Source organism: Agrobacterium sp. SUL3 (assembly GCF_001263295.1).
Lineage (GTDB): Bacteria > Pseudomonadota > Alphaproteobacteria > Rhizobiales > Rhizobiaceae > Agrobacterium > Agrobacterium tomkonis.
This window is the reverse complement of sequence record NZ_KQ414499.1, coordinates 53,823-109,448: the sequence shown is the minus strand read 5'-3', so window position 1 is coordinate 109,448 and position 55,626 is coordinate 53,823. Positions and strand designations below refer to the sequence as shown.

Here is a 55,626-nt window from a genome sequence, read left to right as displayed (position 1 = left end):
CTGGCCGACCTATCTCGGCGCGCTCTCCGCCTTCAACGCCTACGAGCCGAATTACGATCAGCTCAATCCCGGCGGCAACCGCACGCCAGAGGCTTATCGCGAAACGGCTGCCAAGCTTGGCGGTGCGGTGAAATTCGCCTATCTCTCGGCCGATTTCTCCAACCCCACCGGCGAAACCGTTGATCTGGCCGGCCGCGAGAAGGTTCTGGCGCTGGCAGACGAGCTGGATATCGCCGTCATCGAAGACGCCGCCTACCAGTCGCTGCGTTACGATGGCGAGGCTGTTCCGCCGATCATGGCGCTCGACATCGCCCGTTCGGGCGGCATCGAGAACACCCGCACCATCTATTGCGGCAGCTTTTCGAAGACGCTCGCGCCGGGCCTTCGTGTCGGTTACATCGTCGCTTCCGCGCCTGTGATCCGCAAGCTGGTGCTGATGAAGCAGGCCGCCGACCTGCATTCCTCGACCATCAACCAGATCGCCATCGAACGCGTTGCCTCGCGTGGCTTCGACAGCCAAGTCGCCAAGATCAAGGCCGCCTATAGCGCCCGCCGTAATGCGATGCTGGCCGCGCTCGACAAGTACATGCCGAAGGGTACACACTGGACAAAGCCGGAAGGCGGCATGTTCATCTGGGTGACGCTGCCTGAGGGTATGGATGGGGCCGCGCTGCTGGCGAAATCCATCGCCACGGAAAAGGTGGCCTTCGTTCCCGGCCGTGCTTTCTTTGCGGATGGCTCGGGTACGAACACGTTGCGCATCAGCTTCTCCTGCGCCAATGAGGCGATGATCGAAGAGGGTATGAAGCGGCTTGGCCGGTTGATTACGACGGCACAGGCGGAAACGGGCGAAGTGCTTCCGGCGATCTGAGGGCGCGTGGCTTTCGGTAGCGGTGGAGGTTGTGGCGTTACCCCCTCTGTCCTGCCGGACATCTCCCCCACAAGGGGGGAGATCAGCAAGACGTTCTCCCGCCACTTCATTCTAAAGCGTTGAGATGGGCGAAATCTCGCCGCAGATCGATCTCCCCCCTTGAGGGGGAGATGCCCGGCAGGGCAGAGGGGGGTAAACTGCGGGCGATAAGGGAGCATTGTTACTCTCAATCCCGACGGCCCCAAAAGATCATCCCCCAAAAATCCTGCCTGTCACATACATGTTATGCAATCATGTTTTAGCGGTCCCACCAACAACAGGGACTGGACCCATGAAAACGCTGCTCTCCGCTTTCACCGCCATCGTATCGCTCGGCTTCATCGCCACCGCTGCCAATGCTGCCGATCTGGTGCTCTATACCAGCCAGCCGAACGAGGACGCGCAGGCGACCGTTGATGGTTTCAAGGCCGCCAATCCGGGTCTCGAAGTCGAATGGGTGCGTGACGGAACGCCGAAGATCATGGCGAAGCTGATGGCCGAGATCAGCGCCGGCAATCCGGTTGCCGACGTGCTGTTGATCGCGGATACCGTGACGCTCGAGCGCATGAAGCAGGCTGGCCAGTTGCTGGCCCACAAGTCTGCCGAAGCCAAGAACATCGACGCTTCGCTTTATGATGCGGACGGCTTTTATTATTCCACCAAGCTCATCACAACAGGCATCATGTACAACACCGCTGCCGCAATGAAGCCGACGAGCTGGAAGGATCTGGCCAAGGCTGAAGCCAAGGGTCTCGTGACGATGCCAAGCCCGCTGACCTCGGGTGCTGCGCTGATCCATGCGCAGACGCTCGCTGCTGCCGATGGTCTCGGCTGGGACTATTACAAGCAGCTGAAGGCCAATGAAGCCATTGCCGGCGGCGGCAACGGTGCGGTTCTGAAGTCGGTCGCTTCGGGCGAAAAGGCCTATGGCGTGGTCGTCGATTACATGCCGATCCGCGAGAAGGCCAAGGGCGCACCGGTCGAGTTCGTCTTCCCGGAAGAGGGCGTTTCCGCCGTCACCGAACCGGTCGCGATCATCAAGGGCACCAAGCACGAGGAAGCGGCGAAGAAGTTCGTCGATTACGTGCTTTCTGAAAAGGGCCAGCAGGGCTTCGTCAAGCTCGGTTACATCCCTGTTCGTGCCGATGCCGGCATGCCGGAAGGTTTCCCGGCTCGTGACAAGATCAAGGTTCTGCCGCTCAGCGCCGCTGATGCGCTGAAGAACTCCGAACAGGACCTGAAGACCTTCTCCGATGTTTTCGGCTCCAAGGGCTGATATAGCGGCATGTCCCGTTCAAATACCTATGGAAGCAGCCAGCCGCGCTGGCTGTTTCCTTTTGTGGTGAGTGTCGTTTTTGCGCTCAGCGCCCTGCCGCTCGGGCGGCTTGCCTATACCGGTATCATCTCGTCACTCAATGGTGACATATGGCGGCTTCTCGCTGATCCTGCCCTTTGGGATGCGGCGCTGAACACGCTTTCCACCTCGTTTTTCGGCATGCTGATCTCGCTGGCGATTGGCGGCGCCTTCGCGCTTTCGCTGACGCTCTGCGACATTCGCGGCAAGTCGATTTTAAGCTTCCTGTTCATGCTGCCGATGATGATCCCGCCGCAGGTGACGGCGCTGTCGTGGATCGGCATGACCGGTCCGTCGAGTACGTTGTTGAAGGCCATCGGCCTTGCGCCGCCGATGGGATCGCCGCAGCCGCTTTATTCGATTGCGGGCATCGCGCTGCTGCTCGGCGTGCAGCACGCGCCGCTGGTTTATCTGTCGCTGCGCGCCGGTCTGCTTGCGCTGCCGCAGGATGGCATCGAGGCCGCCAAGCTTTCCGGTGCTTCGCCGCGGCGTGTGCTGTTTGATATCATCCTGCCGCTTTCCACGCCGGGATTGATCGCCGGGGCGGCGATTTCCTTCGTGTCCAACGTCGGCAATTTCGGCATTCCGGCAATCCTCGGCATACCTGGCTCGATCTTTACCCTGCCGACGCTGATTTACAGCCGTTTCGCCAGTTTTGGCACCAGCACATTCGGCGATATCGCCATTCTCTCCACCATGATCGCCATCATCTCGGTCGCCGGGCTTGCTCTTCAGGAACGGGCGATGAAGGGCAGGGATTATCGGATCATCGGCCTTTCCGGCAAGGCCGCGACCTTCGGGCTGGCGCGCTGGCGGATACCGGTGGAGCTTGCCCTATGGCTGGTGCTGTTCTTCATGCTGGTTGCGCCGCTCGCCGCGCTGATGGCAAGCTCGCTTGCTCCCGCCTATGGCGTGCCGCTCAGCCTCAAGACCGCGACGCTGCATGCCTATGAGGAGCTGCTTTATCGCCAGAGCGTAACCCGTACCGCCTTCCGCAATTCGCTGTTTCTGGCAACCGCCACATCGCTTTGCCTATTGGCGGTGACGGTGCTGACCGCCTATTTTCAGGTGCGGGGCAAAAGCCGTTTCATGTTCCTGCTCTCGGCGCTGGTGGATATTCCCTATGCATTGCCAGGCGTGGTTATCTCGGTGTCCTTCGTGCTGCTTTTTGCGGCTCCCATTCCGTTGTTAGGCATCACGCTTTACGGCACGATCTGGATCATCCTGCTCGCCTATTTCTCCTCCTTCTTTGCCGTCAGCCTGAAACCCATGGTCAGCGCCTTCCTGCAATTCGATCCGTCGCTGGAAGAGGCCGCAAGGCTGTCCGGCGCCGGTTTCTGGCGGCGGCTTACGGATATCATCCTGCCGCTGGTCGGGCCGGCGGCGGGCGCTTCAGTCATTCTCGTTTTCCTGATCGCCTGCAACGAGTTGACGGTCTCGGCACTGCTGTGGTCGGCCGGCACGCAGACGCTCGGTGTGCTCATCTACAATCTCGATGACAGCGGCAGCTTCGATCTTGCTTCGGCACTTTCGGTGCTTGTCGTCATCATGGTGATTTTCCTCATGGCTCTGCTCGAAATTCTGGGGCGCTATCTGCCGAAAGGAGTGGTTCCTTGGCGAAACTGATTCTCAACCGCCTGTCGAAAAATTTCGGAGCCGGATCGAAGCCCGCCGTCGATGACGTGTCGCTCACCGTACGCGACGGCGGCTTTCTCGCCTTGCTCGGGCCTTCCGGCTGCGGCAAGACGACGGTGCTGCGCATGATCGCCGGTTTCGAACAGCCGACCGACGGTTCCATCCTGCTTGGCGAGCGCGTGCTGGCCGATGGGGGCAGCATGGTGCCGCCGGAGCGGCGCAACATGGCGATGGTGTTCCAGTCCTATGCCCTGTGGCCGCATATGTTGGTTGCCGACAATGTCGGTTATCCCCTCAAGGTGCGCGGCATTTCCGGTGAGAAATATCGCGAGAAGGTGCGCCAGGCACTGGCGGCCGTGCGTCTCGAAAGTTTCGCGGATCGCCGCCCTGCTGAATTGTCCGGTGGCCAGCGGCAACGCGTGGCGCTGGCCCGTTGCCTCGTTACCGAGCCTGATGTGGTGCTGCTCGACGAACCGCTCGCCAATCTCGACCGGCATCTGCGTCAGGAGATGGAGGAAACGTTTCGCGAGTTCCATATCCGCTCCGGCGCGACGATGATCTATGTCACCCATGATCAGGCCGAGGCCATGGCGCTCGCGACGGATGTGGCCGTCATGTCGCAAGGCAGGTTGCTGCAGGTGGCGCCACCGGCAGAGCTTTATGCGCGGCCGGAGGGACGGCTGGTCGGTTCGCTGGTGGGGCAGGGCGCGATCCTGACCCTGCCTACAGCAGAAGGGGTTTCGCGCGATCTTGACTGGACGGCGCTTCGGGCGGCGATTGAGAGCGGCAGGCACTTGCCGCAGGCGGATTTTCTTGTGCGGCCACAGGATGTGGTGCGGGACGCTGAGGGTGTCAGTTGCACCGTCACTTCGGTCCTTTACGAGGGGGAGCGTTATGCTCTCCGTCTTGACCTGCCGGATGGGCAGGCGCTCAGGGCCTATTCGCGGGAGGCGGTTGCCATCGGAGACCGTTTGCCGGTTGCCATTCGTGCGGCCTGGCGTCTTTAAACTATTGGCGAGGCGGGGCAGGAGCGGCTAAGCTCCTATTCCAGCAACAGGAATGAAACATGTCGCTTCGGCTTGCCACCTTCAATATCGAAAATCTTCTTACCCGTTTTGATTTCACCGGGTTTCGCAACCAGACACGGCGCGACAGGGCGATCCAGCTGTTCGATATCAGGGACGAGGCGACCTATCAGGCGCTTGAAAGCGCGCGGACAGTCTCCTCCACAGACGATACGCGCCAGCTTTCGGCGCTCGCCATAGCGGACGCGGATGCGGATATTCTCTGCCTGCAGGAGGTCGATAACATGGCCGCGTTGCAGGCCTTCGAATATGGCTATCTTTACCGCATGGTCGGCAATGGCTACCTGCAGAAATATCTGGTCGAGGGCAATGACAGCCGCGGCATCGATGTCGCCGTCGTCATGCGCGAGCAGACCCGTGATGGTGACAAAATCGAGGTGGTCGACATCAAGAGCCATGCGGCGCTAACCTATCGCAATCTCGATCTCTTCAATCCGGCGCTGGCTGCGACTAACCAGATCGACGACAAGATTTTCAAACGGGATTGCTTGGAAATAGACCTCCGGATCGGCGGCAAGCCGCTCACGCTTTACGTCACGCATTTCAAATCCATGACCAATTCCCGCGACCCGGTCGATGCGCGGCTCGCCACCATGCCGATCCGCGAGGCGGAAGCCATGGCCGTGCGCCGTATCATCGAAAACCGCTGGGGTGTCGGCAATACACGCAACAAGAATTTCGCCATTTGCGGCGATATGAACGATTATCAGGAGCGTGTGGCGATTTCCGGTGACCGGCGCAACGGCTACGGCTTCACGCCCATTGAGGAAGCGCGGAGCGCGCTCGATGTCTTCACCGCCGATGATTTCGTTACCAATCCGATGCTGCGCCGTGATGTCATGGATCGCTGGACGCTCTATCATTCCCGCGGGCCGCAGGAGCAGCACCTGTGCCAGCTGGACTATATCTGGCTTTCACCGCGCCTGGCCGAAATCAACGCGACTAGGGCTCCTGAAATCATCCGGGCGGGCCAGCCGTATCGCACCATCTTTCCGCCGGGGCAGGAAGTGGAGCGTTATCCGCGCACCGGCTGGGATCGCCCCAAGGCTTCCGATCACTGCCCGGTGGTGATGACGCTGGATTTGATCTAGAACCGCCGGCATTGCCGATCCATGCCAGCATCTATCCGTTGGCGACCTTTGGGAAATAAGTGGCCCAGACGCGGTTGCGGCCGGCGCGTTTGGCTTCATAAAGCCGGTCGTCGGCGATTGCGATCAACTCGTCCCAGCTGCTTATCGCCCGCGCTTCCTGCCACACAACGCCAAAGCTTGCGGTCAGCGACAAGCCGCTTTGCTCATCAATCACCTGGGCTTCGATCAGGCGGCGAAGGCGGTCGGCGGTTGCCGTCGCGGTGGCATGGCTGACATCCTGCAGCACGACGACGAATTCCTCACCGCCGTAACGGGCCAGAATATCGTTCTTGCGCAATGCGCTGCGCAAAAGCCCCGCCGTCTTTTGCAGCGCGAGGTCGCCCATGGCGTGGCCATAACGATCGTTGATCGATTTGAAGTGGTCAATATCGACAATCATCACGCCGAGCGACTGATACTGTTCCTCGCCGCTCAATATGGCACGAACGGCCTTTTCCAGCGCACGGCGATTGAAGACGCCCGTCAAGGAATCGGTTTCAGAGAGCGTGCGTAGCTGCTCGGCCAGCGCGCGCTGCTGGTTCTCCATTTCGCCCTTCTGGCGAAGCTGCTCGCGCAGGAAATCAAGTTCCTCGAACATCTTCTTGACTTCCGGGGCAACCCTGTCTTCACAACGGGTTTCGGAAAGGTCACCGGCGGCGATCGCGGCGATCTGCGCCCGGACGGATTGCATGGGCTGGAACAGCGCCGTTCTATAGACGGAAGTGAGCCGCAGCAGAACCAGAACCGCGATGGCGGCGAGAAGAAGGGATGCTCCACCAAAGACCAGAGCCTCGTTCTTCCTTTTTTCGAGTCTTGCCCGCGTTTCGGAGAGAATGAGGTCGCGCAGCGTATCGGACGAGCGCATGCCGGCAATATAGTTCCTGGAGAATTCAAGAATGCTCGGCTGGGCGGAGGGCATGGCTATCACGATCGTGTTCTGCGCGTAACGCAGTGCCTGACCGAAATAATAGGTCTCCATATCCTGAAACGCCTTGTCCAGTCCCGGCGTCGACAGGTAGGCGGCGGTGTAGTTGATCAGCGAGGCTTTCAGCGACAGAAGGCCCTGCATTTCATTATCGAACTTGGCGCGATACCCCAGCTTATCCTGCCGGTTTGCGCGCAGACTCATCACTACATAGGAGCCGAGTCTGCCAATCCTGTCGCGCATTACGCCGGCAGTGCCGGTCATCGCGATGTCGATCGCCACGTCGGGCGTGACCTTGATGACGGCGCGTGCCGCCTTGCCGCGCAGCAGGTTGACGCTATCGGCTGCCTTGAACATCGATAAAATCGCGTTGGACATGGCGCTCTGGCTGCGCGTGGAAGAAGGGAGCGCGGCAACCCGATCCACCGCTTCGCGGGATTGGGCGAGCTTCTGGCGGGTTTCAGCCAGTGATTTCGCCAGTTCGGGCTGCGTCTTGATTTCCTCGGTGAAGGAAACTTCAAGCTCCGACAGCTTGTCATCCGTCGCCTTGCGCGCAGCTGCAAGCCCCTCGACCAGTTTCGGATCGGGGGCGGGTGCGCCCATCAGATTGTTTGCAGGGCCGCGCTCAGCCGAGATCAGCCATGCGGACTGAAGTGCAGTTTCGAAACGGGTGAGCTGGGCGGCATTGGCGCGGTAACGCAGATAATTGGAGACACTCGGCACCGCGGCGAGAGTGGCCAGCAGAATTGAACTCGCGGCGATGACGATCGTGCCTGTCAGCTGTATTTTCTGTATGCTCGCGCGCATCTGAGGCGTATTTCTCGCTGCAATGGTTATGTTTCATCGCCATCTTACCGGCGCTGCGTAAATACTTCGCTTATTTTCCGGGCCTTTGCCGCGATGATGGTCTTCGAGACGTTAAGCGCATGTGATGTGGAAAAGATATTCGCTGATGCCGTGTCATCAGTTTTTGCTTTACACCAGATCAGAATCTGATAGTTGGCAAGGCACTGGATTGCCCTTGTAGCTCAGTTGGTAGAGCACCTGATTTGTAATCAGGGGGTCACGAGTTCGAACCTTGTCGGGGGCACCAGTATTTTCACTAGCTTGAACCTGTCCCCACCCGCACTTCTGTTGCTCTTCCGGACCGTATCTACCGCTTGATGTGGTAAAGCTTGTGCACGATCGACCAGTTGCCTTCGTGTTCCAGCAGGGACAGGTATTCGTAAAAATCCATCCCATCGAAACTTGTCGTCAGCTTCACCGAGGCGCTGTCGCCCTCCTTGTCGATGCCGATGATTTCGAACGTGGGGTCGTGATCGGGAAGGCCGCGTTCGGTTTTTCGCATCTGGTCAACGAAGTCCTCCAGAGACAGCCATTCGGTCTCGCCCTCGAAGGTACCGACGATGCTGGCGCGGGGATCAAAAACGTCACGCATCAGGCCCTCATCGGCATAGGCCATGGCGTGCACATAGTCCGTGACGGTCTGGGTAATGGTTTGTGGCATCGGATCATCCCTCCCTTCAGATCCAAAAGCCGAGCTTACACCCGTTGGTGAGTTTCCACCATAACCTCCTGAAAACGTGCCCGTTACGCCTTCGCAAAGGTGTTTTACGGATGCCTGCCACAAATACGTCGTGCGGAATGGCGACATGTTTTGCTGCCGCTTTCCACAATTTTGTCCCGCCTGTCATTATAGTCGCCTTGGGTCCGACAAATTTCGGCATCAAGGGCTTTTCCGCCGGTCGTCCTGCGGCGCGTCATGAGGCTTTTATGTGGGCTTTGCCGGTTTAACCGCCGGTGCGGGGTGCCGCGCGGGGTGGATTTGGCCTATGATCCGCCCGCAGGTCTTGTGACGGTGGTATCAGGCATGCGGGTAACAGTTTGCGTTTGAAGGTGTTTTTGTGATCGATCCCTATGTTTTGCTTGGCGTGGAGCGCGATGCCGACGAGGCGGCGGTCAAGTCGGCTTATCGCAAGGTTGCCAAGGCAGCCCATCCCGACAGCGGTGGCGACGCGGATCAATTCGCCCGCCTGCAAACGGCCTACGAGCTTTTGAAGGATCCGGTGCGCCGCAAGGTGTTCGATGACACAGGTTACGACCCGCAGCTTGCCGATGCCAAGGATCTCAAGGGCCTGCTGATGCTTGAAACGCTGGTCAACGAGTTCATTCTGGATGAGCGCGAGCCCGGAAGCTTTGATCCCGTGGCCGCCATGCGCCGCAAGCTGACAGACGATATTCTCAAAAGCCGCTTCCATATTCTGGAACTTGAACGGCACCGCACGCGGGTTCGCAAACATATGGATCGTCTCGGCCGCAAGCCGGAGACCGATGTGCTGAGTTCCATGCTGCGCGCCCGCAGCCAGTCGATCGCCGAAGCCATCCGCAATGCGGAAGCCCAGATCGAGGCAATCGAGCAGGCCTATACGATGCTTGAGGGCTATTCCTATGAGCTGGAGACCATGGTGCTTTCCGAGCCGCTGCTGAAGGGCGAGGCGGCGGAATAACCGCTCTTCAGGGACCGTTGACCAGTGCGAGAATGAGCTTGTGCACCCGCCCGCCGGGGGAAAGCTCGTCGCGGTCGAAATCACGGCCGCGCTGGCGCTGCTCGTTGGAAAGCTCGCCCAGCCGTTGCTGCAGGACAACGCGCACCTTCTGGCATTTGGGATCGTTTTCTGCTCGGAGGCCAGTGCTGAAGGCCTCGATTTTTTGCACCATGTCGAGGATATGGTCGCCATGGACGCGTTCATGGGTTTCGACGCCGGAAATGAAGGTTCTCCAGCTGGCGGCAACGGCGGATGGCAATTGCGCCGGTGCTTTCGGCCAAGTGTAGATAATGGTGAGATTGGGCCTTGCTGTGGCCAGAACACAGGCGCCATCTGGCTGCGGACGATAATCCCGCCGCCAGGTCAGCTTGAAGGTCGTGTGGGCGATCGCCTGTACACCGGCGGTCGGGCCGCGTTCGCCGATCGACTGGTATAGTGCACCGCCGGTATTACCGCTGATGGCATAGGTTTTTATCTGCTCTGCGGGTTTCCAGCCGGTGGATTGCGCAGACAACGGAACGGCGCTTAGCAACATCATGACGGTGCTGGTGGCGAGGGCGGATATGGTCTTGGCGGGCACGCATGGATCCTTGGTGATTTGCGAGCCGAAGATAGGCGAGAGGCGGGCTGTCAGGCAAGGGTCTGTGCGATGGGATTGCCAGATGCCTGGCCGGAATATGCCGCATGAAAAACCCCCGCGATGACGGATCGCGGGGGCAAGCTTGCGACTGCAGGGGTAATCAGTCGTCCAGCTTGTCGTAGTCGAGCTTCGGCGCATTTTGCAGCGCTTCCTTGGTGGTGTCGACATAGGCCTTCCAGGTGCCGTTGTCGTTGTGGACCGCGACGGAGGCCGGGTCGAGCACCACGTAGCTCTTGTCTATGCCGAGGAAACCGCCGACGCTGGCCACAAGGCCGATCACCGACTTGCCGTCACCGATGACGACATCTTCGATTTCGCCGATGTTTTCGTTCTGGGCATTGTAGATGTCGAGACCGTCGAGCTGGGAGGCGGTGAGGTCGGTCTTCTGGACATTAACGAACTTCAGCGGGCCGTTGGCCTTGGTGCCCATGGTGATGCCCGGGCCGGACAAAGCGGCATCCGCGCCGGCAGCGGGGGCGGTGGTGGCCGTCTGGGCAAAAGCCACGGAAGAAGAGAGCACTGCCGCGGCAGCGAGCGCGATGACCTTGATTTTCATGATGTTTCTTCCCTTTGTATGCTGAACGTTGCGTTCGGGGAGGAAACGGTGAAGCGGGAATTTGGTTCCGCGTGGGAGGACATGAAAATTTGGTCTATGCTGAAAGACGAAACAGTCGCGAGGCGGGCCGGCAGCCGCGGCGCAGTGAAATCGGGAGAGTGTCATGGCCAAAACGACAGCGGAGAAAGATGCGGGGGATATAGCACCATCGGCCTTCATCGACCGGAAAATTGCGGAACTAGGCGACTGGCGCGGCGATACGCTCGCGCATGTCCGAGCGCTGATCAAAAAGGCCGATCCGGAGGTGATCGAAGAGGTGAAATGGCGCGGTGTGCCAGTCTGGTCGCATGCGGGCATTCTGTGCACCGGTGAAACCTACAGGAACGCCGTGAAGATGACCTTCGCCAAGGGTGCTTCACTCGCTGACCCGACGGGTCTGTTCAATTCGAGCCTTGAGGGCAATATGCGGCGGGCAATCGATTTTCACGAAGGGGATGTGGTGGATGAGGAAGCGCTGATAACGTTGATCCGGGCTGCCGTGGCGTTGAACGCGTCGGTGAAAACCGGAAAAAAGCGGGCTGGGAAATGATCAGGCTGATCCGGCAGTAAGAAGACAGGCGGGTTCCTCAATCTTGCGCGACATCCGCTGCCTTGTCCCATTCGCTGTCGATGAATTTCAGCGCGTCGATGATCGAAACCTTCCACACAGACCAGACGTGATCGCCATCGGTCACCCGCAGTTCGGATTTGCGCTTGTCGGCCTGTAGCGTCTCATACAGGGCGATGGCGCCGCGCCAGAGGAAGAAGCCGTCATCGTCGCCGACGGTCAGATAGGTGGCGGGAAGATCCTGGCTTTCGGCGACGTGCTGCGCGACGAGGGTGAAGACGTTTTTTTCATTAAAGAGCCTTGCATCGAAAGGTGTGCCGAAGGCGCCGGAAAAATGATCGCCGGTGGAAGGCAGCACAATGCCGCTGGTGACGGTGGTGGGGTCGATGCGATGGAAGAAGGCGCTGTCCTGAATGAGCTTCAGTTCGGCGGGCGTCTTGTCGAGATCGGAGGCGGGCACGTTCTGCCAGATTGCGCCAGACAGGCTGGCGACGGCGCCATAGAGGTCTTCGTGGCCATAGGCGAGATGCAACGCGCCGAAACCGCCCATGGAGAGGCCGGCAATGGCGCGGCCTTCACGATCCTTGCGCACCGGCAGGTTTTTTTCGATCTGGTGGCGCAGATCGCCGGTCAAGGCCGTTTCATAGTCGCCGGGACCACCGACGGCGGCGGAATCGACGTACCAGCTGTTTTCGACACCGGGCATTACGACCACCAACGGACGGATGGCGCCTGCTTCGATGAGCGTGTCGAGCGTCTTTTCGATATTGCCGAGATCACGCCAGCTGTTCTGATCGCCATCATGGCCATGCAGGAGATAAAGCACCGGCCAGCCGTTTTCGGGCGGCGTGCCGTCCGGGCGGTAGATGTTGACGGGAAGCGGCACGTTGAGGGCGGCGCTGTGGAAAGTGGCATCCTCGATCTGGCCGGAGAAGGCTGGTCCCCAGGAAAGCAAAAGGCAGAAGGCCGCCAGATTTTTTCGATGCATGCCGTTCTCCCTGCCGCCATTTCCAGAAGATAATCAACATTCGCGGGAACCGCGTGGTCTGGGCATAATGTTGCGGTAATGCTCTCCTTGCAAGTTTGCGGGCGGTCTTATGGCTTCAGCTTCGGAAACCTGGATGCGGCAGCCGTTCATATCGCGCCACAGTCTCCAGGGTTTCATGATGACATTGACATTATCGCGTTTCAAACCATTGCTTATTTTGCTCGTTTTCCTCTCCGGCTGCATGACCACGCCGATTTCCAGTATTCCCAAGCTGATGCGGCTCGATTTTCTGACGATGAATTTCGAGCATGTCCGGGTGGGCTTGCAGCTTCCCACCTTCCTTTCATTACGCGCCGGCGATGCGGTTATGATCATCCGTAGCACCACCGATGGGGTGAAGGACAAGACTGTCGAAACATTTGGGCTGATCGAAGAAAACATGGCTGAGGCTGACCGCGCACGGTTCAACGTAAAACACCGGGCCGGATGGGGCACCAGCGTGTGGAGAATAAAGCCTGAGGATATTGCAAGGCTCACCGCATTACAGGAGAAAGTGCGCCGCTCGCGCATTGAGGGGCCGCGCATCCGCGGCAGCACGGAGATAGAGATATTGCGGGTCTGCGTCGCCGGCGTCCTGCCGAATGGGCCGATCTATTTCTCGACTTATATCAGGCCTGCGGAAAATGAGGACTACATCCCGATGTCCCTCGATGCGGATCTGGTGAAGGTGTTTGGGGCGGCACAGATTGCGACGCGGGTCAGCCGTTGTGAAGGTTAGAACGTATCCGGTTAAACGGATTCGCCGGACGTGCTTTGTCTTTTTTACGCATTTCCGGGCGTAAAGCGGCCGCAAACCTATATTGGAAGCGCTCCGGCCATGATCGGAAGCTGTTCTGCCAGGCACAACGCCGAAGCGGGGGCAAATTTATCGCCCCCGCCTGATTGGTCGTTGCGCATCAGCGGCCCGGCCGCCCCGTCTTCCCCTTGGTTCGGCTTTTGCGCTTCTGCTCACCGGCATCCTCGTAGGAACCAGCGCCGATCTTGCCCCGTACCAGCGGTCTTGGATCGTCCGTCGTACGCTCCGGCTGGCCTTCCAGCAGCGGTGAGAAACGTTTGCCGGGCTCGGTTTCCGGCTTGTCGGGCAGGGCGCCGCGTACGGGTTTTTCGGTTCTGCCCACTGTCATTTCGTCCAGCGAGTTTCTGCGGAACAGCGGCTTTCCAGCGTCCGAACCCGGACCCATCTCGTCCAGTGCGGGTTTGGCGAAGAGGGAGGTTGCGGCGTGTGGCTCACCCCCCTCTGGGGATGAGATCGGCAAGCGGCTGCGTCTGTTGTTTTTTCCGCCGCCTTCAACGGCGCGGGCTTCTTCCTTGGCCATGGGGTCGTCCATGGTGGCCAATTCGGCGGCCTTGAGGCGCTTGATTTCGTCGCGCAGGCGGGCGGCCTTTTCGAAATCGAGGTCGGCGGCGGCATCGCGCATGGATTTTTCCAGCGCGTTGAGATGGGCCTGCAGATTGTTGCCGACCAGATGGCCGCCATCGGCGAAGCCCTTGCCGGAAGTGCCAGAAATATCGGCCCTTACGTGATCGCGCTCATAAACTGAATCAAGAATATCGGAGATCTTCGCCTTGACCGATTCCGGCGTGATACCGTGTTCGGCGTTATAGGCCATCTGCTTTTCGCGGCGGCGGGAGGTTTCTTCCATCGCCCGCTTCATCGAGCCGGTGATATTGTCGGCATAAAGGATGACCTTGCCGTCGACGTTACGCGCGGCGCGGCCGATGGTCTGGATCAGCGAGGTTTCCGAGCGCAGGAAGCCTTCCTTGTCGGCGTCGAGGATGGCCACGAAACCGCATTCGGGAATGTCGAGGCCTTCGCGCAGCAGGTTGATACCGACAAGCACGTCGAAAGCGCCAAGGCGCAGGTCGCGGATGATTTCGATACGCTCCAGCGTGTCGATGTCAGAGTGCATGTAACGGACGCGAACGCCCTGTTCGTGCAGATATTCGGTCAGGTCCTCGGCCATGCGTTTGGTCAGCACGGTGCAGAGCGTGCGATAGCCCTTGGCGGCGGTCTCGCGAATTTCGCCGAGAACGTCGTCGACCTGGCTGCGGGCCGAGCGCACTTCCACCGGCGGATCGATGAGGCCGGTCGGGCGGATGACCTGTTCGGCAAAGACGCCGCCGGCCTGTTCCATCTCCCATGAGCCGGGGGTGGCGGACACCGCCACGGTGAGCGGGCGCATCGCATCCCATTCCTCGAAGCGCAGCGGCCGGTTGTCCATGCAGGAGGGCAGGCGGAAGCCATATTCGGCCAGCGTCGCCTTGCGTCTGAAGTCGCCGCGATACATGCCGCCGATCTGGCTGACGGAAACGTGGCTTTCGTCGATGAAGAGGAGGGCGTTATCAGGGATATATTCGAACAGGGTCGGCGGCGGTTCACCGGGATTGCGGCCGGTTAGGTAACGCGAATAGTTCTCGATGCCGGCGCAGGAGCCGGTCGCTTCCAGCATCTCGATGTCGTAGCGGGTGCGCTGCTCCAGCCGCTGGGCTTCCAGAAGGCGTCCGGCCTTTTCCAGCTCGGCGAGGCGGCCCTTCAGTTCTTCCTTGATCGACTTGATCGCGCCGTTCAGCGTCGGGCGCGGCGTGACATAGTGCGAATTGGCGTAAATCTTGACGGATTGCAGGTCGCCAGTTTTCTGGCCGGTCAGCGGGTCGAATTCGGTGATGGAATCAATCTCGTCGCCGAACATCGAGATGCGCCAGGCGGCGTCCTCAAGGTGGGCCGGGAAGATTTCGATGGTATCGCCGCGCACACGGAAAGAACCGCGCTGGAAATCCATGTCGCGGCGTTTGTATTGCTGGGCCACGAGGTCGGCCAGAAGCTGGCGCTGGTCCAGCCGGTCGCCCACCTGCATCTGGAAGGTCATCGCCGTATAGGTCTCGACCGAACCGATACCGTAGATGCAGGAGACCGAGGCGACGATGATGCAGTCATCGCGTTCCAGCAGCGAGCGGGTAGCGGAGTGGCGCATCCGGTCGATCTGTTCGTTGATCGAAGATTCCTTCTCGATGAAGGTGTCGGAGCGCGGCACATAGGCTTCCGGCTGGTAATAATCGTAGTAGGAGACGAAATATTCCACCGCATTGTCGGGGAAGAAGTTCTTGAACTCCGAATAGAGCTGCGCGGCCAGCGTCTTGTTGGGGGCAAGGATGACGGCCGGGCGCTGCGTCGCTTCAATGACCTTGGCCATGGTGAAGGTTTTGCCGGAACCGGTGACGCCGAGCAGCACCTGGCTGCGCTCACCGGAATCGATGCCTTCAACAAGGTCGGCAATGGCGGTCGGCTGGTCACCGGCGGGCAGGTAGTCCGAAGCCATGCGGATCGCGACGCCGCCTTCCGATTTCGGTGGCCGGGCCGGGCGGTGCGGCGTCCATAGCTTGCCGTCCTTGAACAGCGGATTGCCGCTTTCAATCAGTTTCGACAGCGCATCCACTGTGGCGGTGACGGCGCCCGGGGCGAGATTGGCGGCTTCTTCCAGCGACACGTCCATGCCGGCCACCGGATTGAGGCCGGCGGCGGCGCGGGTTTTTGGATCGCTCGACGCGCCGATGGATACGCCGCGCGCAGTTTTGGACGCGGTGGTGTTCTTCGCCGTCTTGGAGGCTGCTTTTTCCGCTTCCTTGCGGGCCTCGATCTCGATCTTCTTGCGGTGCTTGCCCGCTTTCGAGGCGATTTCGCGCTGGGTTTCCACCGAGCCCGCCTCGGCTTCCGCCTCAAGCTGCTTCACCCAATCGGCGACGCTGCCGCTGAGCGGCGCACCTTCGAATGACGATTGCGGAGCTTCCTCGAAGCCCGGGGGCGAGGAGGTGGACTTTTTCGGTGATCTGGCCATGCGCGAAATATGGAGGGAGTCACGCATAAAGGGAAGGGGATGCGGTGAAAAAATGAGTACAAAAAGGAAACGAAGCGTGTGGAACAAAATTCGGCCGGATGCGTTGCGTAGCGGCTGAAAACAGCTTTGCTCAAATCCGTAGAAAATCGATTCCGGTTTTCAGGCGGATGCGCTAGAGCAAATCCATACGGGCAGAATGAGGGTTCCCTTCTGACTGCCTCCTCCTGCCGCATTTCCTGACATCCTTCCCTTTTTTCCAGGACCCATCATGCCGTTTTCAATCAGCCCTGCCCATATCTGGCCTGTCCTGATGCTTATCGCCTCCAATGTTTTCATGACCTTCGCCTGGTACGGCCACCTGAAGCACAAGGGCAGCGCGCTCTTCCTGGCGATTGTCGCCAGCTGGGGCATCGCCTTCTTCGAATATGTGCTTGCCGTTCCCGCGAACCGCATCGGTTCGGAGGTCTATTCCACCGCGCAGCTCAAGACCATTCAAGAGGTCATCACGCTTGCGGTCTTCGCGCTGTTTTCGATCTTCTGGCTGAAGGAAAGCATCACCATCAATCATGTGATCGGTTTTGCGCTGATCGCTTTCGGTGCATCCTTCATTTTCCGGTCCTGAAGACGGACGGAAGAGACCGGCGCTCTGCCGGTCCGGGACCAGTCGCAGCGGATATGAGGTGATGTACCGATGAAAATACGGCCTGCACAAGTTGACGATGCAATGGGAATGGCGGCGGTGCAGAACGAGATATTCTCGGCCGGCCTCAGAAAAGCACCGACGGATATCACGGCGGTGCTGGAGAATTACATCCAGCACGCCGACCGTATCGAATGCTCGGTTGCCGAGGATGAGGACGGACGTATTCTGGGCTTCCAGTCACTGCGTTATGCGCGGGAGGACAATCCCTATGGCGTGGCGCAAGGCTGGGGCATCATCGGCACCCATGTCAGCCCGCAGGCGGCGCGAAGAGGCGTGGGATCCGCCCTCTTTGCGGCAACGCGCAAGGCGGCGGAGGCGCGGGGCCTTCAGAATATCGATGCCAGCATCGGCGCGGACAACATGCTCGGGCAGCATTACTATGAGGCCATGGGCTTCACGACCTATCGTCAGCCGGAAGGGCTGGTCTGCAAGGTTTATCGGCTGGGATAGACGCGGCCTGCTTACGGTCAGCCGCGATTGTCGTTTTCGGAATATTGCAGGCGGGCCTTGCAGATGCGGACATGGTTCTCGTCCGCCCATTGCACCAGCAATTGCATGGGCACCAGAAACGAACGGCCGAGATTGGTCAGTTCATATTCCACGCGCGGCGGCACCTCGGCATAAAGCGTGCGGCGGATGAAGCCATCCTCTTCCAGCCGCTTCAGCGTGCGCGACAGCATCTGCTTGGAAATATCGTCGATCCTGCGGTTCAGTTCGTTGAAGCGAAGCACGCCGCCCTGTAGCGCTTCCAGAACCAAAAGGCTCCACTGATCGCCGATGCGATCCAGTACGTCACGGATCGGGCAGGGTTGCTCGAAGGTGAAGATTTCCTTTGTTTGCGTATCCGTCACTGTTCTTACCCCTTGCCCTTTTTCACCCATCAAGGTCATCGCCATGTGACCAGATCAGCCGCCGCTGACTTCTTGCGGCTATGGTTGCGATATCATAGCTCTCTTTCGCGGTCTATTATTTAGACCGATAACGATAGTGACGAAAGGACAGAAGCCATGGCTAAAATCGCGCTCGTCGGCGCTTCCGGCAATGCCGGCTCCCGCATTTTGAAGGAACTTTCCGACCGCGGGCATCAGGTAACGGCGATTGCCCGCGCTCCTGAAAAGATCGCCAGCCTGCCGAATGTGGTGGCCAAGAAGGGCGATGTTTTCGATCAGGCAGCGCTTTCGGAGCTGCTGAAGGGTCACGATGCCGTGATAAGCTCGGTGCACTTCACTGCCAGCGATTCCTTGAAGCTCATCGAGGCCGTGCGCGCTTCCGGTGTTCAGCGTTATCTCGTGGTCGGCGGTGCCGGCAGCCTTGAAATCGCGCCCGGCCAGCGCGTGGTCGACCTGCCGGATTTCCCGGCCGCCTACAAGGCTGAGGCTACCAAGGGTGCGGAGTTTCTTGATCTGCTGAAACAGGAAAAACAGCTCGACTGGACCTTCCTGTCGCCTTCAGCCGAATTCGTGCCGGGGGAAAGAACCGGAAAATTCCGCATCGGCAAGGATAGCCTGCTCAGCAACGATGAGGGCAGCCGTATTTCCTTCGAAGACTATGCGATCGCGCTTGTCGATGAAATCGAGAAGCCGCAGCATTCCCGCCAGCGTTTCACCGTCGGTTATTGAGAGGTATCATCCATGAATTTCGTAACACGCCGTCTTGCCATCGCCGCTTTCGCCCTCGTGCCCGCTTTGGCGGCCGCGCCTGTACTTGCGCAAACCGCAACACGGGATTTCGCGCAGGAAGAAGCCAACCGCAAACTGGTGATCGAGTTTTATGACACGGTCTTCAACAAGCATGAGGTAGACAAAGGCGCCGCCGTCCTCGTCGACAGCTACAAGCAGCACAACCCGATGGTGCCGGACGGCAAGGCGCCGTTCGTCAACTACTTCACCGGCTTCTTCAAGGAGAATCCGCAGTCGAAAGCGCGCATCGTTCGCAGCGCCACGGATGGCGATCTGGTCTATCTGCACATCCATTCGACGGAAAATGAAAGCGATCGCGGCAGGGCTATCGTCGATATCTTCCGTGTCACCGATGGCAAGATCACCGAACATTGGGACGTGATCCAGCCGGTGCCGGAAACGGCGGCGAACAACAATACGATGTTCTAAGTCGGGCTTTCCTTGATATCGAGGGTGACAGCCGGGATTTTCGCCCGGCTGTTTCCATTTTAGAGCACGCCTTTTTAAACGGCCCGCCTTCTCTGGCGAGACTGTACTATCAGATCCAGCGCCAGCATCACCAGCAGGCTTGCGCCCACCAGCGGGAACATGAGGCCGCCAATGGCGAGCAGGGCGATGAGGCCGCGCAGCGCACGTTTTTCCTGTGGCAAAGGTGGTACACCGAGCGAGCCTTTCGGGCGACGTTTCCACCACATGATGCCGGCTGACACGGCAAGCAGCACGATGCCGATGCAGGCCATCACGAGTACGATCTGATTGGCGAGGCCATATTGCTGGCCCAGATGCACGTTGATGCCCCATTCCAGCGCCTTGCCGAGCGGGCCGTAATCGGCGTAGCTCATATCGATCAGCGGCTCACCGCTATATTGGTCGAGGTGGACGACGCGTTGCTTCCTCAGATCGTCAGGATAGGCGGAGCCGCTATAGACACCGGACGATTTGGTGGGCAGGGCGACGGCGTAACCGGCAGCGAGGCCCAAGCCGTCGAAACGCGCAATGGCCGCATCGATCCCGATCGGTTGGCCGATGGCGGACGCAATGGATTCGGGGATTTTTGCCTGCTCCAGCGACCAGCTTGTTTTGGCCACGTGATCGAGATGGTCGCCGGACATCGGAACATCGGTGCGCACGCCGGCCGGATATCCGAAATTGCTGCCATTCGCCCATTCATTGACCTTTGCGCCCCACACGCCCGACCAGGGCATGCCGGTGAGGGCGAGGAAGACGATGAAAATGCCGACGAAGATGCCGGTGACGGCATGGGTATCGCGCCAGAAGACCCGCTTTTTCGGCGTGCCGCGCAGGGTGACCACACCGCCGGTCTGTTTTCGCGGCCACCAGAGATAGATGCCGGTGGCGACGAGAAGGATCGACCAGCCGGCGGCGATCTCGATCAGATAGCGGGCATAGGTGCCGAAATATTTCAGGCTGTGGAGATAGCGGATCGTCCACATGACGGTGCCGCGATCCGGCAGGGAGCCGGAAACCTCAGCCGTATGGGGATTGACGTAGACGGCGCGCTTGCCATCCGCCGTATTGACGGTGATTTCCGTCGATGCGCCGGGATCGGCCGGGGTCGTATATTTGACGGCAGTGCCTGGAACCGCAGCAAGTGCAGCGGCAACAATTTCGGAAGGAAGCGCTTTCGGTGCGTCTTGAACCATCTCTATCCGCTTCAAATCCGAATGGATGAGGTTATCGAATTCGTCCCGGAAGAGATAAAGGGCGCCTGTGACGGCGAGCGATATCATGAAGGGCAGGACGAAGAGACCGGCATAAAAATGCCAGCGCCACACGGCGCGGTAAAGATTGATGGACGAGGAATGCGCAGGCGCGCGCTCGCCCTCGAAAGAGGTCGTAACGGACATGGATGTCTCCGCAAGAAGAGTGATTTCCGGCAGGCCGGGATTGTTTCAGTTCTGCGGGGGGGTGGGCGGTGCGCGTGGGCGTGATTCCAGGTTCGGCGGCGAGGGCGGCAATGCCGCGTCGAAGTTCAAAAAGGCGACTTCGTCCGTCGTAACGATCCTGTCCGCGCGTTCGACAGGCGTAACCGGAAGGGTGGCTATGGTGGCCGATGCCAGCCGGCACAGCGTTCCGCAGCAGTCGGCGGCAATTTTGCCCACCGGGTCCTGCTTTGCTGGCCCTTCCGGCATATGGCTGGAACAGATGACCTCATCCGCCGCAAGCGCGGCCATGGCCATGTTGCCGCTGGTCAGGCCATTGGCGAGACCCTGCAGAAGGAAAAGCAGGACGGCCAGCGTGGCGATGGCGCCCGCCGAGCTTCTGTCCTGCATGATCCTGCGAATATATCCCATAAGGCCGGAATGCCATAATCGCGGCTAAATGTCACCGCGACACAATGACGGCATCAGGGCGTTGCGGTCTTCAGGCCAACAGGTCGTAGGTGCGGAAAATCCAGGCGATCTGATAGATCAGCGCGAAGACCACCAGGAACCGGTGGAAGCGGCGGTTGCCGATGAAGGCGGCGGACGTGAAAAGAACGACGTAAATGGTTGTACGGATGAGATATTCCGGGCCGAGCGTGGCGAGGTAGTCCTGTCCCTTCAGCAGCGTGTCACCGACATCGGTGACGAAAAGCGCTGCCAGAAAACCGAAGAACCAGCTTTTGCGGGAAAAGAAGTAGTCCTCATATCCTTTATATTCCTTCATGTCGGTGGGAAACAGCAGCACGCAGAGGAAATAAAACAGCGAGCAGAACAGGATAAGGAACAGGAAGGCGCCGAAGCCCAGCACGTGGCCGGTGGCGGAAAGCCGGTGCTCCCACCACCAGAAATGCACCAGCATCAGAAACAGGAACGCCACCCAGCCGAGATGCAGGGGATAGATGCGTTCCTTCTTTGGATGTTGCACGAAACCGGCAAGGCCGGTCAGCAGGCGGGCGAGGCTGAGGCCGACCACCATGCCCATGACGGCACGGATGTGCGAATAGGCTTCCGCGGCGTTGACGGCGGCCTCCATCGTGCCTACTCCGCCGGGGGAATGGGCGTCGGCTGCCCGTTTTCGTCCATCGCCACCATGATGAAGGTGCCGGCGGTGACCTTTTCCAGCTTGTCGAAACGCGAACGCTGTGCCCAGGCCTCAACCGTCAATGTGATGGAGGTGCGGCCGACACGGGCAATGTCGGTATAGATGGACAAAGTATCGCCGATCTTCACCGGCAGTTCGAAGGCCATTTCCTTGACCGCGGCCGTGACCACGCGACAGCGCGAGCGTTCCGCTGCGCGGATGCCGCTCGCCAAGTCCATCTGCGACATGACCCAGCCGCCGAAAATATCACCGGCGGGATTGGCGTCGGCCGGCATGGCAAGTGTCCTGAGCGTCAGCTCGCCGGTCGGTTTGATGGTCTGCTCGGTCATGTTGAAATTTGCTCCTTGCGAAAAAGCGCAGCATGCGTTGCGCTTTGGGATTTCGCAAGGAAGGGAAAGCGTCAGGACGACGCTTTGCCCAGAAATTGCTGCGTTGCGTAAAGGGCGATGGCCGCCGCATTCGACACGTTAAGCGATTTGATCTCGCCGGGCATATCGAGACGGGCGAGCGCCGAGACCGTTTCGCGAGTCTTCTGGCGCAGGCCCTTGCCTTCGGCTCCCAGCACCAGCGCGACTTTTGCGCCGCTGAAGGTCTGTTCGATGGGGGCGGGGCCTTCCGAATCCAGCCCAACCGAAAAGAAGCCGAGCTTGTGCAGCTCGCCCAGAGCATCGGCCAGATTGGTCACCTGGATATAGGGAATGAGTTCCAGCGCGCCGGAGGCGGATTTTGCCAATACGCCTGACTCGGTCGGGCTATGGCGCATTGTGGTGATGACGGCACCGGCGTTGAAGGCAACCGCCGAGCGCATGATGGCGCCGACATTGTGTGGATCGGTGACCTGATCGAGCACGAGGACGAGCGGGCTGTCCTTCAGCGCGCCGAGCCTCTTGACCGGCAGTGGCTTCGTTTCCAGCATCACGCCCTGATGGATCGCCTCGGGGCCGAGCACCTTGTCGATATCCTGCGGGGAAACCATCTCGACTGGGAAGGGCTGGGCGTCCGCCTCGCCGATATCCAGACGCGCAAGGGCATTCTGGGTGACGGAGAGCTTGACGATCTGCCGTTCGGGATTGGCGAGAGCGGCACGCACGGTATGCAGGCCGTAAAGATGCACCTGATCCGGCGCAAGCTGCGGGGGCTTCCAGTCGTCCGCATCGCGGTTCCTGCGCCGCTGCTGCGGCGGAGTGGGGATTTCGCCCCTTTCGCGCTTGGCGTCGCGTACGGCGCGGCGCAGGGTGGCGTAGTGCGTATCGCGGGTGGATTTGTTGTTGGGATCGTCTTTGCTCATGGCGCCTTATATCTCCGCAAAGAGGCGCGCACCAGCCCCCGCGATAATCCACAGGGCTGTAAAGATGTTTGAATTTTTTCCCGAAAATTCGTGAAAGGGCGTGTTGACAGAAACGAACGAGGCCGTCATATACGCGCCACAGACGACGCAACGGCGCTTCGCCGCAGCGAAATCTTAAAGAGCTTGGTAGCTCGATCCTAGCAGAACGCTGGAGGGATGCCCGAGTGGTTAAAGGGGACGGACTGTAAATCCGTTGGCTACGCCTACGTTGGTTCAAATCCAACTCCCTCCACCATTCTGCACGGATCGAAATCACCACCGCGGGTATAGCTCAATGGTAGAGCAGCAGCCTTCCAAGCTGAATACGCGGGTTCGATTCCCGCTACCCGCTCCAGCTATTCTCCCCATAAAATCCATGACGTCGATTAAGCGCTGATTTCACAGCGTTTTGCCTCGCCTATGCAGAAGCGAAACGGTGTTCGCCCGCAATCATCTTACCTGTCGAGCCTGCCGATAATCTGCATCGGAATCTCGGCCATCAGGCCGTCATGGCGTCATCTGTAGATTTGACACCATGTTTGAGCGCTTTGCCGCGAAGGCGGCGTCCGCCATTCTTTGCAATTGAGGTCAAAGGCCGGTCATGGTTCCATGCCGGGCGCGTAACTGATTCCTCCCCGTCGATACCAAGCTGTGATCCGAGAGGCCCATGTCGATTTCAGATACGATTTTTCGCCCTTTCGAGACATTGATACGGCCACTCGAGATTCCCTTCCGCCCGTTGCCGTCGAAAGGCCCCGTGGCGGTGCTGCTGCATTTCATTTCGATGTTTCGCGACGTCCTCATTGCTCTCGCCTTGTCGTCCATGGCGGTGGAAGCCATCAATCTCTCCATCATCTGGGGATTGTCCGTCATCGTCGATGGCGTGACGGCGCAGGGCGCGGAGGTTTTCCTGCGTCATGAATGGCGGCTGCTCGCAGTCCTCGGGCTGCTGATCTTCCCTGCCATGCCGATAGCGTCGTTTCTTCTCAATACGCTCAATTCGCATACGCTCGGCATTGCGATGCCGGCGGCCATCCAGTGGCAGGGCCACAAGGCTGTGGAGCGGCAGGATCTGGCGTTTTTCCATGAGCTTTATGCTGGGCAGGTCGCTTCGCGTCTTTCGCAGGTCTCGTCGGCCGTTCAGCAGCAGATCATCAACGCTTTTCAGACCGGACCGCGTTTCCTGTTGCAAATGATAGGCTCTCTTGCGCTTCTTGCCGCCTTGTCCTGGCAGCTGGCGCTGCCGGTGTTCATCTGGATCGTGCTGAATGTGGGGCTCGCCGTTAAACTGGCCCCCGTCTTCACGGAGCGGTCGCGTCGTTCGGCCAAGCAAAAGAGCCTTGTCTCGGGTGCGATCACCGATCTCTACAGCAATATGCAGATGATCAAGCAATTCGCCGCCGAAGACAGCGAGGCGGGCGCAATCCGCCGTATCCTGAACAAGGCGGTGCAGACGCAGCACAGGGAGCAGCGTGTCTACCGCGCGTCCGAACTGGTTGTCGTGGCGCTCAACATGGCGTTATGGCTGGCAATCCTGTCGGTGGGTTTTTCCGGTCTGGTGAAGGGCTTCATTACGGTCGGAGAATTTGTCGGCGCCGTCTATATATTGCAGCGGCTGTCGGGTCACACATTCACCTTCCTGCAAATGGGCCAGCAGATATTCCAGGCGATCGGCACGATCAAGGATGCCATGCCTGTCATGACGACGCCGCCGACCATTATTGACAGGGCAGGCGCGGCGGAACTGAGTGTTTCGAGCGGGGATATAAATTTCGACCATATCCGCTTTGCCTACAAGGCTGGAAAGCCGGTGATTGACGACCTGTCGCTGACGGTGCGCGGGGGAGAGAAGGTCGGGCTCGTGGGCCTTTCCGGCGCGGGAAAAACGACGCTGGTCAATCTGCTCCTGCGGTTTTACGACATTCAGGGTGGTGCCATTCGCATCGACGGTCAGGATATCCGCGATGTCTCGCAGACGAGCCTGCGCCGCAATATCGGGGTGATTGCGCAGGATGTGGCGTTGCTGCACCGGTCGGTTGGCGACAATATTCGCTACGGCCGACCGGAGGCGACGCTCGAGGATATCGAGCAGGTGGCGAAAGTTGCGAAGGCGGATGGTTTTATTGCTGACCTCGCTGATAGCGAGGGGCGCAAGGGATATCAGGCGTTTGTCGGGGACCGCGGCATCAAGCTTTCCGGCGGACAGCGCCAGCGGGTCGCCATTGCCCGCGTGCTTTTGAAAGATGCGCCCATTCTGATCCTCGACGAAGCGACATCTGCGCTGGATAGCGAATCCGAAGCCGCCATTCAGGAAAAGCTCAATCTGGTGATGGAAGGCAAAACGGTGATCGCGATCGCGCACCGCCTGTCGACCATCGCGAGAATGGATCGGATCATCGTGCTGGATCACGGCCGAATCGTCGAAGAGGGGCGGCCGGAGGAACTGGTTGAGCGGGACGGGCTGTTTGCGCGGCTCTGGAAGCGCCAGATCGGCGGCTTCATACCGGAAGACGAGTGATCAGACAGATATGCGTTTGCCGCAAACGTGTTGGGTGCCACCCACCATTTAAAGTCGCTGTTCTCGAAGCCGGATCAATAGGGAGAAAGACACTGCGTGCGTGTACCCGCAGGTGCCATGTAGCTGTTGTCGGTCGGATGGTAGGACGTGTATCGCGCCGCACACCATTTGACATGGTTTATCTCCGCCTGCGACAGGGCGTAACCATTGGAGGTGGCTTCGTCACCCTTTCCCGCGGCGAAGGCGGATGCAGGGTAGCTGTGCTGGTTCGAATTCTGCGCCTGTTCCGGCGGTTCATAGGCCGGCTGTATGAGGCTCAGCGCATGGGCTGGTATGACGGAAGCGCCAGATAATGCGACGCCAAGAGCGAGTGCGGAGATAGTCTTCGGCATCCTCAACATCGATAAATCCTCGTTATTCGTTCGGGATGCTAACGAAAATTTAGGAAATTCGTTCCGTCAGAGGGTTGACGTCACACGAATACGTGATTCTTCGAGATTGGCGGAAAGGTGGAGCGGCGGGATTGGACCGGCTGCTTCCGGGGCTGTTGGTCATTACGCGTCCACGCGCAAAATGTGAGGCGGCATGACGCCGTCTTCATCAGGACGATGCCGTGTCGCGTGAGCAGGTTTCATTTCCCGTCAATTCGACTTTGCGTCCTTCCCGCACTGCTCGTTGACAAGCGGAAAATCCGGTCGGATAGTCGGCCGGCAATCATGCAAACGGGAGTCTTCAATGTTTAACAGGGTTGTCATTCTCTCATCCTTTGCGCTGCTGGCATCGGCAGCGTTCGTCTCCCCCGCAGCCGCACTCACCATGAAGGAGTGCAGCGTGAAATATCAGGCGGCGAAAGCCGACGGGTCGGCCAAGGACGTCAAGTGGAACGACTATCGCGCCAAGTTCTGCGGCAGTGAGGCGGCGGCCGAGGATGCGGCTGACGATAAGCAGGTCGCGGCCACCACAGACAAGGAACCCGCAAAAGCGACGACAAAGGCCCCGAAGGGTGTCGCTTTCCCGAGTGCTGTCGATAAGAAATATTCAAGCGAGACGCCCGGCAAGGCTCGCCTGAAGACCTGTGTCGACTCCTATCACAAGAACAAGGATGACGGCACGCTCGGCGATCTGAAGTGGATCCAGAAGGGCGGCGGCTACTGGAGCCTGTGTAACACGGCGCTGAAGAGCTGATATGGGGCAGGGCGGCGGCGGACTGCCGTCGCCCGACCATCAGACTGATTCCAAAATCATATCGGCAGGCGGGATACCGTTTCAGCCGGGGAGGGCGTGTTTGAACTTCCTCCGAAGTTGTGCGCCTTTATCTCTTTTGCAAACCCTGCCGGCAATGGCGGGGTTGTGTTCACGCGCTGTCCATCGCCAGACGGGACAGAGGTGGGGCAATGCCCCCAATGGTCAGGCGTGGCGGGGAGTGACATCCGGGCCCTTGGGCAACCCCGTTTTCGGGCGGGTAAAATCTGTGAATAGTCCGTGATTCAGTATCTTGGTAGAAAGAGTTGATCCTGCGGTTCGACCCGCATCCAGCAATTCAACGGTGAGAGCTGTCCCGTGACGGCCGACCGGCAATGTGGGCGGATGACCAGACGATTTCGAAACTATCTCGCGGTGCTGGCCATATCATTGATGATGTGGGCGGTGATTCTTGGTGTCGCTTATTGGATGTATCGATAAGGGCACCGGGGTGTCTTCCGACACGAACTGACGTGCGTCGTCGATAAGCTGCGGTATGTCTCCCGTCATTCATGTTGCCGCAAATTCCAAAAGGCCAGGAATGGTCCGCCCAATTTTGGCTTTGCTGTCGTGACCTTATGTTTCGACCGGATCAGGAAAGGGTCATCATGAAAAAATCCATCGCCGTCACGTGTCTTGCAATCTTGTCGTCGCCGGTCGCTTCCGCCGCCCTGGCGGATGATCTGATGATTCCGCTTTCGAAGGACACGACGATCGAGAAGGTCGAGACTGTCTATCAATGCGCCGCCGACACGGTGGAGGCCGTTTATTTCAATGCCGGCGACATCAGCCTCGTGCGGCTGGGACTGAAGGATGGCGTCATCGTTGCCGCGAATGTCATTTCAGGCTCAGGGGCCAGATATCAGGGCGGCGTCCATGTCTGGTGGTCGAAGGGTGATGAGGCCGATCTATACGATCTGATGGCCGATCCCGAGATGAAGAAGCCGGTTCATTGCGTGGAAAAGAAGAAGTCCTGATCGCCGACGGCTGCCCTTAAAGGAGCGGCGGCAGGGCGGTTATGAAACCTTGCCATGCCGCCGGTCAGTGTTGGTCTGCGCTTGCGGCACGTTCAGACGAGAACGAGCGACGCCAGCAGCGCGAGAAGGATGAGGGAGCTTGCGACAACGCCGAGTTTCATCCTTCGAAGGCGGCGGGTACGACCGCCGCTCCAGTCATAAGCCATTGGCAGCTTTACCTTTCTTTTTATTATTATGACTTATTACTAGCTCCCTAGGCTTGCTTGTGGCTGACCTCAATTGCCAGAATCCATAGGCGAGAAATTACGATTTCCCTGCCTTGCCCGGATGTTGCAGCGGTTGAACCTGATGATTCTTGAGGTGTGCCTGCCGGTTGGTCGAAATGGTTTTTTGAAGAAGTTCGCCGTGCTCGTCAGCTCGTAAAAAAGGCCCGGAAACCTTTACGTTTCCGGGCCTTTCAAATGGCGTTGCTGCGGGGGCGGCTCAGCCCAGATAGGCCTTGATATAGGGCAAGACTTCGATCACGCCGTGATAGAGCATGTTGAGTGCCACGTAGATGATGACAATCAGGCCGAGATAGGAAATCCAGCGATAGCGGTGCAGCAGCTTGGCGACGAAGTTGGCGGCAAGCCCCATGAGAGCGATCGAGACGATGAGGCCGATCACCAGTACCGTCACATGTTCCTGTGCGGCGCCGGCAACAGCCAGAACGTTGTCCAGCGACATGGAGACATCGGCAATGACGATCTGGGTTGCGGCCTGAAAGAAGGTCTTGTGGCCTTTGGTCAGATCGGCTTCTTCGTCGGTCACCTCGTCTTCGATGGAGCCGGCGGCTTCGCGCAATTCGGACCACATCTTCCAGCATACCCAGGCGAGCAGCAGGCCGCCGAACAATTGCAGGCCGACAATGGCGAGAAGCTGCACGGTGACGGCGGCAAAGGCGATGCGCAGAACGGTGGCGGCGATGATGCCCACCAGGATTGCCTTGCGGCGAAGATGGGCGGGAAGCCCCGCAGCGGCAAGGCCGATGACGATGGCATTGTCGCCCGCCAGAACGAGATCGATCGCAATGACCTGTAAGAATGCCGTGAAACCGGCGGCTGTAAAGATTTCCATGGGATGGTCCTGAAACGGATAGAAAGGCCGCGGGGAAGCGACGGATCGAGATATGGCATGGGATGGCGCGCCCGGCGCCGCATTGCGATCGCCCGTCTCCCCCGGCGATGGACTGTCCTTAAGCCATCATGGCGGTGCAGGTAAAGAAGTTGTGATGGAAATATCTTAATTAGTGATCGAGAATAGCAGAAAGGCGCTCGCGGCGGCTTGCGTCGATGTCATCCTCCCAAGGGTTTAAATGTCGCAAACAACACACCATATGCGGGCCTCGGGGCACGCTTGAAGCGCGTGCGCAGGCGCTTTCACAATTAAGTCTTGCGCATTCGCTTACAAAGCCTTAAACGGCGACACCAAACCGGTTCGCCGGGGAAACTACTTCACGTTCACAGGAAGCAATTCACATGGCAAAGAGCAAGTTTGAGCGCAATAAGCCGCACGTCAACATTGGCACGATCGGTCACGTTGACCATGGCAAGACGTCGCTGACGGCCGCGATCACGAAGTTCTTCGGCGAATTCAAGGCGTATGACCAGATCGACGCCGCGCCTGAAGAAAAGGCCCGTGGTATCACGATTTCGACGGCACACGTTGAATATGAGACGCCTGCCCGTCACTACGCGCACGTCGACTGCCCCGGCCACGCCGACTACGTGAAGAACATGATCACCGGTGCTGCGCAGATGGACGGCGCGATCCTGGTTTGCTCGGCTGCTGACGGCCCGATGCCGCAGACCCGCGAGCACATCCTGCTTGCCCGTCAGGTTGGCGTTCCGGCAATCGTCGTGTTCCTCAACAAGGTCGACCAGGTTGACGACGCCGAGCTTCTCGAGCTCGTCGAGCTTGAAGTTCGCGAACTTCTGTCGTCCTACGACTTCCCGGGCGACGATATCCCGATCATCAAGGGTTCGGCACTTGCTGCTCTTGAAGATTCCGACAAGAAGATCGGTGAAGACGCGATCCGCGAGCTGATGGCCGCTGTTGACGCCTACATCCCGACGCCTGAGCGTCCGATCGACCAGCCGTTCCTGATGCCGATCGAAGACGTGTTCTCGATCTCCGGCCGTGGTACGGTTGTGACGGGTCGCGTTGAGCGCGGTATCGTCAAGGTTGGTGAAGAAGTCGAAATCGTCGGCATTCGTCCGACCTCGAAGACGACGGTTACCGGCGTTGAAATGTTCCGCAAGCTGCTCGATCAGGGCCAGGCTGGCGACAACATCGGTGCTCTCGTTCGCGGCGTTACCCGTGACGGCGTTGAGCGTGGCCAGATCCTGTGCAAGCCGGGTTCGGTCAAGCCGCACAAGAAGTTCATGGCAGAAGCCTACATCCTGACGAAGGAAGAAGGCGGCCGTCATACGCCGTTCTTCACGAACTACCGCCCGCAGTTCTACTTCCGCACGACGGACGTGACTGGCATCGTTTCGCTGCCGGAAGGCACGGAAATGGTTATGCCTGGCGACAACGTCACGGTTGAAGTCGAGCTGATCGTTCCGATCGCGATGGAAGAAAAGCTGCGCTTCGCTATCCGCGAAGGCGGCCGTACCGTCGGCGCCGGCATCGTTGCTTCGATCGTCGAGTAATAATTTCCGGTAGAAATACCGGTGATGCATGTATGATTTCAGAAAGCGGCGGCACCATTGGTGTCGCCGCTTTTTTTGTTGAAAAATTCGATTTTGGCCGACGTGAACTTGAAAATATAAGTAATTTTTTTTAGGCGTATCTGCCGGGGCGTTATGGTTACTTGATCTCATAACTATAATGCCTGCGTATCTGGGTGGAGGCGTAATAGATGACATTTTTATTGCATGTTTGTTGTAGCTCATTTTCGGCTCGGTGTTCCGAAGCCAGGCATCATTATTTTCCATTCGGGCGGGAGATTCCATCCCGCGTAAATGCTGTCTAAATTCAAGATTATAAGATGTCTGATCTTACTGTAGTGCTGACGAGTTGCCGACGCCCGGATCTGCTTGTTGCGACGGTTGACGCATTTTTCGCGACGAACGATTACCCGCTGCGCGAGTTTATCATCATAGAGGATTCCGGTGACGAGTCGGTCCTTGATCTTCCGGCAAGATATCCCGACCAGCCGGTGCGGGTAATTTTAAACGGCGTCAATCTCGGTCAGCATCGCTCGATAGACAAGGCCTATGCTGAGGTCAGCACGTCCTATATTTTGCATCTTGAAGATGATTGGACCTTTCCCGTGCCGGGGACCGTGGCGCGGGGGCTGGAGATACTCAGGCGAGACCCGCAGGTTGCCCTCGTCCAGCTAAGGACGCACGAGGACATGCCGGAAGATGTTCGCCGGCTTTCCAAAATGTCGAATGACATCGGCTATTGGAAGATACCGCCCGCTGCGCATCGGGTCTGGCATAGCTTCACGTTCAATCCGACCCTGAAGCGTTTCGCCGATTACCAGAAACTACCCCATGGCTATGCCGGATTTGCCACCGAAGCGGAAATCAGCCTCTATTATAAAGACCTTGGTGCCATCATGGCATGGCTGGCGGATACGCACGTCAATCACTCCGGTTTCGGCCGCAGCAATTATGGCAGCAAGTCTGCTGGCGGTCTGGCAGGGGTATTAAAGGGTGCGAATCGATTTTTCTCGGTGGCGACGCTCAGAAAATGGCGCCGTTCCGTCGATCGGCGCGTGGCTCATCAAAGGCGCAAACATCGTGAAAAACAAAGCGTGGCGGCGACGGATAAGATGCCTGAGTCCTAGCCCTCTTGTGCGGGCAGGGCTTCATTTGTGGGCGTAACGCCTGTTCGATCGCGGATGTGTGGGGTGTGGGGCGCCGAAGGCTCAGGGGTTATGACCCGACGACAGCGCGAGGGGCGGTATAAACTTCTGAAAGCCGGCAAAAAGCGCTTGCCATTCTTTTTTCAGGGCCTTAAAGGAACGCATATCGAACTGGCCAAGCGATTTTCGCGGTCGGTTACGGTGATGAAGGGGTATAGCTCAGTTGGTAGAGCGGCGGTCTCCAAAACCGCAGGTCGTAAGTTCGAGCCTTACTGCCCCTGCCACTTTCCATTCGCAAGCGCGGTCTTCGCTGCACGGCAGATGGATACCGGATTTCCGGTGAATTTCGCGGAATGTCGATTTCCTCTTGTTAAAAGTGGAATCGGTGTTTATGTAGGTCAAAACAGACACGCGGTGCGTGGGGCTGATTAGTTCGGCTTTACGCGCCGTAATTGCGTGGGCAGTCAATGGCATCCAAAACCAATCCGTTTACGTTTCTGCAGCAGGTTCGCGCCGAAGCGTCAAAAATTACTTGGCCGTCGCGCCGCGAGACCATGATTTCGACGGCTATGGTGCTGGTGATGGTCATTTTTGCGGCTCTGTTCTTCTTTGCTGCGGATCAGCTCATCGGCTGGCTGCTCAGCCTCGTGCTGAACGTAGGCCGGTAACGGCACGGTCAAAGGATTGAACGGAGAATAAAAATGGCAGCACGCTGGTATATCGTTCACGCATATTCGAATTTCGAAAAGAAGGTCGCCGAGTCGATCGAGGAAAAGGCTCGCCAGAAGGGTCTTGATCATCTTTTCGAGAAAATCCTCGTGCCGACCGAAAAGGTTGTCGAGGTGCGTCGCGGCCGTAAGGTTGATAGCGAGCGCAAGTTCTTTCCGGGTTACGTGCTGGTGCGCGCCAACCTGACGGATGAGGCCTATCACCTCATCAAGAACACGCCGAAGGTTACCGGTTTCCTCGGTTCGGACAATAAGCCTGTTCCGATTCCCGATTATGAAGCCGATCGTATTCTCGGTCAGGTTCAGGAAGGTGTCGAGCGTCCGAAGTCTTCGGTTTCGTTCGAGATCGGCGAGCAGGTTCGCGTTTCCGACGGTCCGTTCGCGTCGTTCAACGGCGTGGTTCAGGATGTCGACGAAGAGCGTTCGCGCCTGAAGGTGGAAGTTTCGATTTTCGGCCGCGCTACGCCGGTCGAGCTGGAATACAATCAGGTCGAGAAGGTCTGATTGGAGGGGTGAAGCCCCAAGCGCGTGGAAGGCAATCTGGCTCTTAAGCCGGGGCAGGGCGCCGCACCACGCAACCGCAGCCGCCGGAGCGATCCGGCTAGAGAGAAGCCGGGTAACCGGTTTGAATTGAAAGGCAGAGAGATATGGCTAAGAAAGTTGCAGGCCAGCTCAAGTTGCAGGTAAAGGCTGGGTCGGCCAATCCGTCCCCGCCGATCGGTCCGGCACTTGGTCAGCGTGGCATTAACATCATGGAATTCTGCAAGGCGTTCAATGCCGCCACGCAGGAAATGGAAAAGGGTATGCCGATCCCGGTCGTCATCACCTATTACCAGGACAAGTCCTTCACCTTCGTCATGAAGCAGCCGCCGATGACCTATTGGTTGAAGAAGGAAGCTAAGATCACCTCCGGTTCCAAGACGCCTGGCAAGGGCGCCAAGGTCGGCTCCATCACCAAGGCTCAGGTCAAGACGATCGCTGAAGCCAAGATGAAGGATCTGAACGCAGCCGATATCGAAGGCGCAATGGCAATGGTTGAGGGCTCCGCCCGCGCCATGGGCCTGGAAGTGGTAGGTTGATCATGGCCAAGGTAGCAAAGCGCATTCAGAAGATCCGCGAAGGCGTGGATCCCAACAAGCTCTACGTTCTCACCGACGCCATTTCGATGGTCAAGGAACGTGCGGTTGCCAAGTTCGACGAAACCGTTGAAGTTTCGATGAACCTCGGCGTTGACCCGCGCCATGCGGATCAGATGGTTCGCGGCGTTGTCAACCTGCCGAACGGCACCGGCCGTGACGTTCGCGTCGCCGTTTTCGCCCGTGGCGTCAAGGCTGATGAGGCCACGGCTGCCGGCGCTGACGTTGTCGGCGCGGAAGAACTGGTTGAAATCGTTCAGGGCGGCAAGATCGACTTCGATCGTTGCATCGCGACCCCGGACATGATGCCGCTCGTCGGCCGTCTCGGCAAGGTACTCGGCCCGCGTGGCATGATGCCGAACCCGAAGGTCGGTACGGTGACGATGGATGTTGCCGGCGCCGTCAAGGCGTCCAAGGGCGGCGCTGTCGAGTTCCGCGTCGAAAAGGCTGGTATCGTGCATGCCGGCATCGGCAAGGCTTCGTTCGACGCCAAGGCTCTTGAAGAAAACATCAAGGCTTTCGCCGATGCGGTCGTCAAGGCAAAGCCGACGGGTGCCAAGGGCAACTACGTCAAGCGCGTTGCCATCTCCTCGACCATGGGTCCGGGCGTCAAGATCGACCCTTCGTCGGTTACGGCTTAATCAATTCTCGCGCGTCCTTCGGGCGTGTGACTAAAAGAATTTCCGGCTCTCAGGGAGCCGGAGATTTCCGGGGAAACCCGGAACTCCTGTCCGAGATTGCGGGTGGCCATGTCTTTCGGGATCTGGCCTTAATCATTCAACCTGCATGAGACGGGTGAGGCTGGATTTGAGACATCTGAGGATGTCTGACTGTCCGGTTCGAACCTGGTGTGCCTGTGCCTGAAGCCGTTTGCGGCGACAGAGCGGGGGACAGGATCCTCGAGCGTCGCTCGGGATCTTTGTAAAAAGGTCCCCTGGGGCAAAGGCAAACCCGACGGGTTCACAATCATGTGGTCCCGTCTACTGGAGACAGACAGTGGAAAGAGCGGAAAAACGCGAATTCGTCACGGAGCTGAACGAAGTCTTCAAGGCTTCCGGTTCGGTTGTCGTGGCCCACTATGCTGGTGTCACCGTTGCGCAGATGAACGACTTCCGTTCGAAAATGCGCGCTGCCGGAGGCACCGTCAAGGTCGCGAAGAACCGCCTGGCCAAGATCGCTCTTCAGGGCACGGAGTCGGAAGGGATGACAAATCTCTTCAAGGGCCAGACGCTGATTGCATACAGCGTCGACCCGATGATCGCTCCGAAAGTCGTCATGGATTTCGCAAAGGCCAACGATAAAGTCGTTGTTCTCGGCGGTTCCATGGGCGCAACCACGCTCAACGCCGAAGCAGTCAAGTCGCTTGCGACCCTGCCTTCGCTGGACGAGCTGCGCGCAAAGCTGCTGGGCCTTCTCAATGCCCCGGCAACTCGCGTCGCTACGGTTGTTGCCGCACCTGCAAGCCAGCTTGCACGCGTGTTTTCGGCTTACGCCAAGAAGGACGAAGCCGCTTAAGGCGGTTTTTCGCTGTAATTATTCAAACTGGTTCGAACTGAACAAAAGGAACTATCAAAATGGCTGATCTCGCAAAGATCGTTGAAGACCTCTCCACCCTGACCGTTCTGGAAGCTGCAGAACTGTCGAAGCTTCTTGAAGAAAAGTGGGGCGTTTCCGCCGCTGCTCCGGTAGCTGTTGCTGCTGCTGGCGGTGCTGGCGTTGCTGCTGCTGCTGAAGAAGAAAAGACTGAATTCGACGTGATCCTGGTTGACGCTGGCGCCAACAAGATCAACGTCATCAAGGAAGTTCGCGCTATCACGGGCCTCGGCCTGAAGGAAGCCAAGGACCTCGTTGAAGGCGCTCCGAAGGCTGTCAAGGAAGCCGTTTCCAAGGCTGAAGCTGCTGATCTCAAGAAGAAGCTTGAGGACGCAGGCGCCAAGGTTGACGTTAAGTAATCTTGCGATTGCTTGCGGGGGAGGCTGTCTCAGCCTTCCCCGTCTGTCATCGTTTTAAACCTTATTACCCAAAAGCCGCGTGAAAATGGCTTTTGGGTAATGGGTTCTTCAAGAGAATGGTTCCGAACCGGCTCATCTAGGCAATCCGGCCTGATCGATCCGGGATGTGGAACGAGATTGATGATACCCATTGCTTGACGGGGTCGACTGGCCATCGGTTCCCGTCCGTTGCAGGCCCGGATGCAATTTTAAAGGAGCGACGATGGCTCAGACCCTTTCGTTTAACGGTCGCAGGCGCGTACGCAAGTTTTTCGGCAAAATTCCAGAAGTAGCGGAAATGCCGAACCTCATCGAGGTTCAGAAGGCTTCGTATGACCAGTTTCTCATGGTTGACGAGCCCAAGGGTGGCCGTCCCGACGAGGGATTGAATGCCGTATTCAAATCCGTATTCCCGATCACCGATTTTTCGGGCGCATCCATGCTCGAATTCGTATCCTACGAATTCGAAGCGCCGAAGTTCGACGTCGAGGAATGCCGTCAGCGCGATCTGACCTATGCAGCGCCGCTGAAAGTGACGCTGCGCCTCATCGTGTTCGATATCGACGAGGATACTGGCGCGAAGTCCATCAAGGACATCAAGGAACAGTCCGTTTACATGGGCGACATGCCGCTCATGACCAATAACGGTACGTTCATCGTCAACGGCACCGAGCGCGTCATCGTTTCGCAGATGCATCGTTCGCCGGGCGTGTTCTTCGACCACGACAAGGGCAAGAGCCATTCTTCCGGCAAGCTTTTGTTCGCTGCCCGCGTCATCCCGTATCGCGGTTCCTGGCTCGACATCGAGTTCGACGCCAAGGACATCGTTTATGCGCGTATCGACCGTCGCCGCAAGCTGCCTGTGACCTCGCTCCTGATGGCGCTCGGCATGGATGGCGAAGAAATCCTGTCGACCTTCTACACCAAGGCTTCCTACGAGCGCTCCGGCGATGGCTGGCGCATTCCGTTCCAGCCTGAAGCGCTGAAGAACGCCAAGGTCATCACCGACATGATCGACGCCGATACCGGCGAAGTCGTTGTCGAAGGTGGCAAGAAGCTGACCCCGCGGCTTATCCGCCAGCTCGTCGACAAGGGCCTGAAGGCGCTGAAGGCGACTGACGAAGACCTCTACGGCAACTTCCTTGCCGAAGACATCGTCAACTACTCGACGGGTGAGATCTATCTCGAAGCCGGCGACGAAATCGACGAGAAGACGCTCGGCCTCATCCTGCAGTCCGGCTTTGACGAGATTCCGGTCCTCAACATCGACCACGTCAATGTTGGCGCCTATATCCGCAACACGCTGTCTGCGGACAAGAACCAGAACCGCCAGGAAGCGCTGTTCGACATCTACCGCGTCATGCGTCCGGGTGAGCCGCCGACCATGGATTCGGCCGAAGCGATGTTCAACTCGCTGTTCTTCGATGCTGAACGTTACGATCTCTCGGCTGTTGGCCGCGTGAAGATGAACATGCGTCTCGACCTCGACGCGGAAGACACCGTGCGCACGCTGCGCAAGGAAGACATCCTCGCCGTCGTCAAGATGCTGGTCGAACTGCGCGACGGCAAGGGCGAAATCGACGACATCGACAACCTCGGCAACCGCCGTGTTCGTTCTGTCGGCGAGCTGATGGAAAACCAGTACCGTCTGGGCCTTCTGCGCATGGAACGTGCGATCAAGGAGCGTATGTCCTCGATCGAAATCGACACCGTGATGCCGCAGGACCTGATCAATGCGAAGCCGGCAGCCGCCGCCGTTCGCGAATTCTTCGGTTCCTCGCAGCTGTCGCAGTTCATGGACCAGGTGAACCCGCTTTCGGAAATCACCCACAAGCGCCGTCTTTCGGCTCTTGGACCGGGCGGTCTGACCCGTGAGCGCGCAGGCTTTGAAGTCCGCGACGTTCATCCGACCCACTACGGCCGTATTTGCCCGATCGAAACGCCTGAGGGACCGAATATCGGTCTGATCAACTCGCTTGCAACCTTTGCCCGTGTGAACAAGTACGGCTTCATCGAAAGCCCGTACCGCAAGATCACCGACGGCAAGGTGACGACCGACGTGATCTATCTCTCCGCGATGGAAGAGGCCAAGTATTACGTCGCACAGGCCAATGCCGAACTTGATGGCGAAGGCGCCTTCGTTGAAGAGTTCGTTGTTTGCCGTCACTCGGGCGAAGTTATGCTCGCACCGCGCGACAACATCAACCTTATGGACGTTTCGCCGAAACAGCTCGTTTCGGTCGCTGCGGCTCTCATTCCGTTCCTGGAAAACGACGACGCCAACCGCGCTCTCATGGGCTCGAACATGCAGCGTCAGGCCGTTCCGCTTCTGCGGGCGGAAGCGCCGTTCGTCGGCACGGGCATGGAACCGGTCGTTGCTCGCGACTCCGGCGCTGCCATCGCGGCTCGCCGCGGCGGTATCGTCGATCAGGTGGATGCGACGCGTATCGTTATCCGCGCTACGGAAGACCTCGATGCCGGCAAGTCGGGCGTCGATATCTACCGTCTGCAGAAGTTCCAGCGTTCGAACCAGAACACCTGCGTCAACCAGCGTCCGCTGGTCTCCGTCGGTGACGCCATCTCCAAGGGTGACATCATCGCGGACGGTCCGTCAACCGACCTCGGCGATCTGGCGCTTGGCCGTAACGCGCTCGTCGCGTTCATGCCGTGGAACGGCTACAACTACGAAGACTCGATCCTGATGTCGGAACGTATCGTTTCCGACGACGTGTTCACCTCCATCCACATCGAAGAATTCGAAGTGATGGCGCGTGACACGAAGCTTGGTCCGGAAGAAATCACGCGCGACATTCCGAACGTTTCGGAAGAAGCGCTGAAGAACCTCGACGAAGCCGGTATCGTTTACATCGGTGCGGAAGTTCAGCCGGGCGATATCCTCGTCGGCAAGATCACGCCGAAGGGCGAAAGCCCGATGACGCCGGAAGAAAAGCTTCTGCGCGCCATCTTCGGTGAAAAGGCCTCCGACGTTCGCGACACCTCCATGCGCATGCCTCCGGGCACGTTTGGTACCGTCGTGGAAGTCCGCGTCTTCAACCGTCACGGTGTGGAGAAGGACGAGCGCGCGATGGCTATCGAGCGCGAAGAGATCGAGCGCTTAGCGAAGGACCGCGACGACGAGCAGGCAATTCTTGACCGTAACGTCTACGGTCGCCTGATCGACATGCTGCGTGGCCACGTTTCCATCGCCGGTCCGAAGGGCTTCAAGAAGGGCGTCGAACTTTCCAACGCCGTCGTCTCCGAATATCCCCGCTCGCAGTGGTGGATGTTCGCGGTCGAGGACGAGAAGGCTCAGTCCGAACTGGAAGCGCTTCGCGGCCAGTACGACGAGTCCAAGTCGCGCCTTGAACAGCGCTTCATGGACAAGGTCGAAAAGGTCCAGCGCGGCGACGAAATGCCTCCGGGCGTCATGAAGATGGTCAAGGTCTTCGTTGCTGTTAAGCGCAAGATCCAGCCGGGTGACAAGATGGCCGGCCGTCACGGTAACAAGGGCGTCGTCTCGCGTATCGTTCCGGTCGAAGACATGCCGTTCCTCGAAGACGGCACGCATGTCGACATCTGCTTGAACCCGCTCGGCGTGCCTTCGCGCATGAACGTCGGCCAGATCCTCGAAACCCACCTCGCATGGGCATGCGCAGGTATGGGCAAGAAGATCGGCGAGATGCTCGAAGAGTATCGCAAGACGATGGACATCAGCGAGCTTCGCAGCGAGCTGACGGAAATCTACGCGTCTGAAGCCAATGACGAGGTTCAGCGCTTCGATGACGACTCGCTGGTGAAGCTTGCCGAAGAAGCCAAGCGCGGTGTTTCCATCGCGACCCCGGTCTTCGACGGTGCGCATGAGCCTGACGTCGCCGCGATGCTGAAGAAGGCAGGTCTGCATGAATCCGGTCAGTCCGTCCTTTACGACGGTCGTACCGGTGAGCCGTTCGACCGCAAGGTCACCGTCGGCTACATGTACATGATCAAGCTGAACCACCTTGTAGACGACAAGATCCACGCTCGCTCGATCGGTCCTTACTCGCTCGTTACCCAGCAGCCGCTGGGCGGCAAGGCGCAGTTCGGCGGACAGCGCTTCGGGGAAATGGAAGTCTGGGCTCTGGAAGCATACGGCGCGGCCTACACACTGCAGGAAATGCTGACCGTCAAGTCGGACGACGTGGCCGGCCGCACCAAGGTCTACGAAGCGATCGTCCGTGGCGACGATACCTTCGAGGCCGGTATTCCGGAGAGCTTCAACGTTCTCGTCAAGGAAATGCGGTCGCTCGGTCTTTCGGTTGAGCTGGAAAACTCGAAGATCGAGAACCAGCCCGACGACCAGCTGCCCGACGCGGCGGAATAAAAATGAGAGAGGCGGGCGCCTTCCGGGCGCCTGCCGGTTTCCCGTCAGCCCGGCTGGCGTGGGACACTTTCGCCGCATTGTGCGGTTAATCCGTATTTAAAGCTCTGGACGGTGACCCGGGAAGAAGCCGGTCCGGATGCAAACAGGGGCAGCAGCTAGCCTCTCAAGGAGACAAGGCATGAACCAAGAGGTCATGAATCTTTTCAATCCTCAGGTGCCTGCGCAGCATTTCGATTCCATCCGGATTTCGATTGCTTCGCCGGAAAAAATCCTGTCGTGGTCCTACGGCGAGATCAAGAAGCCGGAAACCATCAACTACCGTACGTTCAAGCCGGAACGCGACGGCCTTTTCTGCGCGCGTATCTTCGGACCAATCAAGGACTACGAGTGCCTGTGCGGCAAGTACAAGCGCATGAAGTACAAGGGCATCATCTGCGAAAAGTGCGGCGTCGAAGTGACGCTGTCGCGCGTTCGCCGTGAGCGCATGGGCCATATCGAGCTCGCAGCGCCGGTTGCCCACATCTGGTTCCTGAAGTCGCTTCCCTCGCGTATCTCGACCCTGCTCGACATGACGCTGAAGGATGTCGAACGCGTTCTCTATTTCGAGAACTACATCGTCACCGAGCCTGGCCTCACTTCGCTGAAGCAGAACCAGCTTCTGTCTGAAGAAGAGTACATGATCGCCGTCGACGAGTTCGGCGAAGACCAGTTCACCGCAATGATCGGCGCTGAAGCCATCTACGAGATGCTGGCTTCGATGAACCTCGAAAAGATCGCCGGCGACCTGCGTGCCGAACTTGCTGAGACCACGTCTGATCTCAAGCAGAAGAAGCTGATGAAGCGCCTGAAGATCGTCGAGAACTTCATGGAGTCGGGCAACCGTCCGGAATGGATGATCATGAAGGTCGTTCCGGTCATTCCGCCGGACCTGCGCCCGCTGGTTCCGCTGGATGGCGGCCGTTTTGCGACGTCCGACCTCAACGATCTCTATCGCCGCGTCATCAACCGTAACAACCGTCTGAAGCGCCTGATCGAGCTTCGTGCGCCTGGCATCATCATCCGCAACGAAAAGCGTATGTTGCAGGAATCCGTTGATGCGCTGTTCGACAACGGCCGTCGCGGCCGCGTCATCACGGGTGCCAACAAGCGCCCGCTGAAGTCGCTCTCCGACATGCTCAAGGGCAAGCAGGGCCGCTTCCGCCAGAACCTTCTCGGCAAGCGCGTCGACTATTCCGGTCGTTCGGTCATCGTGACCGGTCCGGAACTGAAGCTGCACCAGTGCGGCCTGCCGAAGAAGATGGCGCTAGAACTGTTCAAGCCGTTCATCTACGCCCGTCTCGACGCCAAGGGTTACTCCTCGACCGTCAAGCAGGCCAAGAAGCTGGTTGAAAAGGAAAAGCCGGAAGTCTGGGATATCCTCGACGAGGTTATCCGCGAGCACCCGGTGCTTCTGAACCGCGCACCGACGCTGCACCGTCTGGGTATCCAGGCTTTCGAACCGATGCTGGTCGAAGGCAAGGCCATCCAGCTGCACCCGCTCGTCTGCACGGCCTTCAACGCCGACTTCGACGGTGACCAGATGGCTGTTCACGTGCCGCTTTCGCTGGAAGCCCAGCTGGAAGCCCGCGTGCTGATGATGTCGACCAACAACATCCTGCATCCGGCGAACGGTCACCCGATCATCGTTCCGTCGCAGGACATGGTTCTCGGCCTCTATTACCTGTCGATCATGAACCAGAACGAGCCGGGCGAAGGCATGGCTTTCTCCGACATCGGTGAGCTGCATCACGCGCTTGAAAACAAGGTCGTGACGCTGCATGCCAAGATTCGTGGCCGCTTCAAGACCGTGGACGCCGATGGCAAGCCGGTTTCGAAGATCCATGAAACGACCCCTGGCCGTATGCTGATTGGCGAACTTCTGCCGAAGAACGTCAACGTGCCTTTCGACGTCTGCAACCAGGAAATGACCAAGAAGAACATCTCCAAGATGATCGACACGGTCTACCGTCATTGCGGCCAGAAAGACACGGTCATCTTCTGCGACCGCATCATGCAGCTCGGCTTCAGCCACGCCTGCCGCGCCGGCATTTCGTTCGGCAAGGACGACATGGTCATTCCGGACAGCAAGGTGAAGATCGTTGGCGACACCGAAGCCTTGGTGAAGGAATACGAACAGCAGTATAATGATGGTCTCATCACCCAGGGCGAAAAGTACAACAAGGTTGTCGACGCCTGGGGCAAGGCAACCGAGAAGGTCGCCGAAGAAATGATGGCGCGCATCAAGGCTGTCGAGTTCGATCCGGAAACGGGCCGCCAGAAGCCGATGAACTCCATCTACATGATGTCCCACTCGGGCGCGCGTGGTTCTCCGAACCAGATGCGTCAGCTGGGCGGCATGCGCGGCCTGATGGCCAAGCCCTCGGGTGAAATCATCGAGACGCCGATCATCTCGAACTTCAAGGAAGGCCTGACCGTTAACGAGTACTTCAACTCGACCCACGGTGCCCGTAAGGGTCTGGCAGACACCGCCTTGAAGACGGCGAACTCGGGTTACCTTACCCGTCGTCTGGTTGACGTCGCGCAGGATTGCATCGTCGTTTCCACCGATTGCGGCACCGACAAGGGCCTCACCATGACCGCCATCGTCGATGCCGGTCAGGTCGTTGCCTCGCTCGGCGCGCGTATCCTCGGCCGTACGGCTCTTGATGATATCGATCATCCAGTCTCCGGCGAGAACCTCGTCAAGGCTGGCACGCTCATCGATGAGGCCGATGTGGCCGTCATCGAAAAGGCGGGCATCCAGTCCGTGCGCATCCGCTCGGCTCTGACCTGCGAAGTGCAGGTTGGCGTTTGCGGCGTCTGCTACGGTCGTGACCTTGCACGCGGTACGCCTGTCAACATGGGCGAAGCCGTTGGCGTTATCGCCGCACAGTCGATCGGTGAACCAGGCACGCAGCTCACCATGCGTACCTTCCACCTTGGCGGTACGGCGAACGTGGTCGACCAGTCGTTCCTTGAAGCCTCTTACGAGGGCACGATTGCGATCAAGAACCGTAACATCCTGCGCAACTCGGAAGGCACTCTCATCGCGATGGGCCGTAACATGGCCGTCACCATTCTCGATGAGCGCGGTGCGGAACGTTCGTCGCAGCGCGTCGCTTACGGCTCGAAGATCTTCGTGGATGATGGCGACAAGGTAAAGCGTGGCCAGCGTCTGGCAGAGTGGGACCCCTACACCCGTCCGATGATGACGGAAGTGGAAGGCACCGTTCACTTCGAGGACCTCGTCGACGGTCTTTCCGTTCTGGAAGCCACCGACGAATCCACCGGCATCACCAAGCGTCAGGTCATTGACTGGCGTTCGACGCCGCGCGGTTCGGACCTCAAGCCCGCGATCGTCATCAAGGACGCTTCCGGCGCTGTTGCGAAGCTTGCCCGTGGTGGCGAAGCCCGCTTCCAGCTGTCCGTGGACGCCATCCTGTCGGTCGAGCCGGGTTCGAAGGTCTCCCAGGGTGACGTGCTTGCACGTTCGCCGCTGGAAAGCGCCAAGACGAAGGACATCACCGGTGGTCTGCCGCGCGTTGCCGAACTGTTCGAAGCACGTCGTCCGAAGGATCACGCCGTCATCGCCGAGATCGACGGTACGATCCGCCTGGGTCGCGACTACAAGAACAAGCGTCGCGTGATGATCGAGCCTGCGGAAGACGGCGTCGAGCCGGTCGAATACCTGATCCCGAAGGGCAAGCCCTTCCATCTTCAGGAAGGCGACTACATCGAGAAGGGCGAATACATTCTCGACGGCAACCCGGCACCGCACGACATTCTGGCGATCAAGGGCGTGGAGGCTCTGGCTTCCTACCTCGTGAACGAAATCCAGGAAGTCTACCGACTGCAGGGCGTTGTGATCAACGACAAGCACATCGAGGTGATCGTTCGCCAGATGCTGCAGAAGGTTGAGATCACCGATGCCGGCGACAGCCAGTACATCGTCGGCGACAACGTCGACCGTATCGAGCTGGATGACATGAACGACCGCCTGATCGAGGAGGGCAAGAAGCCGGCTTACGGCGATCCTGTTCTGCTCGGCATCACCAAGGCTTCGCTGCAGACGCCGTCCTTCATTTCGGCCGCATCCTTCCAGGAAACCACCAAGGTTCTCACGGAAGCTGCGATTGCCGGCAAGACGGATACGCTGCAGGGCCTCAAGGAAAACGTCATCGTCGGCCGTCTCATCCCGGCCGGTACTGGCGGCACCATGACGCAGATCCGCCGCATCGCTACCTCGCGCGACGACCTCATTCTCGAGGAACGCCGCAAGGGTACGGGTGCAGGTTCTGCAAACCAGATGCTGCAGGACATGACGGATCAGGTTCCGGCCGCCGAATAAGGCGAACGAAGCCGAAAGGGCAGGGGCTTTACGAAGCCCCGCCACGGTTCATAAAAACGCCCGGAGCAATCCGGGCGTTTTTTCGTTTCGGCGGGTCACTGCTGCGGATGCGGGGGCTGGCTGATATTCAGATCGGCGTGGCCGAGGGGTTCAAGCCGTGCGGCAGGTTCAGCCCTGCTCGCCGATGTTGTAACGCGTCAGAACGGAAAGCCGGCGGACGAGATCGGTCTGGCCGGTGCTGCCGGTCTTCGCATAGATCGACTTGGCGTTACTGCGGACCGTCTCGTGGGAAATCTGCAATTGCTTCGCCACCGAGGGAAGCGAAAGCCCCTTCATGATTTCCAGAGCAACGCGGGCTTCGGCCCTGGTGAGGTCATAAAGCCCTTTCAGGAGCAAGGTCGCGTCCGCGACGGCGCCTACGGGTTGCGATATCAGAACGATGGCGCTGCCGTTCGGGGAGAGGTCCAGTGCATCCTTGCGCAGCGGGATGACGTGAAGGATGCAGGCCCGCTCCTCGCTGGTCGGCATGGGGAAAGAGCTGACGCCACGCCCGGCCAGCGCCTTGTAGAGCAGCCGGTTTACTCTTTCGTCGGAAATGGAGATCCTGTCGCGGGCGCGGGTGGATATGCACTTCTGGAGCGTCTGAAACAGGCCGTTGGCGGAAAGGACACGCCCGCTTGCCTGCAGCACCGCCGCCGGCGCGCCAATGGCATTGAGACCGAGTGTCATCGCATCGGCCCTCTGGCGCTGCAGCCGGGTTGCAAGTGTGAGGCTGCGGGCTATATGCGGCCTCAGCCTGCCGAGCGCGGCCATCGTCTCCGGGCCGATGACGCCGCTGTCGAGCTTGCGTTCGAAAAGCACCGTCATTTCCGGATGGTCAGGTGGAGCGACCTGGGTTGCCGCCCCATATCCCAATCCACGTGGCATCAGGAAGTCGCGCACGATCGGTAGCCCGGCCCATTCATCATGGGTGAAGACATCGAAATCATGCACGAAGGAAAACTGTCCCTCGCGAACCGCGCGGGTGAGGCGGTCATTGCGGTGGTTCCAGCCGCCCTCCATGAAGGCCTGCATCAATTCCTGGAAATTGGGCGTGAAAAGCCAGGCTTCTTCCTCACCCTTGCCCCAGGTGAGGGCACCGCCCCAGAAATCCAGCCGTTGACCGATTGTGGCGATGACCTTCGCCCAGCGGTCGGGAAAAAGCGCGGCCTCGTAAATGTCATCAATAATGTCTGCCGAAGATATATTGTCCAACCCGCCACCGGAATTTCATGTCGGGGTTATTTAAGCTAATATCTTCATGATGTTCAATGGGAAACGAAGTAATACTAACGAGTTTGAAGTATATAATCTATAAGTGACTTAATATATTGATCAGTCTGCCAAAGGGATCGCGCAGGAACAGGCGGCGCACGCCCCATGTTTCGATGGCCGGTCCGTATTCGACCGGCAGCCCGGCTTTAACTATGCGGGCGTAAACCTCGTCGAAATTGTCGACCTCGATGGAGATGTCGGGGACCGCCGTTCCGGAGCCGCCTTCGCGGGCAAAGCTGATCTGGGCAGGTGTTTCAACCGGGCTTGCATAGGTCACGATCCAGCCGTGATCCATGGCGATGGTCATGCCGAGAATATCGCCATAAAAGACACCCGCCCGTTCAAGGTCGGGTGTCGCGATATTGGTGACGATGCGTCTCACCGTCATGGCTGTGCCTCAGGCGAAGCGGATGATCGCCACTTCGCCTTCCAGTGCGCCCTGATAGGCGGAAGCGTGCGGCTCTTCATCCGGGATTTCGGTCAGCATGCCGATCTGGTCGAGGTCGGCCTCGATGAAGCCTTCCTCGGAAAGCGCGTTCAGTGTTTCACGCACGGCGGTATCGTCGTCCGGCGCCCGAAGGATGACGTGGATGTCGATGCCCTCGGAGTTATCGGTCTCGTAAGCCTTGCCGATGACGATGAAGACCATCGGCTCGTCGCGTCCGTTGTCGTTGTCGGGGAGGGTGCTCATGACGCGGTTCCTTGATCTGTCGTTGCTATGTACGCGGGTCGACCGGAGCGGGCCTTGCGCGTGGCGGGCCAAGTCTGGCCGCTTGAGGGAATCAATAGACGGATTTTATGAAAAGCCAAAGGCCGGAGCGCAAAATCGCTGTTGCCGATGGTGACTTCTGTTAGAAGGAGGGGGAAATGGCCCGCCTGCGGGCTTTGTGGCCGCGGGCGCGGGCGCAAAATGCGGATTCGGCCTTGACGAAAGCTGGCTAAAACAGTAGTACGCCCGCCATCGGAGCCTCTGTGGGTGCTGGCCGTTCGGAAACCTTTTTTCCGAACATCAATTCAAACAAGACTCCATTGCACGTAGAAGACACGAATGTTGCATGCAAGACGCCTCGTTGAGGTGTCCTCTGCTCTTGGTGGTCCATCCGTGAAAACGGATCGGGCCACGTTTTGCGCATGAGGATATATACGTGCGTCGTCGCCGGCAACGGCATAGCCGCCACCCGTTCGGGTGGCTAAAGTAGTTTTTGCAAGGGATGGTTATATGCCTACCGTAAACCAGCTGATCCGCAAGCCTCGCCAGGCACAGGTAAAGCGCAACAAGGTTCCTGCTCTTCAGGAAAACCCGCAGAAGCGTGGTGTTTGCACCCGCGTTTACACGACGACCCCGAAGAAGCCGAACTCGGCTCTGCGTAAGGTTGCCAAGATCCGCCTCACCAACGGCTTCGAAGTCATCGGTTACATTCCGGGCGAAGGTCACAACCTTCAGGAACACTCCGTGGTCATGATCCGCGGCGGCCGCGTAAAGGACTTGCCGGGCGTGCGTTACCACATCATCCGCGGTGTTCTCGATACCCAGGGCGTCAAGAACCGCAAGCAGCGCCGCTCCAAGTACGGTGCGAAGCGTCCGAAGTAATTCGGGTTTAAACAAATTCCGGCGCTGCGCGAGGTTCTCCGCGTGGTAAAGCGTCAATAACATTGAGAGACAAAGAATATGTCCCGTCGCCATAGTGCAGAAAAGCGTGAGATCAACCCGGATCCGAAGTTCGGCGATCTGATCGTTACCAAGTTCATGAACGCCATCATGCTTCACGGCAAGAAGTCGGTCGCAGAAAGCATCGTTTACGGCGCGTTCGACGTCGTTCAGGGCAAGACGAAGCAGGAGCCGCTCGGCGTGTTCCACTCCGCCCTCGACAACGTTGCTCCGCATGTTGAAGTGCGTTCGCGCCGCGTTGGTGGTGCTACCTACCAGGTTCCGGTCGATGTTCGCCCCGAGCGCCGTCAGGCTCTGGCCATCCGCTGGCTGATCACCGCTGCGCGCAAGCGCAACGAAACGACCATGGTCGATCGCCTTTCCGGCGAACTCATGGACGCTGCGAACAACCGTGGTTCGGCTGTCAAGAAGCGCGAAGACACGCACAAGATGGCTGACGCCAACCGCGCATTCTCGCATTACCGCTGGTAATCTTAACCGGTCGCATATCGAAAGGCAGTCCATTATGGCTCGCGAATATAAAATCGAAGACTACCGCAATTTCGGTATCATGGCGCATATCGACGCCGGCAAGACGACGACCACCGAGCGTATCCTTTATTACACCGGTAAGTCGCACAAGATCGGTGAAGTTCACGATGGCGCAGCCACGATGGACTGGATGGAGCAGGAGCAGGAGCGTGGTATCACCATCACGTCTGCTGCCACCACGACCTTCTGGAAGGGCCGTGACGGCAAGATGCGCCGTTTCAACATCATCGACACCCCCGGCCACGTTGACTTCACCATTGAAGTCGAGCGTTCGCTGCGCGTTCTCGACGGCGCCATCGCGCTGCTCGACGCCAACGCCGGTGTGGAGCCGCAGACGGAAACCGTCTGGCGCCAGGCTGAGAAGTATCATGTTCCGCGCATGATCTTCTGCAACAAGATGGACAAGACCGGTGCTGACTTCTACCGCTCGGTAGAAATGATCAAGACCCGTCTCGGCGCCATTGCCGTCGTCATGCAGCTGCCGATCGGCGCTGAGACCGAGTTCAAGGGCGTTATCGATCTGATCGAGATGAACGCACTCATCTGGCGCGACGAATCGCTCGGCGCTCAGTGGGACGTCGTCGAAATTCCTGATGACATGAAGGCCAAGGCTGACGAATATCGCGAAAAGCTGATCGAGACCGTTGTCGAGATCGACGAAGAAGCGATGGAAAACTACCTGAACGGCATCATGCCTGACAACGAGCAGATCCGTGCACTGGTTCGCCGCGGCACCATCGACGTGAAGTTCCACCCGATGTTCTGCGGTACCGCGTTCAAGAACAAGGGCGTTCAGCCGCTTCTCGACGCCGTCGTCGACTATCTGCCTTCGCCGCTGGACATTCCGGCGATCAAGGGCATCGACTTCAAGACCGAAGCCGAGATCGAGCGTCATGCCGACGACAGCGAGCCGCTTTCCATGCTCGCGTTCAAGATCATGAACGACCCCTTCGTCGGTTCGCTGACGTTTGCGCGTATCTATTCGGGCAAGCTCGAAAAGGGTACGTCTGTCATCAACACGGTTAAGGACAAGCGTGAGCGCGTCGGCCGTATGCTGCAGATGCACTCCAACTCGCGCGAAGACATCGAAGAAGCCTTTGCCGGCGACATCGTTGCTCTGGCTGGCCTCAAGGAAACCACCACTGGCGATACGCTCTGCGATCCGCTGAAGCCGGTTATCCTCGAGCGCATGGAATTCCCCGAGCCGGTCATCCAGATCGCGATCGAGCCGAAGACCAAGGGCGACCAGGAAAAGATGGGCCTCGCGCTCAACCGTCTGGCTGCTGAGGATCCTTCGTTCCGCGTCAAGACCGACGAAGAGTCCGGTCAGACGATCATCGCGGGCATGGGCGAACTTCACCTCGACATTCTCGTTGACCGTATGCGTCGCGAGTTCAAGGTTGAAGCCACCGTCGGCGCGCCGCAGGTTGCCTATCGCGAAACGATCACGCGTCAGCACGAAGAAGACTACACGCACAAGAAGCAGTCCGGTGGTACCGGTCAGTTCGCTCGCGTCAAGATCATCTTCGAACCGAACCCTGAAGGCGAAGACTTCAAGTTCGAATCCAAGATCGTCGGTGGTGCTGTTCCGAAGGAATACATCCCGGGCGTTCAGAAGGGTATCGAAAGCGTTCTGTCTTCCGGTCCGCTGGCTGGCTTCCCGATGCTCGGCGTCAAGGCGACGCTGATCGACGGTGCATTCCACGACGTCGACTCGTCGGTTCTCGCCTTCGAAATCGCATCGCGTGCCTGCTTCCGTGAAGCAGCCAAGAAGGCTGGTGCACAGCTTCTCGAGCCGATGATGAAGGTCGAAGTCGTAACGCCGGAAGACTATGTCGGCGACGTTATCGGCGACCTGAACTCCCGTCGTGGTCAGATCCAGGGCCAGGAAAGCCGTGGTATCACCATCGTCATCAACGCGCATGTTCCGCTCGCGAACATGTTCAAGTACGTCGACAACCTGCGCTCCATGAGCCAAGGCCGCGCTCAGTACTCGATGACGTTCGACCACTACTCGCCGGTTCCGTCGAACGTGGCGCAGGAAATCCAGGCAAAGTACTCCGGTCAGAAGTGATCGGGGTACGCCCCACCAGATTTGAAGATTATTCCCGTCAAGGGACAAGAATGGAGAGCCACTAATGGCAAAGAGCAAGTTTGAGCGCAATAAGCCGCACGTCAACATTGGCACGATCGGTCACGTTGACCATGGCAAGACGTCGCTGACGGCCGCGATCACGAAGTTCTTCGGCGAATTCAAGGCGTATGACCAGATCGACGCCGCGCCTGAAGAAAAGGCCCGTGGTATCACGATTTCGACGGCACACGTTGAATATGAGACGCCTGCCCGTCACTACGCGCACGTCGACTGCCCCGGCCACGCCGACTACGTGAAGAACATGATCACCGGTGCTGCGCAGATGGACGGCGCGATCCTGGTTTGCTCGGCTGCCGACGGCCCGATGCCGCAGACCCGCGAGCACATCCTGCTTGCCCGTCAGGTTGGCGTTCCGGCAATCGTCGTGTTCCTCAACAAGGTCGACCAGGTTGACGACGCCGAGCTTCTCGAGCTCGTCGAGCTTGAAGTTCGCGAACTTCTGTCGTCCTACGACTTCCCGGGCGACGATATCCCGATCATCAAGGGTTCGGCACTTGCTGCTCTTGAAGATTCCGACAAGAAGATCGGTGAAGACGCGATCCGCGAGCTGATGGCCGCTGTTGACGCCTACATCCCGACGCCTGAGCGTCCGATCGACCAGCCGTTCCTGATGCCGATCGAAGACGTGTTCTCGATCTCCGGCCGTGGTACGGTTGTGACGGGTCGCGTTGAGCGCGGTATCGTCAAGGTTGGTGAAGAAGTCGAGATCGTCGGCATTCGTCCGACCTCGAAGACGACGGTTACCGGCGTTGAAATGTTCCGCAAGCTGCTCGATCAGGGCCAGGCTGGCGACAACATCGGTGCTCTCGTTCGCGGCGTTACCCGTGACGGCGTTGAGCGTGGCCAGATCCTGTGCAAGCCGGGTTCGGTCAAGCCGCACAAGAAGTTCATGGCAGAAGCCTACATCCTGACGAAGGAAGAAGGCGGCCGTCATACGCCGTTCTTCACGAACTACCGCCCGCAGTTCTACTTCCGCACGACGGACGTGACTGGCATCGTTTCGCTGCCGGAAGGCACGGAAATGGTTATGCCTGGCGACAACGTCACGGTTGAAGTCGAGCTGATCGTTCCGATCGCGATGGAAGAAAAGCTGCGCTTCGCTATCCGCGAAGGCGGCCGTACCGTCGGCGCCGGCATCGTTGCTTCGATCGTCGAGTAATTTCGACTTTTAAAATTCGCTCCGACGGCGGTGTCACAAACACCGCCGTCGGGCTTTTAATAAAAAGCCTGGCGGCGTTGCATTTTTAGTGCTTGAAAAATTCGGTGAAAGCGCGTAAACGCGCACTCACACTCACCGCTGGATTCGCAAGCATTTGCGAAACGCGGTGTTTTAGCAATACAGACTACTGAAATGATTGGGGTGCGAGGCGCATCCCTCTCGATTTTTGAAAATCTGCGGCGCCACGATCAATAGAAGTTCATGTGTTTCCGCGTGCGGAAACGAATAACAAAGAACAAGGACAAGACGAATGACCGGCCAGAATATCCGTATCCGCCTCAAGGCGTTCGATCACCGGATCCTCGATGCCTCTACCCGTGAAATCGTGTCGACCGCAAAGCGCACCGGCGCCAGCGTTCGCGGCCCGGTTCCACTCCCCACCCGCATCGAAAAGTTTACCGTCAACCGCTCTCCTCACGTTGACAAGAAAAGCCGTGAACAGTTCGAAATGCGGACGCACAAGCGTCTTCTTGATATCGTTGACCCCACCCCGCAGACTGTCGATGCTCTTATGAAGCTCGACCTCGCTGCTGGCGTTGACGTGGAAATCAAGCTCTAAGACCCGGCCCGATCCATCCAAGGTGAGGGCTGAAATAACAAGGAAGGTACGTGGAGCAATCCAACGACTTCCAAACCGGAGACCGGAAACATCGTGAGATGTCGAAGGGCACTCCTTAACAAAGGCCAGAGAGGGTTTTCCCTTCAAGGCTCGCAAGAGGATGAACCAATGCGTTCAGGTGTGATTGCACAGAAAGTGGGTATGACACGCGTCTATAACGACGCAGGTGAACATATCCCCGTAACAGTATTGCGACTGGATAACGTACAAGTCGTTGCCCAGCGCACGGAAGACAAGAATGGCTACACCGCAGTTCAGCTCGGTGCCGGCCAGTCCAAGGTCAAGAACACGACGAAGGCGCTTCGCGGTCATTTTGCCGCTGCCAATGTCGAACCGAAAGCCAAGCTCGTCGAGTTCCGGGTTTCCCCCGAGAACCTGATCGACATCGGTGCAACACTGACCGCAACTCATTTTCAGAACGGCCAGCTGGTGGACGTCACTGGAACCACAATCGGTAAAGGTTTTGCCGGTGCTATGAAGCGTCACAACTTCGGTGGTGGCCGCGCTTCGCACGGTAACTCCGTATCGCACCGTGCACACGGTTCGACCGGTAACAACCAGGATCCGGGCCGCGTCTGGAAGGGCAAGCGCATGGCTGGTCATATGGGCCAGACACGCGTTACGACCCAGAACCTCGAAGTCGTTTCGACTGACGAAGACCGTGGCCTCATCCTCGTGAAGGGTGCAGTTCCCGGTTCGAAGGGTTCCTGGATCATCGTCCGCGACGCCGTCAAGTCGGCTGCGAAGTAAGGGAGCCTTATCATGGAATTGAACGTCAAGACCCTCGAGGGAAAAGACGCCGGCAAGGTTTCTCTGTCGGATGAGATCTTTGGCCTCGACCCCCGCCAGGACATTCTGGCCCGCATGGTTCGCTGGCAGCTTGCTAAGAAGCAGCAGGGAACCCACAAGACCAAGAACCGGTCGGAAGTTTCCCGCACCGGTGCCAAGATGTACAAGCAGAAGGGTACGGGCCGCGCTCGTCATCATTCGGCTCGCGCACCGCAGTTCCGCGGCGGCGGCAAGGCCCACGGCCCGGTCGTTCGCAGCCACGCCCATGACCTTCCCAAGAAGGTTCGTGCGCTCGCTCTGCGTCACGCCCTGTCTGCAAAGCTGAAGGCTGAAGAACTGATCATCGTTGATCAGCTCGTTGCATCTGAAGCAAAGACCAAGGCTCTGCTGGGCAGCTTCGCTTCGCTTGGCCTGACCAACGCTCTCGTTATCGGTGGCGCTGAACTTGATGGCAACTTCAAGCTCGCAGCCCAGAACATCCCGAATGTGGACGTTCTGCCGGTACAGGGCATCAATGTTTACGACATCCTGCGCCGTGGCAAGCTGGTGCTTTCCAAGGCTGCTGTAGAGGCTCTGGAGGAGCGGTTCAAATGACGGATCTTCGCCACTACGATGTGATCGTATCTCCTTCGATCACGGAAAAGTCGACGCTGGTCTCCGAACAGAACCAGGTCGTATTCAACGTCGCCAAAAGCGCTTCCAAGCCTGAAATCAAGGCTGCCGTGGAAGCTCTCTTCGGCGTCAAAGTCACGGCTGTGAACACGCTTATCCGCAAGGGTAAGACCCGTCGTTTCCGTGGGTTCGCCGGTAAGCTGAAAGACGTCAAGAAAGCCGTCGTTACGCTCGCCGAAGGTCAATCCATCGACGTGTCCACCGGACTCTAAAGGTTAGGCCCAAGCGGGCAAAGACCCAAAAGGGAACAATAAAATGGCATTGAAAAGTTTCAATCCGACCACGCCAAGCCAGCGCCAGCTGGTTATCGTGGACCGCGCTTCGCTCTACAAGGGCAAGCCGGTAAAGGCTCTGACCCAGGGCCTCAGCTCCAAGGGTGGCCGCAATAACCAGGGCCGGATCACCGTCCGGTTCCAGGGTGGCGGTCACAAGCGGACCTACCGTCTGGTGGATTTCAAGCGTCGCAAGTTCGACGTTGAAGGCACCGTTGAACGTTTGGAATACGACCCCAACCGCACCGCGTTCATCGCGCTGGTTACGTATACCGACGGCGAACAGGCTTACATTCTCGCGCCACAGCGTCTCGCTGCTGGTGACAAGGTGATCGCCTCCGACAAGGCAGTGGACGTGAAGCCCGGCAACACCATGCCGCTTCAGTACATTCCGGTCGGTTCGATCATCCACAACGTCGAGATGAAGCCGGGTAAAGGCGGTCAGATCGCCCGCTCCGCCGGTACGTATGTCCAGCTCGTCGGCCGCGATGCCGGTATGGCCATCCTGCGTCTCAACTCGGGCGAACAGCGTCTGGTGCATGGCTCGTGCCTCGCATCAATCGGTGCTGTTTCGAACTCGGATCACGGCAACATCAACGACGGCAAGGCTGGTCGTTCGCGTTGGCGTGGCAAGCGTCCGCACGTTCGCGGCGTCGTCATGAACCCGGTCGACCACCCGCACGGTGGTGGTGAAGGTCGCACATCGGGTGGTCGTCACCCGGTTACTCCGTGGGGCAAGCCCACGAAGGGCAAGCGCACCCGTTCGAACAAGTCGACCGACAAGTTCATCATGCGCTCGCGCCATCAGCGTAAGAAGTAAGAGAGGTAGTCACTAATGGCTCGTTCAGTATGGAAAGGTCCGTTTGTTGACGGCTATCTTCTCACCAAGGCTGAGAAGGTGCGCGAGAGCGGACGTAATGAAGTAATCAAGATCTGGAGCCGTCGCTCCACGATCCTGCCGCAGTTCGTCGGTCTGACCTTCGGCGTTTATAACGGCAGCAAGCATGTGCCCGTCTCGGTCAACGAAGACATGGTCGGACACAAGTTCGGTGAATTCTCTCCGACCCGTACCTATTACGGTCACGGCGCGGACAAGAAGGCAAAGAGGAAGTAATCATGGCGAAGGCTAAGACCGAACGCCGGCTGAAGGACAATGAGGCTCAGGCCATTGCCCGTACGCTCCGCGTCAGCCCCCAGAAACTGAACCTGGTTGCCGCTCTTATCCGTGGCAAGAAGGTTGATCGCGCTCTCGCCGAGCTCGAATTCTCCCGCAAGCGCATTGCAGGCACCGTCAAGAAGACGCTGGAATCTGCAATTGCCAATGCGGAAAACAACCATGACCTCGACGTCGACGCTCTCGTCGTCGCCGAGGCCTATGTTGGCAAGTCCATCACCATGAAGCGTTTCCACGCTCGTGGCCGTGGTCGTGCGTCCCGCATTGAAAAGCCGTTCGCTCATCTCACGATCGTTGTTCGTGAAGTTGAGGAAAAAGGGGAGGCCGCATAATGGGTCAGAAAATCAATCCAATCGGCTTCCGCCTCGGCATCAACCGTACCTGGGATAGCCGCTGGTACGCTGACACCGCGGAATACGGCAAGCTGCTGCATGAAGACCTGAAGATCCGGGCATACCTGATCAAGGAACTCAAGCAGGCCGGTATCGCCAAGGTGGTCATCGAGCGTCCGCACAAGAAGTGCCGCGTTACGATCCACTCGGCTCGTCCGGGTCTCATCATCGGCAAGAAGGGCGCGGACATCGAGAAGCTTCGCAAGAAGCTTTCCGAGATGACCAACTCCGAAACGCACCTCAACATCGTTGAAGTGCGCAAGCCGGAAATCGACGCAACTCTCGTTGCCCAGTCGATCGCCCAGCAGCTCGAGCGTCGCGTGGCTTTCCGCCGCGCAATGAAGCGCTCGGTTCAGTCTGCCATGCGTCTTGGCGCCGAAGGCATCAAGATCACCTGCGGCGGCCGTCTCGGCGGTGCTGAAATCGCTCGTACCGAATGGTACCGCGAAGGTCGCGTTCCGCTGCACACGCTGCGTGCGGACATCGACTACGGCACAGCTGAAGCTGAAACCGCATTCGGCATCTGCGGCATCAAGGTCTGGATCTTCAAGGGCGAAATCCTTGAGCACGATCCGATGGCTTCTGAGCGTCGCGGTCTC

Annotated in this window: 54 protein-coding genes and 4 tRNA genes (2 of these 58 running past the window's edge); 41 read left to right on the top strand and 17 right to left on the bottom strand. The window is 58.7% G+C overall.

Features of this window, described 5'->3' with window-relative positions; genetic code table 11:
* The 5 genes from AKG12_RS04375 to AKG12_RS04355 form a co-directional block, all read left to right on the top strand.
* Positions 1–871: the 3' portion of an aminotransferase-like domain-containing protein gene (locus AKG12_RS04375; protein ID WP_052817967.1), read on the top strand. 374 nt of this gene lie to the left of the window's left edge; 871 of the gene's 1,245 nt are visible here — the last part of the coding sequence; its start codon lies off the left edge, out of view; it ends in the stop codon at positions 869–871.
* 331 nt (positions 872–1,202) lie between these two features.
* Positions 1,203–2,186, top strand: coding sequence for an ABC transporter substrate-binding protein (locus AKG12_RS04370; RefSeq protein ID WP_052817966.1), 984 nt, complete (start codon positions 1,203–1,205; stop codon positions 2,184–2,186).
* Between the two features lie 9 nt (positions 2,187–2,195).
* Positions 2,196–3,890, top strand: a complete 1,695-nt coding sequence (locus AKG12_RS04365) for an ABC transporter permease (protein ID WP_052817965.1) — start codon at positions 2,196–2,198, stop codon at positions 3,888–3,890.
* Positions 3,878–4,906 (top strand): ABC transporter ATP-binding protein, encoded by a 1,029-nt coding sequence (locus tag AKG12_RS04360; protein WP_052817964.1) that lies wholly within the window; start codon positions 3,878–3,880, stop codon positions 4,904–4,906. The genes AKG12_RS04365 and AKG12_RS04360 overlap by 13 nt, the downstream gene beginning before the upstream one ends.
* A gap of 59 nt (positions 4,907–4,965) precedes the next feature.
* Positions 4,966–6,075, top strand: a complete 1,110-nt coding sequence (locus AKG12_RS04355) for an endonuclease/exonuclease/phosphatase family protein (protein ID WP_046798135.1) — start codon at positions 4,966–4,968, stop codon at positions 6,073–6,075.
* 31 nt (positions 6,076–6,106) lie between these two features.
* Here AKG12_RS04355 and AKG12_RS04350 read toward each other — a convergent pair whose 3' ends face one another.
* Positions 6,107–7,846 carry a GGDEF domain-containing protein gene (locus AKG12_RS04350; RefSeq protein ID WP_052817963.1) on the bottom strand — a complete coding sequence of 580 codons (1,740 nt, stop codon included), beginning with the start codon at positions 7,844–7,846 and terminating at the stop codon, positions 6,107–6,109.
* Positions 7,847–8,056: 210 nt separating this feature from the next.
* Between AKG12_RS04350 and AKG12_RS04345 the strand changes: the two genes are divergently transcribed.
* A tRNA-Thr gene (locus AKG12_RS04345) sits at positions 8,057–8,132 on the top strand.
* 60 nt (positions 8,133–8,192) lie between these two features.
* Here AKG12_RS04345 and AKG12_RS04340 read toward each other — a convergent pair.
* Complete coding sequence (locus AKG12_RS04340) at positions 8,193–8,546, bottom strand: nuclear transport factor 2 family protein (protein WP_046798136.1); 354 nt, start codon at positions 8,544–8,546, stop codon at positions 8,193–8,195.
* Between the two features lie 397 nt (positions 8,547–8,943).
* Between AKG12_RS04340 and AKG12_RS04330 the strand changes: the two genes are divergently transcribed.
* Positions 8,944–9,546 (top strand): J domain-containing protein, encoded by a 603-nt coding sequence (locus tag AKG12_RS04330; RefSeq protein WP_046798137.1) that lies wholly within the window; start codon positions 8,944–8,946, stop codon positions 9,544–9,546.
* A gap of 7 nt (positions 9,547–9,553) precedes the next feature.
* Here AKG12_RS04330 and AKG12_RS04325 read toward each other — a convergent pair whose 3' ends face one another.
* Both AKG12_RS04325 and AKG12_RS04320 read right to left on the bottom strand, forming a co-directional pair.
* On the bottom strand, positions 9,554–10,123 hold the full coding sequence (locus tag AKG12_RS04325; RefSeq protein ID WP_409514868.1) for a DUF922 domain-containing Zn-dependent protease: 570 nt from the start codon (positions 10,121–10,123) through the stop codon (positions 9,554–9,556).
* Between the two features lie 202 nt (positions 10,124–10,325).
* The gene (locus tag AKG12_RS04320; RefSeq protein ID WP_046798139.1) at positions 10,326–10,781 is read right to left on the bottom strand and encodes a PRC-barrel domain-containing protein; all 456 of its coding nucleotides are present in this window, start codon (positions 10,779–10,781) and stop codon (positions 10,326–10,328) included.
* Between the two features lie 163 nt (positions 10,782–10,944).
* Between AKG12_RS04320 and AKG12_RS04315 the strand changes: the two genes are divergently transcribed.
* On the top strand, positions 10,945–11,370 hold the full coding sequence (locus AKG12_RS04315; RefSeq protein WP_052817960.1) for a DUF1801 domain-containing protein: 426 nt from the start codon (positions 10,945–10,947) through the stop codon (positions 11,368–11,370).
* 37 nt (positions 11,371–11,407) lie between these two features.
* Here AKG12_RS04315 and AKG12_RS04310 read toward each other — a convergent pair whose 3' ends face one another.
* Complete coding sequence (locus AKG12_RS04310; protein WP_052817959.1) at positions 11,408–12,376, bottom strand: alpha/beta hydrolase; 969 nt, start codon at positions 12,374–12,376, stop codon at positions 11,408–11,410.
* 109 nt (positions 12,377–12,485) lie between these two features.
* Here AKG12_RS04310 and AKG12_RS04305 point away from each other — a divergent pair, with 109 nt between their 5' ends.
* Positions 12,486–13,154 (top strand): hypothetical protein, encoded by a 669-nt coding sequence (locus AKG12_RS04305; RefSeq protein ID WP_285277723.1) that lies wholly within the window; start codon positions 12,486–12,488, stop codon positions 13,152–13,154.
* Between the two features lie 178 nt (positions 13,155–13,332).
* Here AKG12_RS04305 and uvrB read toward each other — a convergent pair whose 3' ends face one another.
* The gene (uvrB, locus tag AKG12_RS04300) at positions 13,333–16,269 is read right to left on the bottom strand and encodes an excinuclease ABC subunit UvrB (protein ID WP_052818344.1); all 2,937 of its coding nucleotides are present in this window, start codon (positions 16,267–16,269) and stop codon (positions 13,333–13,335) included.
* A gap of 268 nt (positions 16,270–16,537) precedes the next feature.
* Here uvrB and AKG12_RS04295 point away from each other — a divergent pair, with 268 nt between their 5' ends.
* Positions 16,538–16,891 carry a DMT family protein gene (locus AKG12_RS04295; RefSeq protein ID WP_003507620.1) on the top strand — a complete coding sequence of 118 codons (354 nt, stop codon included), beginning with the start codon at positions 16,538–16,540 and terminating at the stop codon, positions 16,889–16,891.
* Between the two features lie 108 nt (positions 16,892–16,999).
* The gene (locus AKG12_RS04290; RefSeq protein WP_082178707.1) at positions 17,000–17,422 is read left to right on the top strand and encodes a GNAT family N-acetyltransferase; all 423 of its coding nucleotides are present in this window, start codon (positions 17,000–17,002) and stop codon (positions 17,420–17,422) included.
* A 17-nt stretch (positions 17,423–17,439) separates the two neighbouring features.
* Here the strand turns inward: AKG12_RS04290 and AKG12_RS04285 are convergent, their stop codons facing one another.
* Entirely contained in the window at positions 17,440–17,823 is a 384-nt protein-coding gene (locus AKG12_RS04285) for a winged helix-turn-helix transcriptional regulator (protein ID WP_046798143.1), read from the bottom strand.
* Positions 17,824–17,979: 156 nt separating this feature from the next.
* Here AKG12_RS04285 and AKG12_RS04280 point away from each other — a divergent pair, with 156 nt between their 5' ends.
* Positions 17,980–18,591, top strand: a complete 612-nt coding sequence (locus AKG12_RS04280; RefSeq protein ID WP_052817957.1) for an NAD(P)-dependent oxidoreductase — start codon at positions 17,980–17,982, stop codon at positions 18,589–18,591.
* Positions 18,592–18,603: 12 nt separating this feature from the next.
* The gene (locus tag AKG12_RS04275) at positions 18,604–19,080 is read left to right on the top strand and encodes a nuclear transport factor 2 family protein (protein WP_046798145.1); all 477 of its coding nucleotides are present in this window, start codon (positions 18,604–18,606) and stop codon (positions 19,078–19,080) included.
* A gap of 74 nt (positions 19,081–19,154) precedes the next feature.
* On the opposite strand, the gene AKG12_RS04270 is transcribed toward AKG12_RS04275, so the two are convergent.
* The 5 genes from AKG12_RS04270 to rlmB all read right to left on the bottom strand — a co-directional run bounded on the left by AKG12_RS04270 (position 19,155) and on the right by rlmB (position 22,987).
* On the bottom strand, positions 19,155–20,519 hold the full coding sequence (locus AKG12_RS04270; RefSeq protein ID WP_052817956.1) for a PepSY-associated TM helix domain-containing protein: 1,365 nt from the start codon (positions 20,517–20,519) through the stop codon (positions 19,155–19,157).
* 45 nt (positions 20,520–20,564) lie between these two features.
* The gene (locus AKG12_RS04265) at positions 20,565–20,966 is read right to left on the bottom strand and encodes a DUF2946 family protein (RefSeq protein ID WP_052817955.1); all 402 of its coding nucleotides are present in this window, start codon (positions 20,964–20,966) and stop codon (positions 20,565–20,567) included.
* Positions 20,967–21,036: 70 nt separating this feature from the next.
* Positions 21,037–21,630: a hypothetical protein gene (locus AKG12_RS04260; RefSeq protein WP_046798148.1), complete on the bottom strand. Its 594-nt coding sequence runs from the start codon at positions 21,628–21,630 to the stop codon at positions 21,037–21,039.
* 5 nt (positions 21,631–21,635) lie between these two features.
* Positions 21,636–22,028, bottom strand: coding sequence for an acyl-CoA thioesterase (locus AKG12_RS04255; RefSeq protein ID WP_046798149.1), 393 nt, complete (start codon positions 22,026–22,028; stop codon positions 21,636–21,638).
* A 71-nt stretch (positions 22,029–22,099) separates the two neighbouring features.
* Positions 22,100–22,987 (bottom strand): 23S rRNA (guanosine(2251)-2'-O)-methyltransferase RlmB, encoded by an 888-nt coding sequence (gene rlmB, locus AKG12_RS04250; protein WP_046798150.1) that lies wholly within the window; start codon positions 22,985–22,987, stop codon positions 22,100–22,102.
* 210 nt (positions 22,988–23,197) lie between these two features.
* Between rlmB and AKG12_RS04245 the strand changes: the two genes are divergently transcribed.
* From AKG12_RS04245 to AKG12_RS04235, 3 genes are all read left to right on the top strand, one after another.
* Positions 23,198–23,282 (top strand) — tRNA-Tyr (locus AKG12_RS04245).
* Between the two features lie 25 nt (positions 23,283–23,307).
* A tRNA-Gly gene (locus AKG12_RS04240) sits at positions 23,308–23,381 on the top strand.
* A 312-nt stretch (positions 23,382–23,693) separates the two neighbouring features.
* Positions 23,694–25,544 (top strand): ABC transporter ATP-binding protein, encoded by a 1,851-nt coding sequence (locus AKG12_RS04235; RefSeq protein ID WP_052817954.1) that lies wholly within the window; start codon positions 23,694–23,696, stop codon positions 25,542–25,544.
* Positions 25,545–25,618: 74 nt separating this feature from the next.
* On the opposite strand, the gene AKG12_RS04230 is transcribed toward AKG12_RS04235, so the two are convergent.
* On the bottom strand, positions 25,619–25,945 hold the full coding sequence (locus AKG12_RS04230) for a BA14K family protein (protein ID WP_052817953.1): 327 nt from the start codon (positions 25,943–25,945) through the stop codon (positions 25,619–25,621).
* 334 nt (positions 25,946–26,279) lie between these two features.
* Between AKG12_RS04230 and AKG12_RS04225 the strand changes: the two genes are divergently transcribed.
* On the top strand, positions 26,280–26,729 hold the full coding sequence (locus AKG12_RS04225) for a hypothetical protein (RefSeq protein ID WP_046798153.1): 450 nt from the start codon (positions 26,280–26,282) through the stop codon (positions 26,727–26,729).
* A gap of 665 nt (positions 26,730–27,394) precedes the next feature.
* Positions 27,395–27,763 carry an MliC family protein gene (locus AKG12_RS04220; protein WP_052817952.1) on the top strand — a complete coding sequence of 123 codons (369 nt, stop codon included), beginning with the start codon at positions 27,395–27,397 and terminating at the stop codon, positions 27,761–27,763.
* Between the two features lie 483 nt (positions 27,764–28,246).
* On the opposite strand, the gene AKG12_RS04210 is transcribed toward AKG12_RS04220, so the two are convergent.
* The gene (locus tag AKG12_RS04210; RefSeq protein WP_046798154.1) at positions 28,247–28,879 is read right to left on the bottom strand and encodes a TerC family protein; all 633 of its coding nucleotides are present in this window, start codon (positions 28,877–28,879) and stop codon (positions 28,247–28,249) included.
* A gap of 401 nt (positions 28,880–29,280) precedes the next feature.
* Between AKG12_RS04210 and tuf (AKG12_RS04205) the strand changes: the two genes are divergently transcribed.
* The 11 genes from tuf (AKG12_RS04205) (at position 29,281) to rpoC (ending at position 44,221) form a co-directional block, all read left to right on the top strand.
* Positions 29,281–30,456 (top strand): elongation factor Tu, encoded by a 1,176-nt coding sequence (gene tuf, locus AKG12_RS04205; protein ID WP_003507684.1) that lies wholly within the window; start codon positions 29,281–29,283, stop codon positions 30,454–30,456.
* A gap of 338 nt (positions 30,457–30,794) precedes the next feature.
* A complete protein-coding gene (locus tag AKG12_RS04200; protein WP_046798155.1) occupies positions 30,795–31,601 on the top strand; it encodes a glycosyltransferase family 2 protein in 807 nt (268 codons plus the stop codon).
* Positions 31,602–31,827: 226 nt separating this feature from the next.
* Positions 31,828–31,903 (top strand) — tRNA-Trp (locus tag AKG12_RS04195).
* A 183-nt stretch (positions 31,904–32,086) separates the two neighbouring features.
* Positions 32,087–32,287, top strand: a complete 201-nt coding sequence (gene secE / locus AKG12_RS04190; RefSeq protein ID WP_003523719.1) for a preprotein translocase subunit SecE — start codon at positions 32,087–32,089, stop codon at positions 32,285–32,287.
* Between the two features lie 33 nt (positions 32,288–32,320).
* Entirely contained in the window at positions 32,321–32,851 is a 531-nt protein-coding gene (nusG, locus tag AKG12_RS04185) for a transcription termination/antitermination protein NusG (protein ID WP_046798156.1), read from the top strand.
* Positions 32,852–32,994: 143 nt separating this feature from the next.
* The gene (gene rplK, locus AKG12_RS04180; protein ID WP_027677153.1) at positions 32,995–33,426 is read left to right on the top strand and encodes a 50S ribosomal protein L11; all 432 of its coding nucleotides are present in this window, start codon (positions 32,995–32,997) and stop codon (positions 33,424–33,426) included.
* 2 nt (positions 33,427–33,428) lie between these two features.
* Positions 33,429–34,124, top strand: a complete 696-nt coding sequence (gene rplA, locus AKG12_RS04175; RefSeq protein ID WP_046798157.1) for a 50S ribosomal protein L1 — start codon at positions 33,429–33,431, stop codon at positions 34,122–34,124.
* A gap of 355 nt (positions 34,125–34,479) precedes the next feature.
* On the top strand, positions 34,480–34,998 hold the full coding sequence (rplJ, locus tag AKG12_RS04170) for a 50S ribosomal protein L10 (protein WP_046798158.1): 519 nt from the start codon (positions 34,480–34,482) through the stop codon (positions 34,996–34,998).
* Between the two features lie 59 nt (positions 34,999–35,057).
* The gene (gene rplL / locus AKG12_RS04165; RefSeq protein ID WP_046798159.1) at positions 35,058–35,435 is read left to right on the top strand and encodes a 50S ribosomal protein L7/L12; all 378 of its coding nucleotides are present in this window, start codon (positions 35,058–35,060) and stop codon (positions 35,433–35,435) included.
* Between the two features lie 262 nt (positions 35,436–35,697).
* The gene (gene rpoB, locus AKG12_RS04160; RefSeq protein WP_046798160.1) at positions 35,698–39,834 is read left to right on the top strand and encodes a DNA-directed RNA polymerase subunit beta; all 4,137 of its coding nucleotides are present in this window, start codon (positions 35,698–35,700) and stop codon (positions 39,832–39,834) included.
* Positions 39,835–40,012: 178 nt separating this feature from the next.
* A complete protein-coding gene (gene rpoC / locus AKG12_RS04155) occupies positions 40,013–44,221 on the top strand; it encodes a DNA-directed RNA polymerase subunit beta' (RefSeq protein WP_046798161.1) in 4,209 nt (1,402 codons plus the stop codon).
* A 168-nt stretch (positions 44,222–44,389) separates the two neighbouring features.
* Here rpoC and AKG12_RS04150 read toward each other — a convergent pair whose 3' ends face one another.
* The 3 genes from AKG12_RS04150 to AKG12_RS04140 all read right to left on the bottom strand — a co-directional run bounded on the left by AKG12_RS04150 (position 44,390) and on the right by AKG12_RS04140 (position 46,226).
* On the bottom strand, positions 44,390–45,475 hold the full coding sequence (locus AKG12_RS04150; RefSeq protein WP_046798162.1) for a helix-turn-helix transcriptional regulator: 1,086 nt from the start codon (positions 45,473–45,475) through the stop codon (positions 44,390–44,392).
* A gap of 97 nt (positions 45,476–45,572) precedes the next feature.
* Positions 45,573–45,923 (bottom strand): VOC family protein, encoded by a 351-nt coding sequence (locus AKG12_RS04145; RefSeq protein WP_052817950.1) that lies wholly within the window; start codon positions 45,921–45,923, stop codon positions 45,573–45,575.
* Positions 45,924–45,932: 9 nt separating this feature from the next.
* Positions 45,933–46,226, bottom strand: coding sequence for a hypothetical protein (locus AKG12_RS04140; RefSeq protein ID WP_003523731.1), 294 nt, complete (start codon positions 46,224–46,226; stop codon positions 45,933–45,935).
* A 528-nt stretch (positions 46,227–46,754) separates the two neighbouring features.
* Between AKG12_RS04140 and rpsL the strand changes: the two genes are divergently transcribed.
* The 12 genes from rpsL to rpsC all read left to right on the top strand — a co-directional run.
* Positions 46,755–47,126 carry a 30S ribosomal protein S12 gene (gene rpsL / locus AKG12_RS04135; RefSeq protein ID WP_003507760.1) on the top strand — a complete coding sequence of 124 codons (372 nt, stop codon included), beginning with the start codon at positions 46,755–46,757 and terminating at the stop codon, positions 47,124–47,126.
* A gap of 78 nt (positions 47,127–47,204) precedes the next feature.
* Complete coding sequence (gene rpsG, locus AKG12_RS04130) at positions 47,205–47,675, top strand: 30S ribosomal protein S7 (RefSeq protein WP_046798164.1); 471 nt, start codon at positions 47,205–47,207, stop codon at positions 47,673–47,675.
* A gap of 34 nt (positions 47,676–47,709) precedes the next feature.
* The gene (fusA, locus tag AKG12_RS04125; RefSeq protein WP_052817949.1) at positions 47,710–49,809 is read left to right on the top strand and encodes an elongation factor G; all 2,100 of its coding nucleotides are present in this window, start codon (positions 47,710–47,712) and stop codon (positions 49,807–49,809) included.
* Between the two features lie 64 nt (positions 49,810–49,873).
* Positions 49,874–51,049: an elongation factor Tu gene (gene tuf, locus AKG12_RS04120; protein WP_003507684.1), complete on the top strand. Its 1,176-nt coding sequence runs from the start codon at positions 49,874–49,876 to the stop codon at positions 51,047–51,049.
* Positions 51,050–51,359: 310 nt separating this feature from the next.
* Positions 51,360–51,668, top strand: a complete 309-nt coding sequence (gene rpsJ, locus AKG12_RS04115) for a 30S ribosomal protein S10 (protein WP_003495158.1) — start codon at positions 51,360–51,362, stop codon at positions 51,666–51,668.
* A 168-nt stretch (positions 51,669–51,836) separates the two neighbouring features.
* Positions 51,837–52,478: a 50S ribosomal protein L3 gene (gene rplC, locus AKG12_RS04110; RefSeq protein WP_046798167.1), complete on the top strand. Its 642-nt coding sequence runs from the start codon at positions 51,837–51,839 to the stop codon at positions 52,476–52,478.
* A 12-nt stretch (positions 52,479–52,490) separates the two neighbouring features.
* Entirely contained in the window at positions 52,491–53,111 is a 621-nt protein-coding gene (gene rplD, locus AKG12_RS04105) for a 50S ribosomal protein L4 (protein WP_010971963.1), read from the top strand.
* Positions 53,108–53,401, top strand: a complete 294-nt coding sequence (locus AKG12_RS04100) for a 50S ribosomal protein L23 (RefSeq protein WP_003495178.1) — start codon at positions 53,108–53,110, stop codon at positions 53,399–53,401. The genes rplD and AKG12_RS04100 overlap by 4 nt, the downstream gene beginning before the upstream one ends.
* 43 nt (positions 53,402–53,444) lie before the next feature.
* Positions 53,445–54,281 (top strand): 50S ribosomal protein L2, encoded by an 837-nt coding sequence (gene rplB / locus AKG12_RS04095; RefSeq protein WP_003507771.1) that lies wholly within the window; start codon positions 53,445–53,447, stop codon positions 54,279–54,281.
* 15 nt (positions 54,282–54,296) lie between these two features.
* Positions 54,297–54,575 carry a 30S ribosomal protein S19 gene (gene rpsS / locus AKG12_RS04090; RefSeq protein WP_003507772.1) on the top strand — a complete coding sequence of 93 codons (279 nt, stop codon included), beginning with the start codon at positions 54,297–54,299 and terminating at the stop codon, positions 54,573–54,575.
* A 2-nt stretch (positions 54,576–54,577) separates the two neighbouring features.
* Positions 54,578–54,967 carry a 50S ribosomal protein L22 gene (gene rplV, locus AKG12_RS04085; RefSeq protein WP_006313972.1) on the top strand — a complete coding sequence of 130 codons (390 nt, stop codon included), beginning with the start codon at positions 54,578–54,580 and terminating at the stop codon, positions 54,965–54,967.
* Positions 54,967–55,626, top strand: partial view of a 30S ribosomal protein S3 gene (gene rpsC / locus AKG12_RS04080; RefSeq protein WP_003516138.1) — the 5' portion only. Its footprint extends 72 nt past the window's final position; only the first 660 of its 732 coding nucleotides appear in the window; the start codon lies at positions 54,967–54,969; the stop codon falls past the right edge of the window. Before rplV ends, rpsC begins: the two co-directional genes overlap by 1 nt.

What these genes read in the sequence shown, in the direction of transcription:
- AKG12_RS04370 (WP_052817966.1), top strand. Translation starts at nt 1,203, where the DNA reads ATGAAAACGCTGCTCTCCGCTTTCACCGCCATCGTATCGCTCGGCTTC.
- AKG12_RS04365 (WP_052817965.1), top strand. Translation starts at nt 2,196, where the DNA reads ATGTCCCGTTCAAATACCTATGGAAGCAGCCAGCCGCGCTGGCTGTTT.
- AKG12_RS04355 (WP_046798135.1), top strand. Translation starts at nt 4,966, where the DNA reads ATGTCGCTTCGGCTTGCCACCTTCAATATCGAAAATCTTCTTACCCGT.
- AKG12_RS04350 (WP_052817963.1), bottom strand. Translation starts at nt 7,846, where the DNA reads ATGCGCGCGAGCATACAGAAAATACAGCTGACAGGCACGATCGTCATC.
- AKG12_RS04340 (WP_046798136.1), bottom strand. Translation starts at nt 8,546, where the DNA reads ATGCCACAAACCATTACCCAGACCGTCACGGACTATGTGCACGCCATG.
- AKG12_RS04325 (WP_409514868.1), bottom strand. Translation starts at nt 10,123, where the DNA reads ATGATGTTGCTAAGCGCCGTTCCGTTGTCTGCGCAATCCACCGGCTGG.
- AKG12_RS04320 (WP_046798139.1), bottom strand. Translation starts at nt 10,781, where the DNA reads ATGAAAATCAAGGTCATCGCGCTCGCTGCCGCGGCAGTGCTCTCTTCT.
- AKG12_RS04315 (WP_052817960.1), top strand. Translation starts at nt 10,945, where the DNA reads ATGGCCAAAACGACAGCGGAGAAAGATGCGGGGGATATAGCACCATCG.
- AKG12_RS04310 (WP_052817959.1), bottom strand. Translation starts at nt 12,376, where the DNA reads ATGCATCGAAAAAATCTGGCGGCCTTCTGCCTTTTGCTTTCCTGGGGA.
- AKG12_RS04305 (WP_285277723.1), top strand. Translation starts at nt 12,486, where the DNA reads ATGGCTTCAGCTTCGGAAACCTGGATGCGGCAGCCGTTCATATCGCGC.
- uvrB (WP_052818344.1), bottom strand. Translation starts at nt 16,269, where the DNA reads ATGGCCAGATCACCGAAAAAGTCCACCTCCTCGCCCCCGGGCTTCGAG.
- AKG12_RS04295 (WP_003507620.1), top strand. Translation starts at nt 16,538, where the DNA reads ATGCCGTTTTCAATCAGCCCTGCCCATATCTGGCCTGTCCTGATGCTT.
- AKG12_RS04290 (WP_082178707.1), top strand. Translation starts at nt 17,000, where the DNA reads ATGGCGGCGGTGCAGAACGAGATATTCTCGGCCGGCCTCAGAAAAGCA.
- AKG12_RS04280 (WP_052817957.1), top strand. Translation starts at nt 17,980, where the DNA reads ATGGCTAAAATCGCGCTCGTCGGCGCTTCCGGCAATGCCGGCTCCCGC.
- AKG12_RS04275 (WP_046798145.1), top strand. Translation starts at nt 18,604, where the DNA reads ATGAATTTCGTAACACGCCGTCTTGCCATCGCCGCTTTCGCCCTCGTG.
- AKG12_RS04270 (WP_052817956.1), bottom strand. Translation starts at nt 20,519, where the DNA reads ATGTCCGTTACGACCTCTTTCGAGGGCGAGCGCGCGCCTGCGCATTCC.
- AKG12_RS04265 (WP_052817955.1), bottom strand. Translation starts at nt 20,966, where the DNA reads ATGGGATATATTCGCAGGATCATGCAGGACAGAAGCTCGGCGGGCGCC.
- AKG12_RS04260 (WP_046798148.1), bottom strand. Translation starts at nt 21,630, where the DNA reads ATGGAGGCCGCCGTCAACGCCGCGGAAGCCTATTCGCACATCCGTGCC.
- AKG12_RS04255 (WP_046798149.1), bottom strand. Translation starts at nt 22,028, where the DNA reads ATGACCGAGCAGACCATCAAACCGACCGGCGAGCTGACGCTCAGGACA.
- rlmB (WP_046798150.1), bottom strand. Translation starts at nt 22,987, where the DNA reads ATGAGCAAAGACGATCCCAACAACAAATCCACCCGCGATACGCACTAC.
- AKG12_RS04235 (WP_052817954.1), top strand. Translation starts at nt 23,694, where the DNA reads ATGTCGATTTCAGATACGATTTTTCGCCCTTTCGAGACATTGATACGG.
- AKG12_RS04230 (WP_052817953.1), bottom strand. Translation starts at nt 25,945, where the DNA reads ATGTTGAGGATGCCGAAGACTATCTCCGCACTCGCTCTTGGCGTCGCA.
- AKG12_RS04225 (WP_046798153.1), top strand. Translation starts at nt 26,280, where the DNA reads ATGTTTAACAGGGTTGTCATTCTCTCATCCTTTGCGCTGCTGGCATCG.
- AKG12_RS04220 (WP_052817952.1), top strand. Translation starts at nt 27,395, where the DNA reads ATGAAAAAATCCATCGCCGTCACGTGTCTTGCAATCTTGTCGTCGCCG.
- AKG12_RS04210 (WP_046798154.1), bottom strand. Translation starts at nt 28,879, where the DNA reads ATGGAAATCTTTACAGCCGCCGGTTTCACGGCATTCTTACAGGTCATT.
- tuf (WP_003507684.1), top strand. Translation starts at nt 29,281, where the DNA reads ATGGCAAAGAGCAAGTTTGAGCGCAATAAGCCGCACGTCAACATTGGC.
- AKG12_RS04200 (WP_046798155.1), top strand. Translation starts at nt 30,795, where the DNA reads ATGTCTGATCTTACTGTAGTGCTGACGAGTTGCCGACGCCCGGATCTG.
- secE (WP_003523719.1), top strand. Translation starts at nt 32,087, where the DNA reads ATGGCATCCAAAACCAATCCGTTTACGTTTCTGCAGCAGGTTCGCGCC.
- nusG (WP_046798156.1), top strand. Translation starts at nt 32,321, where the DNA reads ATGGCAGCACGCTGGTATATCGTTCACGCATATTCGAATTTCGAAAAG.
- rplK (WP_027677153.1), top strand. Translation starts at nt 32,995, where the DNA reads ATGGCTAAGAAAGTTGCAGGCCAGCTCAAGTTGCAGGTAAAGGCTGGG.
- rplA (WP_046798157.1), top strand. Translation starts at nt 33,429, where the DNA reads ATGGCCAAGGTAGCAAAGCGCATTCAGAAGATCCGCGAAGGCGTGGAT.
- rplL (WP_046798159.1), top strand. Translation starts at nt 35,058, where the DNA reads ATGGCTGATCTCGCAAAGATCGTTGAAGACCTCTCCACCCTGACCGTT.
- rpoB (WP_046798160.1), top strand. Translation starts at nt 35,698, where the DNA reads ATGGCTCAGACCCTTTCGTTTAACGGTCGCAGGCGCGTACGCAAGTTT.
- rpoC (WP_046798161.1), top strand. Translation starts at nt 40,013, where the DNA reads ATGAACCAAGAGGTCATGAATCTTTTCAATCCTCAGGTGCCTGCGCAG.
- AKG12_RS04145 (WP_052817950.1), bottom strand. Translation starts at nt 45,923, where the DNA reads ATGACGGTGAGACGCATCGTCACCAATATCGCGACACCCGACCTTGAA.
- AKG12_RS04140 (WP_003523731.1), bottom strand. Translation starts at nt 46,226, where the DNA reads ATGAGCACCCTCCCCGACAACGACAACGGACGCGACGAGCCGATGGTC.
- rpsL (WP_003507760.1), top strand. Translation starts at nt 46,755, where the DNA reads ATGCCTACCGTAAACCAGCTGATCCGCAAGCCTCGCCAGGCACAGGTA.
- rpsG (WP_046798164.1), top strand. Translation starts at nt 47,205, where the DNA reads ATGTCCCGTCGCCATAGTGCAGAAAAGCGTGAGATCAACCCGGATCCG.
- fusA (WP_052817949.1), top strand. Translation starts at nt 47,710, where the DNA reads ATGGCTCGCGAATATAAAATCGAAGACTACCGCAATTTCGGTATCATG.
- tuf (WP_003507684.1), top strand. Translation starts at nt 49,874, where the DNA reads ATGGCAAAGAGCAAGTTTGAGCGCAATAAGCCGCACGTCAACATTGGC.
- rpsJ (WP_003495158.1), top strand. Translation starts at nt 51,360, where the DNA reads ATGACCGGCCAGAATATCCGTATCCGCCTCAAGGCGTTCGATCACCGG.
- rplC (WP_046798167.1), top strand. Translation starts at nt 51,837, where the DNA reads ATGCGTTCAGGTGTGATTGCACAGAAAGTGGGTATGACACGCGTCTAT.
- rplD (WP_010971963.1), top strand. Translation starts at nt 52,491, where the DNA reads ATGGAATTGAACGTCAAGACCCTCGAGGGAAAAGACGCCGGCAAGGTT.
- AKG12_RS04100 (WP_003495178.1), top strand. Translation starts at nt 53,108, where the DNA reads ATGACGGATCTTCGCCACTACGATGTGATCGTATCTCCTTCGATCACG.
- rplB (WP_003507771.1), top strand. Translation starts at nt 53,445, where the DNA reads ATGGCATTGAAAAGTTTCAATCCGACCACGCCAAGCCAGCGCCAGCTG.
- rpsS (WP_003507772.1), top strand. Translation starts at nt 54,297, where the DNA reads ATGGCTCGTTCAGTATGGAAAGGTCCGTTTGTTGACGGCTATCTTCTC.
- rplV (WP_006313972.1), top strand. Translation starts at nt 54,578, where the DNA reads ATGGCGAAGGCTAAGACCGAACGCCGGCTGAAGGACAATGAGGCTCAG.